This is a genomic window from Paraciimarium castrense LEGE 11436, assembly GCF_056633055.1.
Genome location: NZ_JBSJOW010000003.1, coordinates 163,739 through 218,039, shown reverse-complemented (window position 1 = coordinate 218,039; position 54,301 = coordinate 163,739). Strand labels below are relative to the sequence as shown.

The window sequence follows — 54,301 nt, the reverse complement described above, 5'->3', positions numbered from 1 at the left end:
GGGGCCCTGGCCACCGCGACTACCTGGAACTGCCGGGATCCCAGACGCCGGCCCCCGGCCTTGAGCCCAGCGTCCCCAGCCGCCCGATCCGTCCCCTGGCCCTGCGGCCCTCCACGGGCTGGCTGCTGGGCATGAGCGCCATCGGTGGGGGCGCAGCCGCCATGCTGGCCCTGCGTCGCCGCCGCTGACTGAATGGCCGAGCCCACCCCCGGGGCCACGGGCAGCCCCGCCCTCGATCAGATCGTGGCGCGCCTGGCCGGCACCACCGACCCCAGGCGCCGCTACGAGTACGTGCTCTGGCTGGCCAAGAAGCTCGAGCCCCTGCCCGAGGCCTTCCGCACCGACGCCTTCAAGGTGAAGGGTTGCGTGTCCCAGGTGTACGTGGTGGGCACGCTCCAGGAGGGCCGCCTGCACTGGCAGGGCGACTCTGACGCGGCCATCACCAAGGGGCTGCTGGCGCTGCTGATCCAGGCCATGGAGGGGCTCACCCCCGAGCAGGCCGCCGCCATCGATCCCGGCTTCATCGCCGCCACCGGGCTGCAGACCAGCCTGACGCCGTCGCGGGCCAACGGCTTTCTGAACATCCTCAAGCTGATGCAGGCCCAGGCCGGAGCCCTGGGGGCCTGATTTCTAGGATCGCGGTTTCGCAGTGCACGGCATGACCATCGGCATCGGCTTGCTCGGTCTGGGCACGGTGGGAGCCGGTGTGGCCAGCATCCTCAGCACCCCTGAGGGCCGCCACCCCCTGGTGGCCGATCTGCAGCTCCGCCGCATCGCCGTGCGCGATCTGGAGCGGCCCCGGCCCCTCAGCCTGGCGCCAGGGCTGCTCACCACCACCCCGGAGGCCGTGGTCGACGACCCAGCCGTGGACATCGTGGTGGAGGTGATGGGCGGCCTGGAGCCGGCCCGCAGCCTGATCCTGCGGGCGATCGCCGCCGGCAAAGCAGTGGTCACCGCCAACAAGGCCGTGATCGCCCGGCATGGGGATGAGATCGCCGCCGCGGCCGCCGAGAAGGGGGTGTATGTGCTGATCGAGGCGGCCGTGGGCGGCGGCATCCCGATCATCGAACCGCTGAAACAATCCCTGGGCGGCAACCGCATCCAGCGGGTGAGCGGGATCATCAACGGCACCACCAACTACATCCTCAGCCGGATGGCGGCCGAGGGGGCCGCCTACGGCGAGGTGCTCGCCGATGCCCAGCGGCTCGGCTACGCCGAGGCCGATCCCGCCGCCGACGTGGAGGGTGGTGATGCCGCCGACAAGATCGCCATCCTCACGCGCCTGGCCTACGGGGGCACGGTGCCCCGCCAGGCCATTCCCACCGAGGGCATCGACCAGCTCGACGCCCGGGACGTGGACTACGCCGCCCGGCTCGGCTTCGTGGTGAAGCTGCTGGCCGTGGCCCAACGGGTGGGGAGTGAGCCGCCGGAGCCAGCCGACACCACCCCGGCGGGCCTGCAGCTCGATGTGCGCGTGCACCCCACCCTGGTACCCCAGGGCCATCCCCTGGCGGGCGTGAACGGAGTCAACAACGCCATCCTGGTGGAGGGCGACCCCGTGGGCCAGGTGATGTTCTACGGGCCCGGGGCCGGAGCTGGACCCACTTCCTCGGCCGTGGTGGCCGACATTCTCAATATCGCCGGCATCCGCCAGGCCACCGGCGGCGGATCGGGAACCCAGGGCGGCGGGCTGGATCCCCTGCTGGCGGCGGGCAACTGGCGCCAGTGCTCCCTCGTGGATGGCGCCCTCACCACCCACCGCAACTACGTGCGGCTGCGCACCAGCGACCAGGCGGGGGTGATCGGCCAGATCGGCAGCTGCTTCGGTCAGGCTGGCGTGTCGATCCAGTCGATCGTCCAGTACGCCGGCGAGGGTTCCGGTGCTGCGGGCGAGGCAAGCAGTGCCGAAATCGTGGTGATCACCCATGAAGTGCTGGAGGCCCGCTTCCGCCAGGCTCTCGATGCCATCGAGGCCCTGCCGGAGGTCCGCCAGGTGGCCGCCTGCCTGCGCACCCTCTAGCCCCCTGGCGGGGCAGGCGGCTGATCACGTCAATCAGACACGCCAATGGCCCGCCCCTGGCGTCCGGTGGGGTCAAGGCGCCAGAGTGCCCGCATCCGAAGGGACCCTGAACGGCACATCCCGCCCCAGCGGGCAGACCCCTCCTTGATCCGCGTCTCCGCACCCCAGCAGGCGTTGGTATCACCACGAACATTTCAGCCTGGACCCGTTTCGCAGCATGGGCCCAGTTCCATCTCTCCGACCCTGCGTTCCCAGTTCCAGAACCTGACGTCACCTCCCCTATGACGGCCATCTCCTGCCTCAAGCCCACCACCATTCCCCATCAGGGGGACTGCGTTCAGCTTGATTCCGATGAGCAGCTCTACCAAGTGATCGGCGTGGACGATCATCACGACCGCTGTTGGCTGCGGCGCTGGCCCCTGGCCCGCCACGGTTCGGAAGTGTTTGAAATTTCCCTGCAACAGGTGCACCCTGCCAGGCCCCACCGCTCTTGAATGAGCGCCGACCGCCGACGACCCGTGTGACCCCAATCCTCTGCAGCGGGGCCAGCGCTCCGCCGCTGCGCTGACGGTGTCGGCCCGACGCATCGGACCCTTGCCGCAACGGCTCATCAGCGGGCTGCTGATCACCTCGCTGGCCGTGGCCCTCGCGGGCTGTCTCCCGCGTCAGGGCAACGGTTCAGGGGTGGGCGCCGACCCCGAGGTGGTGCCCGGGCGCCTCGTGGTGGCCAGCAGGAACCGCGTTGACACCGTCGACCCAGCCGGAGCCTTCACCTTCGGCGCCATGCAGCTGCTGAGCGCCCTCGGTGATCCGCTCTATGCCGTCAGCGCCACGGGCGAGCTGGAGCCCAGGCTGGCCCTGGCGCGGCCGCAGCTGAGCGCCGATGGCCGCACTGCCACCATTGCCCTGCGCCGCGGTGTGCGCTTCCACGACGGCACCCCGTTCGATGCCGCGGCCATGGTGTTCAGCCTCGAGCGCTTCCTGGCCATCGGCAAGCTCAGCTACCTGCTCGGCGACCGGGTGAGCGGTGTGCGCGCCCTGGACTCCCACACCCTGGAGTTGCAGCTGCGCGAGCCCTTCGCCCCCCTGGCGGAGCTGCTCAGCGCCGTGGCCCTCACCCCGCTCTCCCCCACGGCCTACCGCCAGCACGGCGACAGCCTGCTCAACGACCGCTTCGTGGGCACCGGCCCCTACCGGCTCACCTTTTTCAGCAAGCAGCAGCAGCGGCTGGAGCCCTTCGAGGGCTACTGGGGTGAGCAGCCGGCCAACGACGGCCTTGACCTGGTTTCCCTCAGCAACTCCACCGCCCTGTTCGGTGCCCTGATCAGCGGCGAGGTGGACGTGCTGCTCTCCACCAGCCTGGAGATCGACCAGCAGGCCGCCCTGCGCAGCCGCGCCCGCCGCGGCGAGCTGCAGGAGAGCAGCGGCCCGGCGCTGGAGATCAGCTACCTCACCCTGCTCAGCGACCAGCCCCCCTTCGACGACCCCAGGCTGAGAGAGGCCCTGGCCCTCAGCCTGGATCGCACCACCATCAGTGAGCGGGTCACCCTGGGCCTGCGCGCTCCCCTGCGGGAGCTGGTGCCGCCCAGCCTGCCGGGCTCCGATCCCACCGCCTGGGTGAGCTACGACCCTGAGCGCGCCCGGGCGCTCTACCGCCAGGCGGGCTACTGCCAGGGCAAGCAGCTGCCCCTGCCGCTCACCTTCCGCTCCAACATCCCCAGCGACCGTCTCTTCGCCCTCACCTGGCAGGCCCAGCTGCAGCAGGATCTGGGCGACTGTGTGCGGCTGGAGGTGAGCGGCATGGAATCCACCACGGCCTACCGCCAACTCGGCGAGGGGGCCTTCACCCTGATCCTGCTCGACTGGATGGGCGACTTCCCCGACGCCGACAACTACCTGATCCCCCTGCTGGCCTGCAGCCAGGAGGAGGGGGAGCGCTGCCTCGAGGGCGCCAGCGCCGCCAGCGGCAGCTTCTGGGCGCAGCCAGGGCTGCAGCCCCTGCTGCGCCGCAGTGAGAGCAGCCAGGGCGAGGAGCGCCATGCCGTGCTGCAGCGGATTCAGCGGATCACGGCCGCCGCCAACCCCTATGTGCCCCTCTGGCTGGTGTCGCCCAAGGCCTGGGCCCAGCCCGGGGTGAGCCAGCCCCGCTTCGACGGCTCCGGGCGCCTGCTGCTCCAGGCCCTGGCGCCGGCGGGGGCTGGGCCCGTGGGGGCAGCCCGATGAGCCGCCGCCGCGCCCTGGTCCAGTACGTGGGGGCCCGGCTGGCCCTGGCCCCGGTGATGCTGTGGCTGATCGCCACCCTCGTGTTCCTGCTGCTGCGGCTGGCCCCCGGCGATCCGATCGACGCCCTGCTCGGCACCCGCGCCCCGGAGGCCGCCCGGGCCGCCCTGCGCAGCCGCCTCGGCCTCGACCAGCCCCTGCTGCACCAGTACGGCCACTTTCTGGGCGGTCTGCTGCGCGGCGATCTCGGCGATTCCCTCACCAACCAGGAGCCCGTGAGCGGCGTGATCGGTCAGACCCTGCCGGCCAGCCTGGAGCTGGGCAGCGTGGCCCTGCTGCTGGCCGCCGTGGTGGGGTTGGCGGTGGGCTTCTCCGGGATCGCCCGCCCCGAGGGCAAACTCGACCTGAGCGGCAGGCTCTACGGCATCGGCACCTATGCCCTGCCCCCCTTCTGGGCCGCCATGGTGCTGCAGCTGGTGTTTGCCGTGTGGCTGGGCTGGCTGCCGGTGGGTGGCCGCTTCCCCCCCACCCTGCTGCCCCCGGAGGGCAGCGGTTTCTATCTGTTCGACAGCCTGCGCAGCGGCCTGGCCAGCGGCCAGTGGCAGGCCCTGCAGGGCACCCTGCGGCACCTCACCCTGCCGGCCGGCACCCTGGCACTGCTGCTGAGCGGCATCTTCGCCAACGCCCTGCGCCTCAACCTGCGCCGCAGCCTCGGCAGCGACTATGTGGAGGCAGCCCGCAGCCGGGGCCTGGGAGAGGCGCGGGTGATCCTGCGCCATGCCCTGCCCAATGCCCTGTTGCCGGTGCTCACGATTACGGGCATCACCGTGGCCTCCCTGATCGGCGGTGCCCTGCTGATCGAGGTCACCTATTCGTGGCCCGGGATCGCCTACCGGCTGCAGGAGGCGATCAGCCAGCGCGACTACCCCCTGGTGCAGGGCATCGTGGTGGTGGTGGCGGCCCTGGTGGTGCTGATCACGGTCACGGTGGACGTGCTCGTCGCCCTGCTGGATCCCCGCATCCGCTTCTGAGCCCCTCAGCTCAGGGGCTGTTGATGGAGCGGCGCCAGCGTTCGGCCTGACCGGGATCGAGCACATAGCCCGTGATGCCGTTGTGTTCGCGCTGCTGGGGGGAAAGCAGGGAGGGATGTTGCGTGCTCTCCAGGAACTCGATCGTCAGGGCCAGCAGAAGCTCCTGCACCCGCTCGGGCTTCTCCCCCACCAACTGGTCGCCGAGACGGAACAGGGGCTCGTCCTGTCCTGCCAGCCGGACCGGTGAGAAATGGCTCCCCCCATCCACCACCACCAGGCGACTGCGGGGATCACCGGACCCGCTGAACAGGCCCAGCTGTTCGGTCACCGGCGGGGTGACCAGATCGAGGCTGCCACCCACCACCAGCACCGGCACGGCCAGGTCGGCCAGGCCGCGACTGGGCCACAGCAGACTGCCGAAGCCGTTGAAGGTGATCACCCCCCGCAGGGGGATGGCGTCCGGCAGTGACGACCCGCTCACTGGAAAGGAACTGCTGGCGCCATCGCCGGTGATGTCCGGGAGCTGGCACTGCAGGAGGCGCGAGAGATTCGTCACCGGCAGAGAGGAGAGGGCCTGCTGACAGCGCTGCCTCAGCCCCTGCTCAGGCACCAGGCCCGCGGCCATCAGGGCCGCCAGGCCCCCGAGGGAGTGGCCGATCAGCACCATGCCGTCCTCCCCTGAGGGCTGCGGACCCAGCGACGGCAGGCTGCCCTCGCGGCGTGCCGTCAGCACGGCCTGTAGATCCGCCAGCCGGTCGGGCAGGGACTCCGCGCCGGGTGGTGGGCCCTCCCCCCGCAGAGAGGCCTGCACCGCCTGCTCGTCACTGCCGGGATGTTCGATCACCAGCACCGGCCAGCCGCGCTCCGCCAGGGCCGCCGCCAGCCAGCTGAGCTGCTCGGTGTTGCCGCCCAGCCCGGGCATCAGCAGCAGCCAGGGGCCCCGCTTGGCCCGCCGGGCCGGCCAGAGCTCCAGGGGCAGGGGCTCGGAGCGGTGGGCCACTGTCAGCCGGATCTGCTGGGGGGCCCCGAGCTGCTGGCGGCCGATCAGCAGGCTGCGGGAGCTGCGCCTGGGCAACGGCAGCTGCCGTAGCCGCTGGATCGCCCGCTCCTGGCCCTGGAGCTGGCGCCGCCAGTCAGCGGCCAGGTCCAGCAGGCCATCGATGCGCAGATTCAGGCTCTCTGGAGGCAGGGCCTGCAGCAGGTCGAGGGTGGTGATCGTGCTCTGGCGCTCCAGCAACTGCTGCAGGGTCTCCAGCAGCAGCACGCCGGTGTTCTCGCCGGCGGCGGTGGTGATCAGACCCCCCACCTCGCGCAGCATCGGCTCCCCGGTCCAGCTGCTCAGCAGCTGGAGGCCGAAGCCGCGGTCCTGCAGCACGGGGGCCCGCAACAACCTGATCAGCCCCTGTCTCGACTCCGCATCGAGCAGGTTGAGCCAGAGGCCGAGGCTGCCGCTCTGACGGTCCGGCTGCAGGGTCCAGGCCGCCAGTTCATCGAGATCGATCGGCAGCTTCAGCCCATCCAGTTCCACCACCACCTCCCCTGAGGCAATCACGGGCTGGGGGGCGAGGGCAGACACCAGGGCGGGGGAGAGCACCAGCAGACTGGCCAGCAACCCCGGCAGGCAACGAGCAGGTGATCGCAGAGGCCGAGCGGGCAACGGAGGGGACGCCGCGGCGTCGGGGCTGGTGGTTCCAGTTTCCCGCGCCGCTGCGCGAAGTGGCCTGGGTGCGGCTGGTGGGATCGATCGGGGCCGGTGGCGTGCTCTATCTCACGCCGATGGTGTTTCATCAGCAGGCCTTCAGCGCCGCCAGCGTCACCCAGGGGGTCGCCCTGGCAGCCCTGGCCGGCACGGGAGGGCGTTTTCTGAGCGGTTGGCTGCTGGATCGCGGCCTCAACTGCTCAGTCCCCGTGCTGCTGGCGGCCCTCACCGCCCTGCTGGCCGATGGGCGCCTGCTGGGAGCCCTCGACCTGCCGGCCTACCTGCAGGGTCAGCTGTTGATGGGCGTGTCCATGGGGCTCTACTGGCCGGCGATTGAACTGGCGGTGCCCCTGAGCTGCCAGCAGGGGGCCCACACCATCCCGTCGGCCCGCGGCTATGCCCTGGTGCGCAGCGCCGACGCCGCCGGCATCGCCACCGGGGCGCTGCTGGGGGCCGGCCTGGCCGCAGCCGGCCAGTTGCGCTGGATCTACGGGGTGGACATGGTCTGCCTCGTCGCCATGGCGGTGCTGCTGGTGCTGCGGCCGCTGCCCAACCCGAAGCGGCGCCCCGCTGGCAGCGGCCTGGAGCTCGGCAGCGGCTGGTGGCGGCCGCTGCTGCCGGTGCTGGCCGTGGCCCTGCTGGCCACCGCCCTGCCGGCCCTGATGCAGAGCGCCCTGCCGCTGGACCTGGTGCGGGGCGGCCTGGCGCGTCAGGCGCTGCCAGAGAGCCTGGGGGCGCTGCTGATCGGCCTGAAGCTGGGCCTGCTGCTGCTGATCCAGTGGCCGGTGGGGCAGGCCCTGGCCCGGCGCCCGGTGCGGGTGGGGCTGGGGCTGAGCCTGGCCGCCTTCGCCCTGGGCACAGCCCTGCTGGGGGCCTCAGCCCTGAGCGGGGCTGGCCTGGTGCTGGTGGTGGTGGCCCAGATCCCCCTGGCCTTCGGCGAGGCGGCCTTTCTGCCGGTGGCCAGCGAGGCCGTGGTGGAGATCACCCCGCCCCAGCACAGGGGTCTGGCCATGGCCCTGTTCTCCCAGTGCTTCGCCCTCAGTGCCCTCACGGCTCCGCTGCTGGCGGGCCTGGCCCTGGACCGCCAGGGGCACGGTGTGGGGGTGTGGTTCACAGCAGCGGCCCTATGCCTGGCGGGACAGCTGCTGGTGCAGCGGATCAGGCCGCGGGCTCTGGAGGCTGCCTGAGGGCCCAGGCCTCATGGGGCAGCGGTTCCGTGCCGTACTCCCAGTCGTCGTAGTCGGGATCGTTGCGGATCTTGCGGTGCAGCTCCTTCTGGGCGTCGAAGTTATGGGGATGGTCGGCGGGGAGATCCGGAGTAGGGCCGGCAGGTTGGGCCTTCTCGGGGGCCGCCCCGCCCGGACGTGATGTCTGGCTCATGGTGTCCTCCGTTGGGGTCTTGATTCTGACCGATGCAAGGCCCTAGGCCCCCCGCCAGGGAGGCTGCCTGGCGGTGTGCATCAGCTCAGACATTGAACAGGAACTCCATCACGTCCCCCTCGACCACCACGTAGTCCTTGCCCTCACTGCGCAGCCAGCCCCGGGTGCGGGCCTCCGCCAGGGAGCCGGCCTCCAGCAGCTGGCCGCAGCCGATGGTCTGGGCGCGGATGAAACCCCGTTCGAAATCGGTGTGAATCACTCCGGCCGCCTGGGGAGCGGTCATGCCGGCAGTGATCGTCCAGGCGCGGGTCTCCTTCTCGCCGCTGGTGAAGTAGGTGCGCAGGCCCAGCAGGGAGTAGGTGGCGCGGATCAGGCTCTGCAGGCCCCCCTCGCTCACCCCGAGGCCCTCGAGGAATTCGGCGCGATCCTCCAGGGGCAGCTCGATCAGCTCGGCTTCCACCTGGGCGGAGATGCGCACGGTTTCGGCACGCTCCCGGGCGGCCAGGGCCACCACGGCCTCCGCATAGGCATTGCCGCCGGCGAGATCGTTCTCGCTCACATTGGTGGCGTAGATGATCGGCTTGGCACTGAGCAGACCGAGCGGTTTGACCAGGGCCAGCTCCTCGGGGCTCATGTCGAGGTTGCGGGCGGCCCCACCGGCCTCCAGCTCCGTCTGGATGCGCTCCAGCACGGCATCTTCCTGCTGGGCCTCCTTGCTGGTGCGCACCTGTTTCTTGAGGCGGTCCCGGCGCTTCTCCACCTGGCTGAGGTCGGCCAGGCCCAGCTCCAGATTGATCACCTCCGCATCCCGCTCAGGCCCCACCGAGCCCGACACGTGAATCACGTCGTCGTCCTCGAAGCAGCGCACCACGTGCACGATGGCGTCCACCTCGCGGATGTTGGCCAGGAACTTGTTCCCCAGCCCCTCCCCCTGGCTGGCCCCCGCCACCAGGCCGGCGATGTCCACGAACTCCACCCGCGTGGGCACGATCTCCTTGCTGCGGCTCAGCTGGGCCAGCTGATCGAGGCGGGGATCCGGCACCGACACCACGCCGCTGTTGGGCTCGATCGTGCAGAACGGATAATTGGCCGCCTCCGCCTGGGCGTTGGCCACCAGGGCGTTGAACAGGGTGGACTTGCCCACGTTGGGCAGCCCGACGATTCCGGCTTTGAGCATGGGGGAAATCTACGGGCCGCAGCCCGGCCCCCTCGGCCGCGAGACTGGGGGCAGATGCTGGCCAGGCCGATTCCGATCCTCACCCCCCGCCGGCCCAGGACTCCGGCCGACTCCAATCCCTCCACCGACGCTCCGGAACCCGCTCAGAACGGCGATTCAGGCTCCCCTGCCCCGGCATCCAGGTGGTGGCAACGGCGGCGCCTCTGGGCTGTGGCCGGCGTGGCCATCGTGCTCGTGCTGGCGGCAGGGGTGGTGTGGCAGCGCCAGCGCAACGCGGCGTCGGCCAACCTTGAGCCCTACACCGTGCTGGCCCAGTCCGGGGACCTGCCCGGCGTGGTGAGTGCCTCCGGGGAGCTGGAGGCCGTCAAGCGGGTGAACGTGAGCCCCAAACGGCAGGGCGTGCTCCAGGAGCTGTTCGTGGAGGAGGGCGACCAGGTGCAGGCCGGCCAGGCCCTGGCCCGCATGGACAGCGGCGATCTCGCCGACCGCCTCAATGAGCTCAGGGCCCAGCTGCAGTCGGCCCAGGCCCAGATGGTGCGCAGCCGCAGCGAGCTCGAGCGCAACGAAGAGCTGTTCAAGGAAAACGCCATCAGCCTCAGCGACTTCAACACCGTGCGCAGCACCTTCCTGGTGGATGAGGCTGCCGTGGAAGCTGCCCGTCAGCGCCTGGCGGCCCGCAAGGTGGAGCAGGCCGACCTGATCGTGCGGGCTCCCTTCGCCGGGGTGATCACCCAGCGCTTCGCCGATCCAGGCTCCTTCGTGACCCCCACCACCGCCGCCTCGGCCACGGCCGGCGCCACCAGCTCCTCGATCGTGGAGCTGGCCCAGGGGCTCGAGGTGGTGGCCAAGGTGCCCGAGAGCGACATCGGCCGCATCCGGCTCGCCCAGGAGGCCAGCGTGCGGGTGGATGCCTTCCCGGACCGCCGCTTCGAGGTGGTGGTGAAGCGGATCACCCCCCGGGCGGTGAAGCTGAACAACGTGACCTCCTTCGACGTGGTGCTGCGCTTCCTCGAGCCCCAGCCCGATCTGCGCATCGGCATGACCGCGGACGTGGACTTCAGAACAGGCAGGGTGCAGGCCGAGACCCTGGTACCCACCGTGGCGATCGTGACCGAGGACGGCCGCCCCGGCGTGCTGCTGGTGGACAAGGACCGCCAGCCCCTGTTCCAGCCGGTGGAGCTGGGCATCAGCGGCGGCAAGGACACCCAGATCCTCTCCGGCCTGGAAGCCGGCACCAGGGTGTTCATCGACCTGCCGCCCTGGTCGAACAAGAGGCGCTGAGGGCGCGGCCCGCGCCGGCTCAGGCGGCCTGGTCGGTCAGGAACTGCCGCGCCGCCGCCACGATCCGGCCGCTGGCCAGGCCGTCGCCAAAGGGGTTATGGGCCCGGGCCATCACCTCATAGGCCGCCGCATCACTGAGCAGGGCTGAGGCCTCGGCCAGGATGTCGCTGCTGGCGGTGCCGATCAGCTTGGCGGTGCCGGCCTGGATCGCCTCGGGCCGTTCGGTGGTGCGCCGCAGCACCAGCACCGGCTTGCCCAGGGCGGGCGCCTCCTCCTGCAGCCCGCCGGAATCGCTGAGCACCAGGGTGCAGCCCCGCATCGCCGCCACCAGCTCGTCGTAGTCAAGCGGTTCGGTGAGGAAGGCCCGCGGATGACTGCCGAGCAGCTCCTGCAGGGGCTCCCGCACCGTGGGGTTGCGGTGCAGCGGCAGCAGCAGGGCCGTGTCGGGGAAGCGCTCCAGCACCGCCAGGAAGCCTTCGCCGATCTCGCGCAGGCGTTCACCCCAGTTTTCGCGCCGGTGCACCGTGGCCAGAATCACCCGCTGCCGCTGCCAGTCGAGGCCTTCGAGCCCATAGGCCGGGGCCCGTTCGGCCATCTGCAGCAGGGCATCGATCACGGTGTTGCCGGTGGTGAGGATGCGGCCCACCACCCCCGAGGCCCGGCAGTTGGCGGCTGATTGCTCTGTGGGGGCGAAGTGGAGCTGGGCCAGCTGGGAAATCAGTCGCCGGTTGGCCTCCTCCGGGAAGGGATCAAAGATGTTGTCGGTGCGCAGGCCGGCCTCCACGTGCCCCACGGGGATCTGGGCGTAAAAGGCGGCCAGGGCCGAGGCGAAGGCGGTGGTGGTGTCGCCCTGCACCAGCACCAGATCGGGAGGATGTTCGGCGAACTCCCGCTTGAGGCCCTCGAGGGCGGCACAGGTGATGTGGGTGAGGGTCTGCTGCGGTGCCATCAGGGCCAGGTCGTGGTCGGCCGTGAGGGCGAACAGCTCCATCACCTGGCTCACCATTTCGCGGTGCTGGCCGGTGAGCACCACCCGGGTGCGGAAGTCGTGGGCCTGCTGGAACGCCAGGATCACAGGGGCCAGCTTGATCGCCTCAGGCCTGGTGCCCAGCACGATGCTCACGAGGGGCTTGGTCAAGGCGGGCCTGCGGACGGCGGGATCCTAGGAACCGGCTCGAAAGCTGACAGACGGCCCAAGCGCTGCGAGGCTTGGGGCGAGTCGGCCGGCCCGGCTCGATGGTCTGCTCGTCCTCGCTCTGGGGTGTCCCCCCCGCCTGCCTGCCATGTCGTGGTCTCCGTCGTCTTCGCCGGCCATCTCCCCAGGGGGTGAGACCCTCAGCTCGGGCCACCTGAACCCGCCGCCGGCCCCGCCGACCGCGGGAGCAGCCGGCTTGGCCGGCCCCGCCAGCGCGCCCTCCTGGCTGGCCAAAGACCTGGGGCCCATGCCCTCGAATCTGGAGGACCTGGTGCGACTGGCCCACGCCCGCAACTGCTCCGATGTGCATCTCGGCGTGGGTGAGCAGCCCCGCTACCGCTGCCAGGGCGACATCCTCTCAACGGGCTGGCCGCCAACGGATGAGGCCCTGTTCGCGGCCTGGCTGGCCGAACTGCTTCGCCCCGATGAGATCGAGGCCTTTCGAGCCGGCAAGGACTACGACGGCTCCCACTGCTTCGACTTCACCCGCCTGCGCATCAACCTGCTGACGGCCGAACGGGGCCCGGCCATGGTGCTGCGCCTGATCCCGCGCCTGATCCCCACCCTCCAAGAGCTCGCCATGCCGGCAGTGCTGCAGGAGCTCTGCGCCCGACCCAAGGGGATGGTGCTGGTGACGGGGCCGACAGGCTCCGGCAAATCCACCACCCTCGCAGCGATGGTGGACTGGATCAACAGCACCATGCCGCGTCACATCCTGACGATCGAGGATCCGGTGGAATTCGTGCATGAAAGCCGGTGCAGCCTGATCCGCCAGCGTGAAGTAGGGCAGCACACCAAGGACTTTCAACGCGCCTTGAGGGCCTCGATGCGCGAAGACCCAGACGTGATCATGATTGGCGAGATCCGCGACCGCGAGACCCTCACCACAGCGATCGAGGCCTCCCAGACGGGCCAGTTGGTGTTCGGCACGCTGCACACCAACTCTGCTGTCAAAACAGTGGAACGGGTTCTCGGGCTCTATCCCCCCACCGAGCAGGAGAGCGTCAGACGGGCCCTGTCTGAATCGCTGCTCGCTGTTGTATCCCAGGGCCTGATCAAAACCAAGGGCGGTCAACGCACCGCCTTCCTGGACATCCTGCTGAATACCGATGCCTGCAGGGATTACATCCAGCGCGGCGAACTCGATGCGATCGAGGAGATCATGGCGCGCAGCCGCTTCGACGGCATGCAGACCATCAACCAGTCGCTGCTGGATCTGGTGAATGCCGGCACGGTGGAGCCAACCGATGCCCTGGCCCAGAGCCTCAGGCCCAACGAACTGGCCCAGGCCTTCAGGGGCAGAACCTGATGCGGGCTCAGCCCATGGCCAGCCGTGCCAGCAGGAGCACCGTGAGGCCCACTGACAGGCCAAGCATCGCCAGACGACCGTTCCAGATTTCGGCCTGAGGGGTGAAGCCGCGCCGCCAGGCGTTCAGCTCGGTGGGGCTCACCGGCTCATGGCCGGGCTCGGTTTCAGCGATGGCCCCTGGCCCAACCGCAGCCTCTGGCCCAGCTGCAAGCTCGGCTGCGGCCCCACCCCCTGGTTCGCTGGCCATTTCAGCGTCTGCGGGGGCCATGGGTAACCGCCAATTCTCTCTTCAGGATAGGCCCGCTGGGCTGTCGGCCTTTCGATCCACACACGACAGAGCCTGCCGCCGTCAGCAACAGGCCTCAGAAACAGGCCACAGGTTCATAGAGCCTGTCCGCCTGCTCTAGCGGCCAGCGGGCGGCCACGCCGAGGTTGGCGCAGCTGGTCTGGCCCAGATCCAGGCGCTGACAGGCCGCCACCCCGATCATGGCGGCGTTGTCGGTGCAGAAGGGGAGGGGTGCCACCCGCCACTGCAGGCCATCGCGGCTGGCCCGCTCCTGCAGCAGGGCCCGCAGCCGCCGGTTGGCGGCCACGCCGCCCACCAGCACGAGGGTGCCGAGGCCCAGGTCGCGGGCACAGCGGCAGCTGCGCTCCACCAGCACCTCCGCCACCACCTGCTCAAAGCTGGCGGCCAGGTCGGCCAGCGGCAGCGGCTCTCCGCTCTGCTGCAGCGACCGCACCAGCCGCAACATCGCCGTCTTGAGCCCGCTGAAGCTGAAGTCGTAGGGGTGGTAGCCGCCCTCCGGCCTCGACACCCTGCCCTTGGGCAGGGCGAAGCGATGGGGATCGCCCGGGCCCGAGACGGCCTGTATGGCCGGTCCACCCGGATAGCCCAGCTCCAGCAGGCGGGCCACCTTGTCGAAGGCCTCGCCGGCCGCGTCGTCGTGGCTGCGCCCCAGCCGCCGGTAGAGGCCGGGGCCGCTCACCTGGATCAGCTCCGTGTGCCCGCCGCTGACCAGCAGCACCAGGTAGGGCCCTGGCGGCAGCGGATCGCCGAGCTGCACCGAGCAGAGATGACCCTCCAGGTGATGGATGCCCAGGAAGGGCCGGCCATGGAGCCGGGCCAGGGTGCGGCCGGTGAGCGAGGCCACCAGCAGGGCCCCCAGCAGTCCAGGGGTGGCAGTGGCGGCGATGGCATCCATGGCGGCGGGGCCGAGGCCGGCCTGGCGGCAGACGCGATCGATCAGGGCCGGCAGCGCCTCGACATGGCGTCGGGAGGCAATTTCGGGCACCACGCCACCCCAGCGGGCATGCTCCTCCACCTGGGAGGCCACGGCGCTGGCCAGCACCGTGCGATCGCGCACAATCGCAGCCGCTGACTCGTCACAACTTGTTTCGAGGGCCAGAACCGTTGGCATGGCACCCGGGGAGCTCCCCTACTGTCCGCGAGTGACATCCTGCCCTGCGGCCCCACGCCGATGCAGGGCTCCGCAGGGCACTCTTCCCGGCTTCTACCCAGGCTTTCCATGCGACGTCTTCTCCCCCGCCTGTGTGCGGTTCTGCTTTCGGCCTTTCTGCTCATCGGCTTTGCGCCCGTGGCTTCGGCCTCGGACTCGGTGGCCGGCCTGACCCCCTGTGCCGAGAGCTCCCGCTTCCAGCAGCGGGCCTCAGCCGCCCAGACCGACCAGGCCAAGTCACGGTTCAACGCCTACAGCCAGGCTCTCTGCGGTGATGATGGCCTGCCCCGCCTGATCGTGGACGGCCGCTTCAGCCATGCCGGTGATTTCCTGATCCCAGGCCTGCTCTTCCTCTACATCGCAGGCACGATCGGCTGGGCAGGCCGCTCCTACCTGATCGCGATCCGGGGCAGCAAGGACGCCACGATGCGTGAAATCCAGATCGACATCCCTCTGGCGTTCAAATCCACTCTCGCGGCTGCCGTCTGGCCCCTGGCGGCCTTCGGCGAGTTCGCCGGCGGAAAGATGATTGAAGCCGATTCCAAAGTGACCGTTTCCCCCCGCTGATTCCTGGAACCATGAAGAAATTCCTCTCCACCGCCCCCGTCGTTGCCGCGATCTGGTTCACCTTCACGGCCGGCCTCACCATTGAGATCTTTCGCGCCTTCCCCGACCTGATCCTTCATCCCCTCTGAAGCGACCCGTCAGCCGTCAGCCCCTCCTGGACTGACCCTCAGATCCATCAACGGCCCCCGGGGGCCGTTTTTCATGACAGCGGCACTCGTTGGGTGACGGGCCTGTGCCTTGGTGCTCCTGGGGTGTACCGACCATCGCCGCATCAACCCATCGCCGCATCAACCGGTGGCCAGGCCAAGGGCCGCTTCCAGTTCGCCCACGGCCGCTTCCAGCTCGCCGTTGACCAGCACCCCATCGAACTCCTGCTCAGCGGCCAGTTCCACCGTGGCCCGCTGCAGCCGGCGGACGATTGCCTCCTCGCTGTCGGTGCCCCTCCCACGGATGCGGCGCTCCAGCTCCTCCAGAGAAGGGGGCTTGATGAACAGCTGGTAGCCAGCCCGGAAGGTCTGGCGCACCTGGCGGGCCCCCTCCAGTTCGATCTCCAGCAGCACGGATCGCCCTGCCGCCAGGTGCTCCTCCACCGGACGCCGCGGCGTGCCATAGAGGTTGCCGGCAAATTCGGCCCACTCCAGAAATCCCCCCTCCTGCACCAGCTGCTCGAAGCGCTCGCGGCTGAGGAAGAAGTAGCTGCGGCCCTCTACCTCCCCCGGCCTGGGGGGCCTGGTGGTGGCCGACACCGACAGCCAGAGGTGGGGATGACGCCGCAACAGCTCGGCCACCAGCGTGCCCTTGCCCACCCCGCTCGGACCGGTGATCACGGTGAGTCGGGCCATGGAAGTCGCGGAGGCAGGGCTGCAGAGTAGAAGCCACACGCGGAAGGGCTGGAGCGCAGCCATGGCAAGCCTCCAGGCCCAGGACGTGACCAGCCTCAAGGCGGTGCTGGCCGAATGGCGGCGCCTGCTGCTGCCCAGCCGCCTGGAAAAGGCCCAGCAGGCGGGCCCTGGCACGATTCAGCTGGGCCTGCGCCACCTGCAGGGGATGCAGTGGCTGGAGCTGAGCTGGCAGGCCGAGGCGGCCCGGGCCCATGCCATCGCGCCGCCACCGCGCCAGGGGGAGGGGAGCACCCTGGCCCAGCAGCTGCAGCACGGTCTCGGTGGACTGGCCCTGGTCAGCCTCCAGCAGGCTGGCTGGGAGCGGGTGCTGGAACTGGGCTTTGCCCGCCGCCCCGGCGAGGCTCCGCAGCGCTGGCTGGTGGCTGAGCTGATGGGCCGGCACAGCAACCTGCTGCTGCTGGAGCCCGATGGCGATGGACGGCAGGTGGTGGCTCTGGGGCGCCAGGTGAAGGCGTCCCAGTCGCGGCTGCGGCCGATCGGCACCGGCGACCCCTACCAGCCGCCCCCACCCCTGGATGGCGCTCCGCCGAGCCGCGCCGAGAGCTTCGAGCGCTGGCGTCAGCGGGTGGCCCTGCTCCCCCTGCCCCTGGAGCGGGCCCTGCGCAGCGCCTACCAGGGCATCAGCCCGGCCCTGGCCCGCCAGCTGGCCCCACCCGAGTGGCTGCAGCAGACTGTCGCCGAGCTGCAGCCCCATCAGTGGGAGCTGGTCTGGCAGCGCTGGCAAGCCTGGCTGGGGGCGGTGCAGGCCGAGCGCTTCTTCTGGCACGGCGACGCCGAGGGCTACCGCTGCTGGAGCCCCGAGCCGCCTTCGCAGCACCCGCCGGCACCAGAGCCCCCGGCAGCGGTTCAACCGCCGACCGCCGCCCCGGCGATGCCGATCAACCATGGCCTGGCTGAGTTCTACGGCCGCGCCCTGGCCCAGCAGCGCCTGGCCCAGCAGCGCCGGCAGCTGCAGCAGCAGTTCGAGCGGCTGCTGCAGCGAGAACAGCAGCAGGCCGGCAGCCAGCAGGCCCTGCTCGATGCCGTGCCGGAGAGCGAGGCCCTGCAGCTGCAGGCCGATGCCCTGCTGAGCCAGTTCCAGCCCAGCCGCAGCTGCATCGACAACGCCCAGAAGCTCTACCGCCAGGCCCGCAGGCGACGCCGCTCCGTGGCGGCCATCCAGGAACGGCTGGCCTGGCACGGGCAGCGTCTGGCCTGGCTGGAGGCCAGCCTCACCTACCTCGACCAGGCGGAGGATCTTGAGGCGCTCCTGGGCCTGGGCCGGGATCTGGAGGAGCATCTCCACCCCGGCGGCAGGCCAGCCCGGCAGTCCCGGCGGGGCGGCGGCCAGGGTCGGGAGGGCCAGCCCCAGCCCCTCGAGCTGATCAGCCCGGGGGGGCTCACGCTCCAGGTGGGCCGCAACCACCGCCAGAACGAGTGGATCGCCTTTCGCCAGGCCCGGCGCGGCGACCTCTGGTTCCATGCCCAGGAGCTACCGGGCAGCCACGTGGTGCTGCGCAGTTCGGCGGCAGCGGCGGGGGAGGACGATCTGCAGGCCGCGGCCGATCTGGCAGCCCACTTCAGCCGCGGGCGGGGCAACCGCCGCGTGCCTGTGCTGATGGTGCCCACGGCAGAGCTGCAGCGGATTCCGGGCGCCGCCCCCGGCACGGTGCGGCATCGCGGCGGCAGCCTGCTCTGGGGGGAACCGGAGCGGGCTCTTAGCCTGCTGGCAGCACGGCAACCATGACGGACACCTCCCCCCAGGATCCCGGCCGTGCCGGGCCACCGCCCCCGATCCGGATCGAGGTCGGTCGGTGTGAGCGGGAACCCCGTCCCGCCACCCCCAGCGGCGCGCTGGCTGGCGAGGAGTTCCCAGGCGAAGTGGAGATGAGCCTTGTGGATCATCTCGAGGAGCTGCGGCGCCGCATCCTGAGGGCCCTGCTGGCCCTGCTGGCGGGGGCGGCCCTGTGTCTGGTGTTCGTCAAACCCCTCGTGCGGCTGCTGGAGATGCCGGCCGATGGCATCCGCTTCCTGCAGCTGGCGCCGGGCGAGTTTCTGTTCGTGTCCCTGAAGGTGGCGGGCTACGCCGGGCTCACCCTGGCCCTCCCCTACGTGCTCTACGAGGGCCTGGCCTTCGTGCTGCCGGGCTTGAACCGCCGGGAACGGCGCCTGGTGGCGCCGGCGGTGGCGGGCTCGGCGGTGCTGTTCGCCGCAGGACTGGCCTTCGCCTGGTGGGCCCTGGTGCCGGCCGCCCTGCGATTTCTGGTGAGCTATGGCGCCGATGTGGTGGAGCCCAGCTGGTCGATCGAGCGCTATCTCGACTTCGTGCTGCTGCTGATGGTGGCCACGGCCCTGGCCTTCCAGCTGCCGGTGCTGCAGCTGCTGCTGGGTGCCCTGGGGCTGGTGCGCTCCCGCGCCATGCTCTCGGGGTGGCGCTGGGTGGTGCTGCTGGCGGCCCTGGCTGGAGCGGTGCTCACCCCCTCCACCGATCCGGTGACGATGCTGCTGCTCACCGGCGCGATCAGCGCCCTCTACCTCGTGGGGGTGGGCCTGGTGGCCTTCACTGAGCGGCTGCGCGCCTGGCCGGCCGGGGCCCAGCCCCTGGGCTCGGAGGAGGCCTGAGCCACATCGCCGGCCCGCGCCGCTCAGAGAAAGAACTCGCTGGCCCGCTCCGGCGGCAGCTCCAGGGCCAGGCCCAGAGCCCTGCCCAGTCTGGGCTTGTCGGAGGTGGTCTCCAGCCAGGCCCGCACCTGGGCCGCCACGCCCAGCCCATTCAGCAGGCCCGTGAGCTCCTCCAGCTTGGCCCCGTAGGCCTCGGCGGAGAGCGGGAACGACTGCTGTTCCAGATAGGCCCACATCACCTGCAGGTAGAGGCGGCCGCGGCGCTGCACCAGCTGCAGGTCGTAGCTGGCCTGCCAGCGCCGGCGCAGCAGGCCCAGCAGCTCCTCGGCACTGAGGGGAGAAGAGGGATCCACAACCACAGACGCTCAGGCCCCTATGCCAGTACCAGGGAATCCAGGGCGAGACCGAAATCCGCAACGGGTTGTTGCAGAGCCCCCGCCAGGCCCCGTTGGCAGCCTGGCTCAGGTGGAGTCAGGTCTTAGGGTGGCCGCCACGTTGCTGTGGCTTCCAGGCCGCCCTGTATGACCCAGATGCCAGCGAGTGCTTCGAGCGGTGATGTGCCCGGAATGGGCCGTCGGCAGTTCATGAACCTGCTGACCTTCGGCTCCCTCACGGGCGTGGCCCTCGGGGCGCTCTACCCGGTGGTCAACTACTTCATTCCGCCCAAGGCCGCCGGCAGTGGTGGGGGCACCTCCGCCAAGGACGAACTCGGCAATCCCGTCACCGGCAGCGGCTGGCTGAGCACCCACAAGGAAGGGGACCGCAGCCTGGTGCAGGGCCTCAAGGGCGATCCCACCTACCTGATCGTCGAGGGCGACGACGCCATCGGCAGCTACGGCATCAATGCCATCTGCACCCACCTGGGCTGCGTGGTGCCCTGGAACGGCGGCCAGAACAAGTTCATCTGCCCCTGCCACGGCTCCCAGTACGACGCCACCGGCAAGGTGGTGCGGGGGCCGGCTCCCCTCTCCCTGGCCCTGGCCCACGTGTCCGTCGAAGACGACAACGTGTTCCTCAGCCAGTGGACTGAAACCGACTTCCGAAACGGCGACAAGCCCTGGTGGGCCTGATCCGCTTCCCCCGTTCGCCCCTGTCGCCCCACCTCTGATGCGTCGCTCCCTCTCCCTGCTGCTCGGTTGCCTGCTGAGCGTCACCGTGCTGCTCGGTGCCGCCTCCCCCAGCTGGGCCTACCCCTTCTGGGCCCAACAGAACTACGACAGCCCCCGTGAAGCCACGGGCAAGCTGGTCTGCGCCAACTGCCACCTGGCCAAGAAGGCCACCCGCATTGAAGTGCCCCAGGCCGTCTTCCCCGACACGGTGTTCAAGGCCGTGGTGGAGATTCCCTACGACACCTCGGTGCAACAGCTGTCCGGCGATGGCAGCGGCACCGGCCTGAATGTGGGCGCCGTGGTGATGCTGCCCGATGGTTTCACCCTGGCACCCCAGGATCGCCTCAGTGAGGAGCTCAAGGAGGAAACGGCGGGGATCTACTACACCCAGTACTCCGACGACCAGCCCAACATCCTCCTTGTGGGTCCCCTGCCCGGTGACCAGCACCAGGAAATCGTGTTCCCGCTGCTCTCCCCCGATCCGGCCCAGGACAGCAGCATCCACTTCGGCAAATACCAGCTGCACGTGGGTGGCAACCGTGGCCGCGGCCAGGTGTATCCCACCGGTGAGAAGTCGAACAACACGATCTTCAACGCCACGGCCGCCGGTACCGTCTCTGCTGTCACTCCCGCCGATGGCGGCGCCACCGTGGTGGAGATCACCACGACAGACGGCTCCGTGATCAGCGAAACCATTCCAGCCGGTCCGACCGTGACCGCCGCCGTCGGTGAGACCGTCGCGGCCGGGGCTGCCCTCACCAACGACCCCAACGTGGGTGGCTTCGGCCAGATCGACACCGAAGTGGTACTTCAGGATCCTGTGCGGATCTACGGGATGCTGGCGTTCTTCGCAGCCATTGCCGTGGCCCAGATCTTCCTGGTGCTGAAGAAGCGCCAGGTGGAGCGAGTGCAGGCCGCCGAAGGCATTGTCTGAGCTGGTCGGCCCCGAGCTCTCTCTCAGGCCCTTGAACGTGCTTCTTGTGTTCACCTCCCCGGGGCCCCTGGTGTTCCAGCTGGGCCCCCTTTCCGTGCGCTGGTACGGCCTGCTGATTGCCGCAGCGGTGCTGGCGGGCCTCAGCCTGGCCACCCGGCTGGGCCGGCAGCGGGGCATCGAGCCCACCCTGATCGCCGACCTGCTGCCCCTGCTGGTGCTGGGAGCCGTGATCGGCGCCAGGATCTATTACGTGCTGCTCGAATGGCGCCAGTACGAGGACAACTGGGTTGAGGCCCTGGCGATCTGGCGGGGGGGCATCGCCATCCACGGCGCCTTGATCGGCGGCAGCCTCACCACCGTGCTCTATTGCCGCTGGCGTCGCCAGCCCTTCTGGCCCCTGCTCGACGTGCTGATGCCGGCCGTGGCCCTGGGCCAGGCGATCGGTCGCTGGGGCAACTTCTTCAACTCCGAGGCCTTCGGCCTGCCCACCGACCTGCCCTGGAAGCTGCAGATCCCCCTCGCCAACCGGCCCACGGAATTCCTGGATCAGGTGGATTTCCATCCCACCTTCCTGTACGAATCGCTCTGGAACGTGGGCGTGTGTGTGCTGCTGCTGGTGCTGTTCCGCCAGGGCCAGAAGGGCCGCATCTCCCTGCCGGCCGGCAGCCTCAGCTGCATCTACCTGATGGCCTACAGCGCCGGCAGGGTGTGGATCGAGGGCCTGCGCATCGATCCGCTCTGTCTGTTCTCCCAGCCGCCCTTCTGCGAGGGGGGGCTGCGCATGGCCCAGGTGGTGAGCCTGCTGCTGATCGTGCTGGGTGGCCTGGGCCTGTGGTGGCTCTACGGCCGCCAGCGCCGCCTGCCTGACCCCAGCGGGGTGGTGCAGTGACGCCGCGCGTCTCGATCGTGGGGGCCGGCCCCGGCGCCGTGGACCTGCTCACCCTCAGGGCTTTGCGGGCCATCGAGCAGGCCGAGGTGCTGGTGTGGACTGACTCGCTGGTGAGCCCCGAGATCGCGGCCCTGGCCCCCGAAGGCTGTGAACGCATCCGCACCAGCACCCTCACCCTGGAGGAGGTGATGGCGCTGGTGCAGGAGCGGGCCGCAGCGGGCAAGCAGGTGGTGCGTCTGCACGATGGCGATCCCTGCCTCTACGGCGCCCTGCACGAGCAGATCTGTCGCCTGGCCGATGCTGAGCTGGCCGTGGAGGTGGTGCCTGGCCTCAGCGCCTATCAGGCCACAGCCGCAGCCCTGCAGCAGGAGCTCACCATTCCAGGCCTGGTGCAGACGATCGTGCTCGGTCGCGCCGGCGGGCGCACCGGCGTGCCCGAAAAGGAATCCCTGGGCCGGCTGGCGGCCCTGGGAGCCTCGCTCTGCCTTTACCTCAGTGCCCGCCACGTTCAGGAGGTGCAGCAGGAGCTGCTGCAGCACTACCCCCCGGACACCCCTGTGGCAATCGGCTACAGGGTGAGCTGGCCGGACCAGTGGCTGCAGGTGGTGCCGCTCACGGCCATGGCCCAGGCCAGTGAGGAGCGGGGCCTGATCCGCACCACGCTCTACGTGGTGAGTCCGGCCCTGGCTGCCAGTGCCGAGGCCCGCTCCAAGCTGTACTCAGCCAGCCACCACCACCTCTTCCGCGGCGGAGCCTGAGGCTGCGGCGGGGCCTGAAGCCTCGGCCGTGCCGTGCAGCTCCCGCTCCAGCCTGGCCCGATCGAAGCCGCAGCCCAGCCGCGCCACGATCTGCTCCAGGTCGCGGGCGGCATTGCCCAGGCAGCAGCTGCCGCCGGGGGAGGGCGTCACGTTGAACACCAGCCCGGGGCGGGCGGGGATGCTGGCCTCCCCGAGCAGCAGGCGGCGCTGGCGCTTGTCGATCAGCTGGGGACGCACCCCGCCGTAGCCCTCGGCAAAGCGCAGGTCCTCGAGCTGCATGCCCGGCACGATCTTGCGGGCATCGGCCAGGAACAGGCGCCGCCGCAGCCAGGGCACCTCGAACAACAGATTCCTGAGGATGTAGCGGCGGATGTCGCCCACCCGCAGCAGCTGCCAGGCCACGGCCAGCACGGCCCAGTCCAGGCGCAGCACCTTGAGGAACTCCCAGAAGGAGGCCAGGCGGTAGCGCTCCAGCAGCGGCAGCGGCAGGGCCGTGGGGCCGAAACGGGTCTTGCCCGGAGCCCGCACATCCGGATCGCCGTGGATGGCCGCGAAGGGAAGTTTGTCGTTCTGAACGGTGTAGACCTTGCCGTTGAGCAGATCTGGGGTGAAGTAAAAGCTGCCGGCCACCGGCAGGCAGGAGTACTCCAGGCCGTAGCCCATCTGCTGAGCCATCAGCAGGCTGTGGGCCCCGGCGTTCACCACCACATGGCGGGCCCACAGCTGCCGTTCCGCCTGGTCTGCCGCCGCCGCGCAGCCCGGGGTGGGGGTGAGCAGCACCCGGAAGCCCTCCCCCTCGGGCGTGATCGCCGCCACGGTGGTGCCCAGCTGGAGCTCCAGCTGGCGGTCGCTGCCCGCCACCGCAGCGCGAGCTTCGGCCACGAAGGAGGCCGAGAGGGCCTCGTAGTCGACAGCGGTGTAGCTGCCGCGAATGCCGATCGCCGCCAGCTCTTCAGGGCGCGGCTGGCCGTTCAGCAGGGCGACACGGGGCTCCCAGGCCGCGATCGCTTCGGCATCCAGCAGCTCCATAGCCGGGAAATGGGGCGAGAAGCGCTGGAAGCGCTCCCGCAACAGGGCGCACTCCTCGCTCCCCACCCCGAGCACCATCTTGGGTGTGCGGAACACGCAGCGCTCCCGGCTGGCGGGATCGAGCAGCTCGGCGTAGCGCACGATCATCTCGGCGGTGCGCTTCACCTTCAGGGCCTTCTCCAGCGTGTAGTTGGTCTCGATGTCGCCGCAGTGGATCGTCTGGCTGTTGTTGGTGGCGCGGGAGTTGACGCTGGCCAGGGCGTCGTAGCGCTCCACCAGGGCCACCCGGGCCAGGTCGGTGTAGCGGGCGAGCTCGAACAGCAGGGCCGTGCCGCACACTCCTCCGCCCACGATCAGCACATCCACGCTTGCGTCAGCGGGGAGGGAAGCCTGCTGAGCGGCCTGGGGCGCGGACATGTGCGGGAACGGAGGGGCGCTGCTCACAGGCACATCGGAACGGCCCACCATTTTGGCTGATGCCAGCAGGCACAGGATTGGCTGATGCCTGCAGGCACAGGGTTGGCTGATGCAAGCAGGCAGAGGGTTGGCTGATGCCAGCAGTCAGAGGGTTGGCCGATGTCGGCAGAGAGAGGTTCCGGCGGTGATTTAAGCTCCCTGAACGGCACCCGATCCGCAGGGTCAGGGCCGAATCAACGGGCGATTAGCACAGCGGTAGCGCACTTCCTTCACACGGAAGGGGTCACTGGTTCGAGTCCAGTATCGCCCATGTCAGCGAGCCCCCAGCCGGGGGCTTAGGACCAAAGCAGCGCCCTGGGCTGCTGCCACCCCTGGGGTTCCCCTGGTGGCAGACGAACGTGTTTCCCTGCAGAATCTGCATCATTCTGGCTCCGGGGCTGAATCGGCGCCCGTAACCGCCGCCCCACCTGGATCCCTTGCTGCCATGAGCGCAGACCCCACGTCAGATCTGCAACGGCTGGCCTCGTGCCTGCAGCAGGCCAGGCTGCGCCGGGGGCTGAGCCTCGAAGATCTGGCCGACCGTCTGCACATGGGCCGGGAGCAACTGCAGAGCCTGGAGACTGGCGATCCGAAGGCCCTGCCCGAACCGGTGTTCGTGATCGCCCAGGCCCGGCGGGTGGCCTCAGCGCTCGGCGTCTCGATCGATCCCGAAATCCAGGCACTGCGGGCCAGCCTTCAGGGCCGACAAGCAGGGACGCCCCTGGCCGAAACCTCCAGCAGCCCAGCCCAATCACAGGCGGCGGCCCCAGCCTCAGGGCGGGCCACCCCGGCGGCTCGATGGCCCCTGCCCCTCGCCGCGGCGGGACTGCTGGCCGCGCTCTCCGCCGCAGGCTTTGTCGGCTACCAGAGGCTGGTGGCGCCTGACGGCGGCAGCGGAAGCAACGCCCAGGCCCCAGCCAACACGCCGCAACCAGCAGCCGCCCCCTCAGCCCCAGCAAGCGCCGTCAGCGGACCAGCTCAGGCCCAGGAACCGGCGGGCTCCGGCGGTGCTGCATCCGGCCAACTGCTGCTGAGGGCCCAGCAACCGAGCTGGCTGGAAGTGCGCAGCGCCGATGGAACCACCCTGTTCCGCGGCACGCTGCAGGGGGAGCAGTCCTTCCCGCTCCAGGCCGAATTACAGGTGCTGGCGGGCCGGCCAGACCTGGTGGAAGTGGAACCGCCGGGGCAACCCAGGCGCCGGCTCGGCACGATCGAGCAGGTGCGCTGGCAGCTGTTCAGGGCTCCCGCACCCTGAGTTCCAGCCCACAGGCTTCCGCCACCACCTCGCCGCAGGAACGGAGACTCCAACGCTCCAGGCTCAGGTCAATGGCCGGCTCCCGGGGGCCTGGATCGTGGGCCACCAGCTCCAAGTCGAGCACCCCTTCGGCGGCGCAATGCACGCGGATGGCGGCAATGCCGGCCGCCGGCCGGCGATCGAGGGCAGCCGCCAGCCTCAGCAACAGGGCCATGGAGAACACTCTGCTGCGCTGGTCGCGCTCCTCAATCAGCTGCCACGACTCGTGGCGCTTCTTGGGCAGGCTGCGGCGGTGGTAGCGGGCCATGGCCGCCACCATCAGGTGTTCCGCCTGGGAGAACCCCAGCAGTTCGCCGTGGCGGATCAGATACCAGGTGTGCTTGTGATAAGCGGAGATGTTGATGCTCTTGCCGCAGGTGTGCAGCTGGGCCGCAGCCCAGAGCAGCTCCCGCCCCTCGCCGCTGTCGTGATGGAGGAGGCCCTTGCTCTGGTCGTAGAGGCTTAGGGCGTGGCCCGCCACCTGATCGGCCCGCTCCCGGTCGATGCCGTAGCTCTGGGCCAGATGCAGCACGGTGCGCTCGCGGATCGTGCTCTGGAAGCTGAAGCGATCGCCCAGGATCTGGTTGCGCAGCATCCAGTCCACGATCAGCCCCTCCCGCAGGGCCCGGTCGCACACCACCAGCTCGGGTGCCCCGAGCATCTGCATGGCGGTCTGCAGGATCAGGGCCCCGGGCACGATGATTTCGGCGCGGCGCTCATTGATGGCCGAGAGCTCCCGGCGCTGCTCCGGGGTCATGGCCACCAGGCCCTCCACGAGCTCATCGATGCGCTGCTTGGGCAGCGTGTAGCCCTGCAGCTTGAGGGGCGGCTTGGCTTCTGCCGCCGCCGCCAGGGAGGCCAGGGCCATCGCCGTGCCACTGGTGCCCACCAGCCTGGGCTGCTCGCCAGGCTGCAGGGCCCGCTTCAATTCGGACACGGCCGGGTCCAGCGCCCCCTGGATGTAGGCCTTCAGGAAGCGCTGCCGCTCCAGGGGAAGGGGCTCCTGCTGGCAGAACTCCCGCTGCAGCCGCACGGCGCCGATGCGGGTGCTGGTGAGCACCCGGGCGTCGCGGCCGTCACCGAGCACCAGTTCGGTGGAGCCACCGCCGATGTCGAGGATCATGTGGGGCTGCTCGCCGAAGCCCATCCCCGAGAGCACCCCCAGGTAGATCAGACGGGCCTCCTCAGGGCCGCTCACCAGATCCACCGACAGGCCCAGCTGGTCGTAGAGGGCCTGCACGAAGTCGCGGCCATTGGGCGCTTCGCGCACGGCACTGGTGGCCGCTGTGACGATCTGCTCCACCCCGTGGCTCTCGGCCAGCTCCTTGTCGTGGCGCAGGGTGCGGAAAGCCCGCTCAATCGCGGTGGGGCTGAGATCACCGGAGTCAGGGTCGCGCTCGCCCAGGCGGGTGGTGGCCTTTTCCGCCAGCAGCACCGAGAAGCTGCGCAGCTCCTCATCCACCTCGGCGATCAGCAGATGGATCGAGTTGGTGCCGATGTCGATGGCCGCGACCCGGCGTCGATCGGGGCGCTGGGAGGGAGGGCTCTGGGCCATCGAACCGGGGCAGCCAGGGCGCAGCCAGTTTGCCACTGACCCCGGGGCCCCTGGTCGCAGACGCCTAGCGTTCCTGGCTGGACACGGTTGGATCGGCAAGGGAGGCGCATGGCAGGCTCGGCGACGGGCAAGAAAGGCGACGCGCCGGCAGGCCCCGCAGCGATGGGCGCCGACCTGGGCGCCTGGCTGCAGCTGCTGCGCTGGGACAAGCCGAGCGGCCGCCTGATCCTGCTGATCCCGGCGGGCTGGAGCCTGTGGTTGCTCCCGTCAACCCCGCCGCCGGCCTCGCTGCTGCTGGCCCTGGCGCTGGGGGGCCTGGCCGTGAGTGGGGCCGGCTGCATCGCCAACGACCTCTGGGATCGCCGCATCGATCCCCAGGTGGAACGCACCCGCCAGCGTCCGCTGGCCTGCGGCCGGATGGGCGTGGGCACGGCCCTGGCGCTGCTCACGGCCTGCCTGAGCCTGGCCCTGGGGGTGGTGCTGTGGGGCCTGCCCGCCGCCAGCCGGGGTCTCTGCCTGCTGCTGGCCCTCGCCACCCTTCCCCTGGTGCTGCTCTACCCCTCGGCCAAGCGCTGGTTCGGCTACCCCCAGCTGGTGCTGGCCCTCTGCTGGGGTTTTGCGGTGCTAATCCCCTGGGCCGCCGCCACGGGCAACCTGGCCGGGGGCTGGCCGCTCGCCCTGGTCTGGCTGGCCACGCTGCTGTGGACCTTCGGCTTCGACACCGTGTACGCCATGGCCGACCGGGATGATGACCGGGCGATCGGCGTGCGCAGCAGCGCCCTGAGCCTGGGGCGCCGGGCGCCGCAGGTGGTGACGCTCTGCTACGCCGCCGCGGCCCTCTGCCTGGGTGCGGCGGTGTGGACCCTGGCGGCAGGGTGGAATGGCCTCAATCTGCTGGGCTGGGGGCTGGCCGCAGGGGCGAGCCTCGGCATGGTGCGTGCCGGGGTTCTGCTGCAACGGCCAGGTCAGTCCCGGGGGGCCTTCGGGCGCCATTTCCGCCAGCAGGTGTGGCTGGGCGGGCTGTGGTGGCTGGCCCTGGTGCTGGGGCGACTGGCGTGACCCTCCCGCCCCGGCAACCTCCTCCCCTGCGTCCAGGAGCCCGGGTGGCCCTGGTGGCGGCCAGCTCCGCGCTGGCGGCCAGCGATCACCTGGAGCGCCTGGAAGCCGGCATCGCCGTGCTCGAGAGCTGGGGCTTGGAGGTGGAGCGCCGCGCCCTGCACGAGCGGCGCTGGGGCTATCTGGCCGGCCGCGACGCCGAGCGCCGCGATGATCTGCTGCGGGCTGAACACGTGGGGGCCGAGCTGCTGGCCTGCCTGCGCGGGGGCTGGGGGGCGGCCCGGCTGCTGGAGCAGTCCCTCACCAGCCTGTCTCCCCGCTGGCTGCTGGGCTTCAGCGATGTCACGGCCCTGCTCTGGGCCCAGCTGGCCCAGGGGCACGGTGGTGGCGTGCACGGCCCCCTGCTCACCAGCCTGGCGGCGGAGCCGTCCTGGAGCCAGGAGCGGCTGCGGGCCCTGTTGTTCGGGGAGCCGGTGGCCGACCTGCCGGGCACCCCATGGCGGGGTGGCGTGGCCGAAGGCCCCCTGCTGGTGGCGAATCTCACCGTGGCCACCCACCTGCTCGGAACTCCCCACCTGCCCGACCTGCGCGGCGCCATCCTGGTGATCGAAGACGTGGGCGAAGCTCCCTACCGGATCGATCGGATGCTCACCCACTGGCGGCTGAGTGGCGCCCTGGGTCAGTTGGCCGGCATCGGCCTGGGCCAGTTCAGCGGCTGCGACGACCACCCCCCTGGAGAGTCCGGAGCCGACCCCATCGCGATGGCGGCGCGGTTCAGCCTGGAGCAGGTGTTGCACGATCGCACCGGGGATCTGGGCATTCCGGTGCTCGCCGGGCTGCCGGTGGGCCACGAAGCCGGCAATGGGGCCCTGCCGCTGGGTGTCTGGGCCCGGCTGGACGCTGAGGCCGGCCGCCTTCAGCTGCTGCCCGCCCCTGGGGCCTGAGGTCAGCCGGAAGAACCGACCCCGGCGGAGGCCAGCAGGGCCGCCGCCACCGTGAGGTCAAACGGTGTTGTGAGCTTGATGTTGGAGGGCGGCGCCTCCAGCACGGCCACCGGCAGGCCGAGCCGCTCGAACAGGGCCGCGTCATCGGTGACGCTCCAGCCTTCGCGCCGGGCGCGGGCATGGGCCGAGCGCAACTGGTCCACCGGGAACCCCTGGGGGGTCTGAGCCGCCCAGAGTCCCGCCCGATCGGGGGTGGCCAGGATCGCCCCGGCAGCATCCACCTGCTTGATCGTGTCGGTGACGGGGGTGGCGGCAATCACCGCCAGGCCCTGCTCCACCGCCGCAGCGCAGCGCGCCAGCAACTCCGGCTCCACCAGGCAGCGGGCGCCGTCGTGGATCAGCACCCCGGAGGCCTCGGCAGGCAGGGCCTCCAGGCCCCGGCTCACCGACTCCTGGCGGCTGTCGCCCCCCAGGATCCACTGCACCGGGCGATCCGGCCTGGCGGCCTCGATGATCGCCGCCACCGCTTCGGCATCCATGGGCTGGCCGACGATGCCGATCCAGCGGATCGCCGCACAGGCCAGGGCGGCCTCCAGTGTCCAGGCCAACACAGGGCGCCCGGCCACCTGCAGCAGCAACTTGTTGCCGGCGGCGCCCATGCGGCGGCCACTGCCGGCGGCGGCGATCAACAGATGCACAGGCGTCTCCCGCGGCCAGGCGCGTCCGGAACCGCTCCATACAATCAGTCCGCCGTGACTGCCCCTCGATGCGCGCCCTGTTCCTGCTGCCCGGCGACAGCAGCCGGCAGCTCCAGGCCTTCCCTGCCGTGGCCGCCGTGGCGGACCAGCTCAAGGCGGTGGTGCAGGTTGTCTGCCCCGCTGAAGCGGTTGGTCTCTGGCGCCTGCACCCCGGCGTAAGCCGCGCCCTGCCCTTCAGCTTCGCCAACGCCACCCTCGCCGACTGGGCCAACCTGCTGGGCTCGGTGCGGGAGCCCGATTTCCAGCTCTGCATCAACCGCGCTCCCAGTCGGGCCATGGATCTGATGCTGTCCATGAGCCACATCCCCACCCGGGTGGCCAGCCAGGGCTTCTCGGCCACCGCGCTGGTGCAGGAGCCTGCAGGGGGCTGGCCTTCCCAGGCCTGGGAAACCTGGCTGCGCCCCCTGGGACTGAGCCTGAACGCCGAGGCCTTCCGCCTGCCGATCCCCCCGGCCGATCTCCAGGCCGCCGCCGCCGCCCTGCCCGCCGGCGATGGGCCCCTGCTGCTGCAGGCCCCGGCGGGGGGCGTTGGCGACTGGCCACCCGAACGTTGGCAGGAGCTGCCGGCCCTGATCGCCGCCCAGCTGCCCGGGCTGCGCAGCGCCAGAGCCGGAGAGGGTTCCTGGAGCCAGCGGGCCGCACGCCTGGCCTGCGCCGATGTGGTGCTGGCCAGCGATCCGGCCAGCGTGGAGCTGGCCCTGCTGCTGGGCCTGCCGCTGGTGGCCCTCGGGGCTGCAGCCGGCGACCTCCCCCAGCGCGAGGGAGTCAAGGCCCTGGGCAACCCAGACGAGCTGTCCCAGCTCGGCAGCGCCGCCGTGCTGAGCGCCCTGGGGCTGGCCTGAGCGGCCCCCAGCCCAGCGGGTGATGGGTCTCGCCATACGATCGGCGCCACTCACCCCTCCCCCTCGATGGCCGTCGCCGCTCCCCTCACCGGTCAGGTCGCCCTGGTCACCGGCGCCAGCCGCGGCATCGGCGCGGCGATCGCCCTGGAACTGGCCGCCAACGGCGCCACCGTGGTGGTGAACTACGCCAGCTCCGAACAGGCCGCGGCCGATGTCGTGGGTGCCATCGAGGCCGCCGGTGGCAGGTCCTGGGCCCACCGGGCCAACGTGGCCGAGGAGGCCGAGGTGGAGGCGATGGTGAAGGCGGTGCTGGAGCGCGAGGGCCGCCTCGACGTGCTGGTCAACAACGCCGGCATCACCCGCGACGGGCTGCTGATGCGCATGAAGACCGCCGACTGGCAGAGCGTCATCGACCTCAACCTCACCGGCGTGTTCCTCTGCACCAGGGCCGTGAGCCGGCCGATGCTGAAGGCCAGGAGCGGCCGCATCATCAACATCACCTCGGTGGTGGGGCTGTGCGGCAATGCCGGCCAGGCCAACTACAGCGCCGCCAAGGCCGGGGTGATCGGCCTCACCCGCAGCAACGCGGCCGAGTTCGCCGCCCGGGGCGTCACGGTGAATGCCGTGGCCCCCGGCTTCATCGAGAGCGACATGACCGCCTCCCTCGACAAGGAGCCGATCCTCAAGGCCATCCCCCTGGGCCGCATGGGCAGCGCCGCCGAAGTGGCCGGGGCGGTGCGCTTCCTGGCCGCCGATCCCAGCGCCGCCTACATGACCGGCCAGGTGCTTCAGGTGGATGGCGGCATGGTGATGCGCTGAGCGCCGCGGCACAACCCACCGCGCCATCCGCCGGGCTCAGCCGCCGATCGGTTGGCCCAGCTCCTCCCGTAGCCGGCGGATCCGCTGCAGCAGCCGCAGCCGCCGGCTGCGCGCCGTGAGCGTGAGGTAGAGCCGCAGCGGCACATAGATCAGTGCCATGAGCAGCCCGAGCGCCGTGACCAGCACGAACACCATGGCGTTGGCGCCGCTGGCGGTGCTCAGGGGCATGGCTTCGGCTGAAGCCGTGTCAAGGGCGCTCTGAAGCAACTCGTCCAAGACCTCTGTGCGGCTCCAGGCCCCCTCACCAGACCTTATCGGTCCGTCAGGACAGCCCGACAGTCTTTTCGGCTTTCCCTACCGGACCAGGCCCCAGGCCGCGTGGGAACCTGAAGCATTGGTACTCCTGTGAGCCGATGACCAAGCTGGTCAGCTTTTCCGACGCCTCCCGCGCCGCCCTGGAGCGGGGTGTCAACGCCCTCGCCGATGCCGTGCGGGTGACCATCGGTCCGAAGGGACGCAATGTGGTGCTCGAGAAGAAGTTCGGCGCCCCCGACATCGTCAACGACGGCGTGACGATCGCCAAGGAAATCGAACTGGAGGATCCCTTCGAAAATCTCGGCGCCAAGCTGATGCAGCAGGTGGCGAGCAAGACCAAGGACGAGGCCGGTGACGGCACCACCACCGCCACCGTGCTGGCCCAGGCCCTGGTGCGGGAGGGCATGCGCAACGTGGCCGCCGGCGCCAGCCCCGTGAACCTGCGCCGCGGCATGGAGCGGGCTGCCGCCCTGGTGGTGGAGGGCATCGCCGCCCGGGCCGTGCCCGTGGAGGGCGACGCGATCCGCCAGGTGGCCAGCGTCAGCGCCGGCAACGACGACGAGATCGGCGCCATGATCGCCCAGGCGATGGACAAGGTGAGCGTCGATGGCGTGATCACGGTGGAGGAGTCCAACTCCCTGGCCACCGAGCTCGAGATCACCGAAGGCATGGCCTTCGACCGCGGCTACAGCTCCCCCTATTTCGTGACCGATCCGGAGCGCCGGGAGTGCGTGTTTGAGGGTGCTCTGATCCTGATCACCGATCGCAAGATCAGCAGCATCGCCGATCTGGTGCCGGTGCTGGAAGCCGTGTCCAAGAGCGGCCGCCCGCTGCTGATCCTGGCCGAGGAGGTGGAGGGTGAAGCCCTGGCCACCCTGGTGGTGAACAAGAACCGCGGCGTGCTCCAGGTGGCCGCCGTGCGCGCCCCTTCCTTCGGGGATCGCCGCAAGGCCTACCTGCAGGACATCGCCACCCTCACCGGCGCCACGGTGGTGAGCGAAGACCAGGCCATGACCCTGGAGAAGGCCACCCTGGCCGACCTGGGCCAGGCGCGCCGCATCACCATCACCAAGGACAGCACCACGATCGTGGCCAGCGAGGAGCATCAGGCCGCCGTGGCCGACCGCATCGCCTCGATCCGTCGCCAGCTGGCCGCCACCGACTCCGACTACGACCGCGAGAAGCTGCAGGAGCGGATCGCCAAGCTGGCCGGCGGTGTGGCCGTGATCAAGGTGGGGGCCCCCACCGAAACCGAGCTGCGCAACCGCAAGCTGCGCATCGAAGACGCCCTCAACGCCACCCGGGCCGCCGTCGAGGAGGGCATCGTGGCCGGTGGCGGCACCACCCTGCTGGAACTGGCTGAAACCCTCTCTGAGCTGGCTGGCCGCTGCCAGGGCGATGAGCGCACGGGAGTGGAGATCGTCAAGCGGGCCCTGGCTGAGCCGGTGCGCCAGATCGCCGTGAACGCGGGCATCGACGGCTCCGTGGTGAGCGCCGAAATCCTGCGCGGCGGCAAGGGCTACAACGCCTTCAGCGGTGAATACGAAGACCTGCTGGCCGCCGGCATTCTCGATGCCGCCAAGGTCACCCGGCTGGCGCTCCAGGACGCTGTGTCGATCGCGGCCCTGTTGATCACCACCGAAGCCGTGATCGCCGACAAGCCCGAACCGCCCGCGGCCGCAGGCCCCGGCGACGACATGGGCGGCATGGGAGGTATGGGCGGCATGGGTGGTATGGGAGGCATGGGCGGCATGGGGATGCCCGGCATGATGTGAGCCGGGCTGCGCTCCCCGCCCCCCCTCAGGGCTGGGCGAGCGCCCGCAGGTAGGCCGCCACCTGCAGATCGATCCCCGTGATCGCCGTGCCCACCACCACCGCATCGGCCCCGTGCGCCAGCGCCGCGCGGGCCTGGGCTGCCGAGTGAATCCCTCCCTCACAGATGAGGGCCACCTCGTTGGGGAGAGAGGCCCGCAAGGGCGCCAGCAGGTCCATGGCAGGAGGGGGGCAGCTGGCGGTGTCCTCGGTGTAGCCGAACAGGGTGGTCCCCACCCAGCCGCAACCCAGCTCGGCGGCCCGCAGGCCGTGGGCCACGGAATCCACATCGGCCATCAGGGGCGCCCCCAGCTCCTGGGCGGCCCGCTGGATCAGCTCCGCCAGATCTTGGCCGCAGGGCCGCAGTCGGCTCGTGGCATCGATGGCCACCACATCGGCCCCAGCCGCCCACACGGCCTGGATGTCCGTCCAGGTGGGGGTGATATACACCGCACTGCCGGGGTAGGTGCGCTTCCAGAGCCCCACGATCAGGGCCTCCGGGCAGCGCCGACGCACCGCACCGATGTGTTCGGGACTCTCCAGCCGCACCCCGCTGGCGCCCTGGTTGAGGCTGGCCTCCGCCATGGCCGCGATCACCTCGGGGTGACGCATGGGTGATCCCTCCGGGGCCTGCACCGACACGATCAGCCCCCGGGGCCACGGCGCGGTGGCCATGCTCAGCTCGCCTCCGGCAGCTGATCGTCATGGAGCCACGAGCGCAGGCGTGCCAGCGAGGCCGGCACTGGAGCCAGCTGCGCAGGTCTGGTGGTCTGGCCGCCGGAGGTGGCCACCGCCTGAAGGCGGCGCAGCACAGGCTCAGGGTCCGGCTGCTGAGCCGGCAGCGGGGGCGTGAGAGAGGGGGTCAGTGAGGGCACCCGGGTGATCTGCTCGGGCTGGGGCAGGGCGATGGAACCGGCCTCAAAGGGGTTGTCAAAGCTGCTCTCAGCCAGGGAGAGGGCAGCTGGGCTGCTGGCTGGATGTGATACCGAGGCACCGCCCCCTCCAAACACCATCAGGTCGGCTTGCAGGAGCTCGGGAGCAGCTCCTGTTGCCTCGGCCAACTGGGGCTCGGGTGCCTGTGACTCAGCCACCTGTGACTCAGCCACCTGTGACTCAGCGGCCGGCTTCCACACCTCGGCAAGCTGGCCCAGTTCGAGCTGTTCAAGGCTCAGATCCTCCAGCCAGGAGGCGATCAGAGCCGCCCCAGGCTCCACCGCCGTGCCCGAGGAGTCCAGGTTTGCGCCGGCGTTCTGGGCAGCAATGGTGTTGCCGATTCCCTCCAGACCGGATGCAATCGGTGCCCAGGGATCCGCGGCAGGGACCGAGACCACAACCTCCGCAGCAGGGGCCCCGGAATCCGGCATTGCTGCTGGCCCGACCGGGGTGTCCACTCCCACCAGGGAAGCAAGCCAGCTGCAGGCCTCGGCACCCTGGGTGGGCTCCAGCCTGCGCAGCAGCAGGCTCTCGAGGGCGGCCACGCCGCGGCGGTGCACGAACTGCTCAGCCAGGCGGCGGGCCAGTCCTCCATCGCGCTCCGCCACGGCGGCCAGGAGCCTCGCCTCCGGGTCGGGACGGTCCGGGGCGGGGAAGCGGGGAGAACGGGGCACGGGGACCGGGAATCAGGTGAGCTTGCGATCCAGCAGGGGCCGGATCAGGGCGAACAGTCCGGCGGCCAGGAGGGCCAGCACGGCCAGGCAGGTGCCGGCGGTGAGGTCTCCGTAGGGGGCTTCCAGCACCACGGCCGTGAGGGAGAAGTGGCCGGCGTAGGCCGCGCGGATCGGTTCAATCGCGAAGGTAAGGGGATTCAGGGCCGCAAGCCAGCCCAACCAGGCCGGCATGAAGGAAATCGGTGCCAGGGCGGTGCTGGCGAACAGCAACGGCAGGTTGGCCACGAAGATCACCGCGATCAGTTCGATGTGACCCGGCAGGGCAAAGGCCAGCCCAAGGCTCAGGGCGGTGACGGCGAACACCAGCAGGAGCAGCGTGACCAGCACCAGCAGCAGACCTGAGCCGCCTGGCCAGCCATAGCCGAGCAGGGCAGCAGCCGCCATGATCGCCAGGCTCTGCACCAGGCTCAGGGCGGTGATGAACAGCACCGAGGCCAGCACGATCGAGCTGCGGGCCCGCAGCGGCGCCACCAGCAGCCTGTTGAGGAAGCCGAACTCCCGATCGAACATCACCGGCAGACCGGCGTTGAGGGCGCCACTGAAGGCGGTGAACACGATCACGCCCGCCCCAAGAAAGCGGCCGTAGCTCATGCCGCCAGGCAGCAGACCGGCGGGGGCCTTGGCAAACAGGGCCCCGAACAGAATCAGCCAGATCAGAGGCTGCAACACCCCGGCGATCAGGGTGGAGGGACGGCGCTGCAGCTGCAGGAACAGGCGCTTGGTGAGCGCCAGGGTTTCCTGGCTGATCTCGGCCAGGGCGGAGGCCTCCGGGGCGAGGGGCAAGGGTGATGGCGGGGCAACCGTGCTCGACAGGGAGGAGGCGCCGGAAGAAGCGGCAGAAGAAGTGGTGGTCATAACGAATCAGCGCATGCTCTGTTTGCGTTCGGCCTTGGGATCCCGGCTGCCGGCCACGGCCAGCTCCGCATCCATCAATGTGCGGCCCGTGGCCTGGAGGTACACATCATCGAGGCTGGGCCGGCTCTGGGCCAGGGCGAACACCGGCAGCTGGGCCTCGGCCAGCTGGTGCCTGAGCTGCTCCACCACCCCCTGGTGCTCCACCACGAGGTTGAGGGAATAGCCCTGGGCCCGGTTCACCACCACCTGGCGCACCCCCGGGCAGCCCTTCAGGAGCTCCTGCACCTGGCTGGCCTCCGCGGCATCGCTGAACTCCCGCACCCGCAGGGTGACGCGATCGCCTCCGAGGGCATCCTTGAGCTCCGATGGGGTGCCCTCGGCGATCAGCCGACCGGCCTCGAGGATTGCCAGACGGTCCGCCAGGGCGTCCACCTCCTCCAGATAGTGACTGCTGAGCAGGATCGTGGTGCCACCATCGCGCAGCTGGCGCAGCACCGTCCAAATTGCCGCCCGGCTCTCGATGTCGAGGCCCACGGTGGGCTCATCCAGCACCAGCACCCGGGGGGCGTGCAGCAGACCGGAGGCCAGATCCAGCCGGCGGCGCATGCCACCGGAATAGGTGCCGCAGCGCCGCTCGATCCAGTCGCCCATGCCCAGCAACTCCACCAGCTCGGCGATGCGGCTGTTCCGCAAGGCCGGCTGCAGGTGGTAGAGGTCGCCCTGGAGCTGCAGCAGCTCGCGGCCGCTGAGGATCTTGTCGATCGCCACCTCCTGGGCCACATAGCCGAGCAGCCGCCGCACCTGGCGGGGGTCCTGCAGGGCATCCACGCCGGCCACCCGGACGCTGCCCCCGTCAGGGGCCAGCAGGGTGCAGAGGATCCGCAGCGCGGTGGTTTTGCCGGCGCCGTTGGGGCCCAGCAGGCCATAGAGCGTGCCAGAGGGCACGGTCAAACTGAGGCCATCCAGGGCAGCCACCCTGGAGGTGCCGCTGCCGTAGGCCTTGCTCAACCGATCGATTTCGATCACCAGCCCCTCTCTCCTTTGGCCATCAGAGCGGTTGTGCGTCGGTCAGCCGCCCAATGTAGGCAGCATCCCCAGCCCGATGGAGAAAGGCTCCGCCTGGGGGAGACGAGCCATCAGCAACAGCAGGCTCACACCGAACAGGTAGAAGATCGACCAACGGAACAGGGCCTTGGCGGCGGCAGGGTCGTTGGGGCTGCCGCTGAGGTTGCGCACCAGTTGCAGCAGCCTGCCGTTGAAGGGCAGCACCAGCAGCCCGTAGAGCAGGCCGCCGGTGGGCAGCATCCAGGCCCCCAGCAGGCTCAGCGCCACGGTCAGCCAGGCATAGCTGCTGATCGCCCGGGCTGTCACCTGCACCCCCTTCACCACCGGCAGCATCGGAATGCCCACGGAGCGGTAATCGTCCTTGAGCAACAGCGCCAGGGCCCAGAAGTGGGCCGGGGTCCACACCATCACCAGCGAGAACAGCCACCAGCTGGAGGCTCCGAGTTCGCCGCTGGCCGCCGCAGCGCCCACCAGGGGTGGGATGGCGCCCGCCACCCCGCCGATCACGATGTTCTGGGGCGTGCGGGGCTTGAGCAGGGCGGTGTACAGCAGCACATAGCTGCACAGCCCCAGCAGGGCCAGGCTGGCGGCCAGGGGGTTCACCCCCACCACCAGCACCGCCACCGACACCAGGGTGAGCACCACCGCAAGAGCGAAGGCCTGGCGCTGGGCCAGCCGCCCCGAGGGCAGGGCACGACGGCTGGTCCGCTGCATGCGGCCATCGAGCTCCTGCTCCCAGAGGCAGTTGAGCACTCCGGCGGCCGCTGAGGCCAGGGCACCGCCCAGCAGCGTGCACAGCACGACGGGCGCCGTGACGCTGGCGCCGCTCACGGCCATGCCGGCCAGCGTGGTAGCCAGCAAGAGGGGGATCAGCCGGGGTTTGGCCACCTCCAGCCAGGCCGGCAGGCGCACTGAGGGCCGGGCCGAAGGGCGCACCATGGGGGGCTGGGCCATGGTCACGGCAGAGAGGCTCACCATGGATCAGCTCCGGAGAGGGGGAAGGGTGGTCTGGGGGGCAGTCAGTTGCTGGGGCTGGGGGGCCCCACGACCGGCCAGGGCGGGCAGCTGGCCCAGCAGGGAGGCGAGGACAGCCACCAGCAGGGCGGCGCCAAGCTGGTGGGCGATCGTCACGGCGGGCACGGCGAGGGCCAGGCGCAGGGTGGCGATGCCCAGGGCCACTTGGACCACCACCAGCAAGGCGGCTCCAAGGCAGAGCAGACGGGTCGATCGCGGCAGGGTGGGAAGCAGCCCGCCGAGGGCGGCCGCTGCCAGCACGGCAATCCCTGCGGCTGGGGCGGCCTGGCGATGCAGCAGCAGCCAACGGCAGTCGTCCCCACCGGCGAGGCAGCGATCGGCTGCCCAGTGACTGGCCATCCAGGCCCCGAGCAGGCTCTGGGCCAGCACCAGTGCAAGGGCACCGAGGACAGCCAGGGCCCACAGAGCCAGCCAGCGCCTCTGCAGGACTGGAGCACTGGATAGCTGATGCAGCTTCAGGGCCTGGTGCAGCCCGCTGAGCAGGGCCAGCAGGCTGAGGGCTGCGGCCAGGTGAGCCGTCACCATCGATGAGGCCAGCAGCCGGGTCACCGTCAGCGCTCCGAGACCGCCCTGCACGGCCACCAGGGCCAGGGCCAGGGTGGCCGCCCAGGGAAGCCAGCCGGGCAGGCGGCGGCGGCCCAGCCAGCTGGCGGCGGCGAGCACCAGCAGGGCAACCCCCACCACAAAGGCATCAAGGCGGTGAAACCACTCCAGGAACACCTGCAGATTCATCTGCCGACCGGGCAGCAGCACCCCGTAACAGAGGGGCCAGTCTGGACAAGCCAGACCGGCCTGCATGACTCGGGTCGCCCCGCCGATGACCACCAGGGCCACCAGGGCCACCACCAGGTGACCGCTCAGCCGGGTGAGCTGCCCCAGCCGGGGCGATGGCCCCGTCTTGGGGTCAGCCTGGGACGTGCCGCCATCGACGGCCACGGCCTTGGCCGGGGCCCCAGAGTCGGGCATCTGGGATGGCCTCAGGCCTGTCTGCATCGGAGCAAGTGCCCCAGGGTGGCTGCACGGTAGCGATGGTGCGGGGAGCCAGGGATGAGGATTCGCTCACATCGTCGATTCACAACATGGCCAGCCAGCTGCAACACCAACACCCAGTTGAGATGGGCTGATCACAACCGTGCAGTGGCGATGGCTCGCATCGGCACGGCCCTGCCCATAGGCTGAGCCTCAGTACTTCCAATGCCGTGCAGATCCGCACAGCCCTCACCACCGCCCTGGCCACCACCGGCCTTGTGGGAACTGGGCTCCTGGTGGGCAATCGGGTGAACATGCTGCCGCTTGAGGCAAGCAGCAATGCCGCCACCTACGACTCCCTTTTTAAGGTTTTATTCAGCATTGGCACGATGCTGTTTCTCGGCATGACCATCGTGCTGGTGTACAGCCTCGTGCGCTTTCGCCGCAGCGCCGGCGACGTCAGCGACGGCGTGGCGATTGAGGGCAACCTGCCCCTTGAAATCGTCTGGACCGCGATACCGGCGGTGGTGATTCTTTTCGTTGGTATCTACAGCTACGACATCTACGAGCGCATGGGCGGCATGGCCCCCCTCATGGACCATGCCGCCATGGATCACAGCGCCATGCAGCACGACGCCATGGAGCGGGCCGCCCTGGTGAGTGACGGCTCTGGCCCCGCCCCGGAGCGGATCTGGGGAGGGATTGGTGCCACCACGAGCCCCGATTCGACCGGGCTGGTTCCGCCAACCCTGCCGGTGGAGGTGACGGCGATGCAGTTTGCGTTCATCTTCCATTACCCCCAGGGCAACATCACCAGCGGTGAGCTGCATGTGCCCCTGGGCCAGCCCGTGGAGCTGCGCATGGAGGCCCGCGATGTGATCCACGCCTTCTGGGTGCCCCAGTTCCGCCTCAAGCAGGATGTGATTCCTGGCCAGACCACCCAGCTCTCCTTCACCCCCACCCGCGCCGGCACCTACCCGATCGTCTGTGCCGAGCTCTGTGGGGCCTACCACGGTGGCATGCGCTCCAACGTCGTGGTGCATGAACGGGACAGCTTCGACGCCTGGCTGCAGAAGAACACTCCGACCACCAGCACCTGATCCGGTGATTTGACCGTGACTCTCACCCTCCCCCCTCAGCGTTCCAACCGATGACGATCGCCAGTCCAGGCACCCTGCCCCAGGAGGGCCTACAGCCCACCGGGTGGGCCCGCTACCTCAGCTTCAGCCTCGATCACAAGGTGATCGGGCTTCAGTATCTGGTGTGCGGCTTTGCCTTCTATCTGGTGGGCGGGGCGCTGGCTGGTGTGATCCGCACCGAGCTGGTCAGTCCGATGTCCGACTTTGTGAGCCGTGACACCTACAACGAGGTGCTGACGCTGCACGGCACCGTGATGATCTTTCTGTGGATCGTGCCCGTGGTCAATGGCGGATTCGGCAACTACCTGATCCCCTTCTACGTCGGCGCCCGGGACATGGCCTTTCCCAGGCTCAACGCCGTGGCCTTCTGGATGATTCCGCCGGCTGGGATCCTGCTGATCAGCAGCTATTTCCTGGCCGGCGCTGCCGCCCAGTCCGGCTGGACGGCCTACCCACCCCTCAGCCTCACCACCCCGGCCGCCGGCCAGGTGGTGTGGATCCTGAGTGTGCTGCTGCTGGGCGGCAGCTCCATCTTCGGAGCCATCAATTTCATCGCCACTGTGCTGAAGCTGCGCCGTCCTGGCCTGAAGATGATGCAGTTGCCGATGTACTGCTGGGCGATGCTGGGCACGAGCCTGCTGGTGGTGCTCTCAACTCCTGTGCTGGCGGGGGTGCTTATTTTGCTGAGTTTTGATATCATCGCCCATACCGGCTTCTTCAATCCAGCTCTGGGTGGAAATGTGGTTGTGTACCAACACCTGTTCTGGTTCTATTCTCATCCGGCGGTCTACATCATGGTACTGCCGGCTTTCGGCCTGGTCAGCGAAATCCTGCCCGTGCATGCTCGCAAGCCCCTCTTCGGTTACACCACGATGGTGTATTCCATCATGGGCATTGTGGTGCTGGGCCTGATCGTTTGGGCTCACCACATGTTCACCAGTGGCACACCCCCCTGGATGCGACTGTTTTTCACCATTGCCACCTCATTCATTGCGGTGCCAACGGGTATCAAGTTCTTCAACTGGATTGCCACGCTGTGGGGAGGCAAGATCGCCCTCAACTCGGCGATGCTGTTTTCATGCGGCTTCATTCTGAACTTTGTGTTCGGCGGCATCACAGGCATCAGCCTGGCCCAGGTGCCTTTCGACATCCATGTTCATGACACCTACTTTGTGGTGGGTCATTTTCACTACATCGTCTACGGAGGCACGGTGTTCGTGATCTTCGCCTCGCTCTACCACTGGTATCCCAAATTCACGGGCCGTCTGCTCAACGAAGATCTGGGTCGCCTCCACTTCGTGCTCACCCTGATCGGCTTCCAGCTCTGCTTCCTGCCCCAGCACTGGCTGGGCCTCAATGGCATGCCCAGGCGCGTGGCGGAGTACGACCCGGCCTTCACCACCCTCAACCAGGTGAGCAGCGTGGGGGCCCTGATCATGGCGATCAGCATCCTGCCGCTGCTGATCAACGTGGTGATCACGGCCAGGAGCGGTGAACCGGCGGGCGACAATCCCTGGAACGCCCTGACACCGGAATGGCTCACCTCCTCGCCTCCTCCTGTGGAGAACTGGAAGGGGGAGGCTCCCCTTGTCACCGAGCCCTACGGCTACGGCACCCGTCCTGAGGCCCAGTCATGACCACCACCAACTCCTCCGACAGCACGCTGCTGAGCAGCCCTGCAGCGGCGGCCACCTCCGTTGAGGCCAGCGCCGAGACCGACCTGCATGCCGATGTGCGCATGTTCGGCCTCACCACCTTCCTGGTGGCCGACGGCATGACCTTTGCGGGCTTCTTCGCCGCCTACCTCACCTTCAAAGCGGTCAATCCGCTGCCCGAGGGCAGCATCTACGAGCTGGAGCTGCTGCTGCCCACCATCAACACCGTGCTGCTGGTGCTGAGCAGCTTCACCTTCCACCGCGCCGGCCGCGAGATCCGCGCCGATCGCCTGGCCGCCTGCCGCACCTGGCTGCTGGTGTCGGCCGGCCTCGGGGCCACCTTTCTGGCCGGCCAGATGGTGGAGTACTTCACCCTGCCCTTCGGACTCACTGACAACCTCTTTGCCAGCACCTTCTATGCCCTCACGGGCTTCCACGGCCTGCACGTGACCCTGGGGGTGATCTGCATCCTGATCGTGGCCCTGCAGACCCGCAGCGGTGGTCGGATCAGCGCCGAGAAGCACTTCGGCCTGGAAGCCGCAGAGCTTTACTGGCACTTCGTGGACGGCATCTGGATAGTGCTCTACGGGATCCTTTACGTGCTCTGAGCCCCATTCCGACCCAGGATTGTTGCCGATCAGCCTGCGGACTGGGCACAATCCCAGTATTGACCTGTTGCCAGGATCTCCAGCCATGAGTCCCAGCAGTGGCGGTGGTCCGGGCGGGATGCTCGAAGGCAAGGCCCTGCTCGACAGGGCCAGGGCCCTCAGCGACCAGCCTGAAGACCTGATTGCCCGTGCCTGTGGGTACGTGGGCCCCAGTGGCCGCGTGCTCAAGAAGAGTTTCCACAAGGCCCTGGTGGCCGCCAAGGCCTATCCCGTGCCCGAGGGCAGCACCGGTCGTAGCCCCGCCGTGCCTGGCCCGGGCAAGGGGCGGCAGGCCGAGTTCCGCACCCGCGTGCACGGCAACGGCAATCTGCTGATCGGCAACGCCTACACCCGCCGGCTGGGGCTGCAGCCCGGGCAGGAATTCAGGATCGAACTGCACCGGGACAGCCGCTCCATCCGGCTGCTGCCCCTCGATGGCTCCGAGCTGCCTGAGGCTGAGGCCAGCGAAGAAGCCACCTGAGCAGGCTCCGCCTGAGACCGATCCGCCTGGGATCGATCCAGCGTTTCAGGACCTCAGCGGACGGGGGGTTCGGGCTGGCCGGTTGTGGTCTCATCGGGGCCGTGGAAGCTGGCGCTGAAACTGAGCAGGTCGAGGCCGCTGAACACGAAGCTGATGCCCACCAGCAGACCCAGCACCTGCAACAGCACGGGGCCTGGCAGCAGCAGGATCGTCACGCCCAGGGCCAGGGTGACCAGCCCGTTGAGCAGGCCCCAACCCCAGCCCCGGATGCGCCGGTGGGCCAGGGACACCCCCAGGGCCACCAACCCCTCCACCACGAACACCACCCCGATGGCCAGGGCCAGGGTGGCGATCGGGGCAGCGGCCTGGGCCGGACCTGAACCGAGCTGCAGCAGCATCGACAGCCCCGCAGCCAGCAGCAGGGTGGACACCACCAGGCGCCAGAAAGCCACCCAGCGGCCCAGCAAACGGGCCCGCATCAGGTTGTTGATCCAGCCCAGCAGTCCTCCCACCAGAAAGATCAGCGCCACCAGCACCGTCACCCAGAGGGAGGCGGCCAGGGGAAAGATCATCGCCAGCAGGCCGAGCACCAGCATCAGCACCCCCTCGCCGAGGGTGAAGGCTCTCAGGGCCGCCGCATCCCGGGCAGGGCTGAGCTGGGCCATGGTGACGCCTCTCACACAGGCTGGACCCTAGGCCTGCCAGCCGTGCTCGGCCAGCCAGGCGCGATCGAGGTCCGGCTGGGCGCCGCCGCCGAGCAGACGCTCGGTGTACTTGGCCAGCAGGTCGGCCTCCAGGTTCACCGCATCGCCCTGGCGCAGGCCCTGCAGGGTGGTGCCCTTCCAGGTGTGAGGAATCACGGCGATCCAGAAGCTGACGCCGTCGGAGCTGCAGCCCGCCACGGTGAGGCTGATGCCGTTCACGCACACACTGGCCTTGTCGCACACGTAGCGGCCGTAGGCGGGATCCTGCCAGGCCAGATCCAGGCGCCACGACTCCCCCTCGGCCCCCACCGCCAGCACGGTGCCCAGCCCATCCACGTGGCCGCTCACCAGGTGGCCGCCGAGGCGATCGGCCAGCCGCAGCGCCGGCTCCAGATTCACGGCGGCCCGCCGTTCGGCCCGGGCCGCCAGGGTGCTGCGCCGCAGCGTCTCGTCACTGACATCGGCGCGAAAGCCATCGCTGAAGCGCTCCGCCACCGTGAGGCACACCCCATCCACCGCCACGCTCTCGCCCAGGGCCAGATCATGGGCCGACCAGCCGCCCTCGCCGGCGGCCCAGCGCAGCCGCACGCCGCCCTGAGCCCGTTCGATCGTGCCCGTGGCCTGGACCAGTCCGGTGAACATCGGCGTGGGCTCCAGTCCTCCTGGCCATAATCAGGCACGGGTTCATCGCTGCCTAGCGGCACAGCCGGCCATGGTCGAAATGCGCGTCGCCGGCATCGCCCTGGATGCGGCCAGCCGCAGCCCGATCGTGCTGCTGCGGGACCCGGCGGGCCGGCGCCAGGTGCCGATCTGGATCGACCAGGCCCAGGCCCAGAACATCCTGGTGGGGCTCGGCCATGACCGCCCCCCCCGGCCCCTCAGCCACGACCTGATGGTGGCCCTGCTGGAAGCCGGCGGGCTCAGCCTGGAGCGGGTGATCATCCACGCCATCGAGGAGAGCACCTTCCGCGCCGTGCTCAAACTGCGCAGCCAAGACAGCCCTGGCCCCGAAGGCCTGAGCGAAGTCGATGCCCGGCCCAGCGATGCCATCGCCCTGGCGGTGCGCACCGGCACGCCGATCTGGATGCTGGAGGAGGTGGTGGCGGATGCCTCGATTCCGGTGGACGCCGAGGCCGACGCCGCCGACCAGGCCCATTTCCGCCGCTTCCTCGACTCGGTGAGCCCCGCCGAGCTGGTGCGGCAGCTGGGCCGGGCCCAGCCCGAGAACGACCCCAGTCCCAGCGACCCCGGCGAACCGGACACCCCGGATCAGCCGCGTGAACCCAGCTAGACGGCCGTTCGGGCGGGGGCCGGCGGTGTCGGCCTTCAGCCTGGGCACAATGCGCGCCCTGGGCAGCCCCGGCCAGATGGAGGCGGTGCTGGGCGCGGCCCTGGCTGCCGGCATCAACCATCTGGAAACCGCCCCTGCCTACGGGCCGGCGGAGCGCTTTCTGGGGGAGGCCATCGCCGCCCTGGCGCGGCGGGGCCTGGCGCCCCAGGGGGGCTGGCTGATCACCAGCAAGCTGCTGCCGGGCGGCGATCTGGCCAGCAGCCAGCAGCAGCTGCAGGGCATCCTCAAGCGCCTGGGGGTGCCGCGGCTGCACGGCCTCGCCGTGCACGGGCTGAACACGCCCGAGCACCTGGCCTGGGCCTGCCAGGGGCCGGGCGCCGAACTGCTCGCCTGGGCCCTGGAACAAGGGCTGGTGGGCCAGGTGGGCTTCAGCAGCCACGGCAGCCAGGCCGTGATCGAGCAGGCCCTGGCCAGCGGTCGCTTCAGCTTCTGCGCCCTGCACGTGCACCTGTTCGACCAGAGCCGCCTGCCCCTGGCGCGGGCCGCCCTGGCGGCAGGCCTGGGGGTGCTGGCCATCTCCCCCGCCGACAAGGGCGGCCAGCTCTATGCCCCCTCGACCGAGCTGCTGGCCGACTGCGCGCCGTTCCAGCCCCTGGAGCTGGCCTACCGCTTTCTGCTGGAGCAGGGGATCTCCACCCTCAGCCTGGGGGCGGCCCAGCCCGGGGATCTGATCTGGGCCGAGCGCTGGCAGGCGGGTGAACTGGGGGGCGGCGGCCCGCTCGGCCAGGCCAGCCCCGAGGGTCTCAGCCATGAGGTCAGGGCGGCTCTGGCCCGGCTGAGCGAGGGGGCGGCGGAGCGGCTAGGCGCCGAGCGCTGCGGCCAGTGCCGGGCCTGCCTGCCCTGCCCCAGTGCCGTGCCGATTCCCGAGCTGCTGCGGCTGCGCAACGTGGCCGTGGGCCATGGCATGGAGAGCTTTGCCCGGGAGCGCTACAACCTGATCGGCCGGGCGGGCCACTGGTGGGAGAGCCTCAATGCCGAGGCCTGCCGGGAGTGCGGCGCCTGCCTGCCCCGCTGCCCCCATGGGCTGGCGATCCCCGAGCTGCTGGCCGACACCCACCGCCGCCTGGCGGCCGCGCCGCGGCGGCGGCTCTGGGGTTGAGCGGGCCGCCGGGTGTTCAGGGGCTGGGCTTCAGGTTCCGGGCAGCGGCGCCGCGGCGTCCCAGCGGCTCTGCAGGGCCAGGCGCTCGGCAGTGTCGAGGGGGGGCAGGCTCCAGCAGCGCTCGAGCAGACCCGCTGGCGGCAGCAGCAGATTGGCGGTGGCCGCCGGGAAGCGGCTCACCAGCGGCTCCAGCTGCTCTCGCGGCAGGGGCGGCACCCAGCCGGCCGCCAGCAGGGAGGCCAGCAGCGGCCCCTCCAGCAGCTCCGCCAGCCAGGCCAGGGGCACGGGCTGCTCCACGCCGGTGGGCCTCAGCAGCAGCTGCCAGCTGAGCGGCGCCCCGCTGGCGGGCCACAGCACGGCCAGGCGCAGGTCGCGGCGCAGCAGCGGCACCAACCGGCGCAGCGGCAGCACGGCGGCCTCGGCCTCGCCGCTGAGCACCAGGTTGAGGCCATCGCGTTCGTCGTAGGCCAGGGCCTGGCGCCGCAGCTGTTTCAGCTGCTCCGGCTCGGAGCCCACCAGGGCCATGCACACCCTGGGGCTGGAGGGCAGCACCAGCCGCCCGCGCAGGCTCGGATCCAGCAGCAGCGACCAGCCCTGCTCAGCCCGTTCCTGCAGGTCGGGACGGGAGCGCAGCAGGATCACCCAGGGCGTGAACGACCACGGGTAGGCCAGCGCCGGCTGCCCCTCGGGCGCGAACAACCTGCTGGCCGACGCCGCCAGGGGGGTGAGGCGGGCCAGCAGCTCCGGGGCCCCGAAGGGCTGCCAGCTGGAGGATGCCACCGAGCCGGCCCAGCCATCACTGAGGGCCAGCAGGGCGGCGACGGGGTCGCGCCGGCCCTGCTCCAGCACGGCCTGGGGCGCCTCGAGCTGGCGAGCCCGCCAACCGTCGGGCAGGCCCTTGAGCCAGGCAGCCGGCAACTCCTGGGCCGTGAGCGCCAGCACCGCTGCCTGGGGTGCAGCCCGGCAGCCGCCGAGCAGCCAGGGGGCTCCCACCGCCGCCGCCCCCACTCCCAGGCGCAGCAGCTCTCGGCGGGAGAGGAACTCCGGTGAACAGGCCATGGACCGACCGTAGGAGCCGGCCCAACCCGGCCCATGGGGCCGGTCAGCCCCCGAGCAGCTGGCGGCAGGCCAGGTCACAGGCCTGGGCGAGGGCCTCAGGGCTGTGGCCCAGCTGCTCCCAGAGCACGGCCAGACCACCGGCGCCCACGCCCTCCTTCACGTAGCCCCGTTCGTAGTCGCGCAGGGCAGCGCTGCGGCAGGCCGAGAAGCGCAGCCCCGCGGGCGCCAGCTGCGGCACCACCTGCCAGCGATGCCCCAGGCGTTGCAGCAACAGGGCCAGATCGCTGCCGGGCTCATCGGCCACCCAGGCGGTGGTGGCCACCGTGATGCGGGCCGCCAGACCCAGCCGCTCCCGGGGGGCGGCCAGGGCCAGCACCAGGGCCAGCACCGCCGCCATCTGGCTGCCGCCGGCCAGAAGCACGGTGCCGCCGCGGCGGGCGAAAGCCAGGGCGAGGCCCGCCGCCAGCGGCTGCATCGGATCCCCCACGGCGGCCAGCACGGCCAGCGGATCAGTCCCACTGCCAACGGCTCCTCCAACCGCTCCTCCAGCCACCCCGGCGTCCCCCAGGGCTGCCCGGGCCAGGCCCTGCCCCACCAGGCGGGCCTTGAGGGCATGGTCGCTGTGGAGCAGGCTGCCGCTCACCAGCCCATCGGCAGCCACCCCCAGCCCCCGCAGCACCCCGAGGGCCGTGGTGGTGCCGCCGGGCACACACTCCGCCAGCAGCAGAGGGCAGTCCGGCGCACTGCGCTCCCCCCAGCGGCGTCCCCGCTCCAGCAGCGCCCGCACCCGTTGCAGCGGCAGCGCCCGGCCGCTGCTGACGCAGCGCGCTGGCCCCGCTCCCTCCAGGGCCGGCAGGCGCAGGTGGGGCACGGCGGGAGCCACGGCGCAGCCCAGGTCCACCACCTGCAGGCGCTCCAGCAGCCCCAGACGCTCCAGCACCACGTGACTGATCAGGGCAGGGCTCACCCCCGCCGGCAGGGGCGGCAGGGCATGGGGGCGAGGCCCGAGCGGTCCGTGCACCACCAGCTCGGCATCGGCGGCGGCCGTGGCACGCCGGGAGGCGGGAGTGGCCCCGGCGGCGGAGATCCCCTCCACCGCCGCCGTGGCCGTGGCCGCCAGCAACAGCACCGGGCGGCTGCGACCCCAGGCGACAGCCTCCGCCGGCGGGGCCGGCATGGTCAGAGGGGATCGAGGGCCACCAGGGCCCTGAGGGCTGCGGGCGGTTCGCTGATGGGCGCCTGCAAGCGCGGAAAGATCCAGTAGGCCACGGCGTGCAGGGTGAGCACCACGATGGCGTTCTGAACCAGCACCAGCACCACCGCCGCCACCTGCACCTGGGCCAGGTCGATGGCGGACACCAGGTCCACCAGCCCAGCCAGGCGCTCCAGCAGGCCGGCCGCCGCCGTGGTGATCACCACCCAGAGATTTTCCCCCACCAGCACAGAGAGCACCGCCACCCGCACCAGGAAGCCGGCGGCGCCGATCAGGCTGCCCACCGACCAGCTGAGCCACCAGTTCAGCTTGCGCCGCCAGCACCAGCCCAGCCAGAGGGCCAGCAGGCCATAGGGGAAGAGCAGCAGCGGGCCGCGGATCGGCCCCATCAGGGCCACCGCCAGCAGGCAGGCCACCGCCTGCCCCTCCACGGCGCAGCGCCAGCCGTGGCGCAGCTGCAGCAGGGCCAGGGGCAGGGGCAGGGCCAGCCGGAACAGGGGACTGCCCACCGGCAGGTAGTAGAGCGCCAGCCAGAGCAGCCCGGTGGCTGCGGCCAGGTAGGCGGTGTCCATCAGCTGGCGGGCCTGGCGGCGGCTGAGGCTGCGGTTGACGGGCCGGGGAGCCATCAGCGGGTCGCCGGAGCCGCAGGCGGCGGGGAGGGCGCAGGGCCTGGGGCTGGGACGGGAGCGGGAGTGGTTGTGGGGGCAGGGGCGGCGGCACTGCCGGAGGAGGGCACCCGCTCGATCATCTCCACTTCAAAGGGCACTCCGGCTGCCCGCAGGGCCTCGGTGAGGGCCTCGGCGGGCGCAGCCGGATCGGCACCGGCCAGCTTCAGGGTGATCCTGTAGGGAGCGGGGGAGAGCACGGGCGCCCGGGGGGCAGGTCCCCCCCGCTGATCTTTCGACTGATCGGCTGAAGGGGCCGTGGCATCTGCGCTCGGGGCTGCGCCAGGGGATCCCGGGGTGGCCGGTGGTGCGGTTGCGTCCGTGGCCGCAGGGGCACCATCGCCGGGCGCGGCGGGGCTGGGGGCCGAGAAACTGCGCGAGAGCTGCTCCCCCAGGGGCGTCCCACTGCACCCGCCCAGCAGCATGCCGATGAAGCCGGCGCACAAAACCCGCCCCCAGCGGCGGCCATCGGGGCAGGGCCGGAGCATCAACTCTCCGCCGCTTTGATCACGCGCACGGCGCTGGCCCGCAGCCTGCCGGTCTTGGTGGTGGTCGGAGGCTTCTTGGCGGCAGGCTGCTGGCTCCTGGCCGCCTTGGCAGCGGTGGTCTTGGCTGACGCGGAGCTCCTGCCTGTGGCTGTCTTGCCCGAGGGGGCCTTGCCCTTGGCGGCCTTGCCTGTGGCGGCCTTGGCGGCCAGCAGCTCGATCGCCTGCTCCAGGGTGATGGTGTCGGCCGTGGTGCCCTCCGGCAGGGAGGCGTTCACCTTCCCCTGCTTCACGTAGAGGCCGTAGGGACCATCAAAGAGCTGCACCGCTTCCTCGCTGCCCTCGGGCTGCCCGAGCTGCTTGAGGGCGGTGCGGCCGCCGCGGCCGCGCTTGGGCATCGCCAGCAGTTCAACGGCGCGGCTAAGGGGCACCGTGAGCACGTCGTCTTCTGCCTTGAGCGAGCGGTAGTCCTTCTCGCCCTTGCCCTTGTGGTGCACCACGTAGGGCCCGAAGCGGCCCAGGCCTGCCTCCACCCGTCCACCCTCGGGGTGGTCGCCAAGGGCCCGGGGCAGGCGCAGCAGGCCCAGGGCATCGGCGAGACTGAGCTCCTCAGGCTTCTGGCCCTTCGGCAGCGAGGCGCGCTTGGGCTTGGGAACGGCCTCACTCACCTGGCCGCGCTGCACGTAGGGGCCGTACTGGCCGAACAGCAGGTACACCTGCTCACCCGTCTCGGGGTCCTCGCCCAGGGACTCGGGACCTTCCGCCTTCTGGCGCAGCAGCAGCTCGGCCTTGTCGGCGTCGAGATCGGCCGGGGTGATCTCCAGGGGCAGGGTGGCCTTGAGCAGCTCCTCGGTGCCGTCATCGGCCACCCGCTTGGTTTCCAGGTAGGCCCCGAAGCGGCCGATCCGCACCACGCAGGGCAGCCCCTCCAGTGACACGGTGCGGGAGACGCCGGGGTCGATGTCACCCTCGCGCTGCTGCACCTGGGTTTCGAGACCCTTTTCGCCTCTGTAGAAGGACTCGAGGTAGGGCAGCCAGGCCACCTGGCCATGGGAGATCTCGTCGAGGCTCTGCTCCATCCGGGCGGTGAAGCTCGTATCCACCAGGTCGGGGAAGTGCTCCTCCAGCAGGGCCGTCACCGCGAAGGCCGTGAAGCTGGGGGTGAGGGAGTTGTTCAGCAGCGTGGCGTAACCCCGGTCCACGATCGTGCCGATGATCGAGGCGTAGGTGGAGGGCCGGCCGATGCCCTCCTTCTCCAGCATCTTCACCAGGGCGGCCTCGCTGTAGCGCGCTGGAGGCTGGGTCTGGTGGCCGAGGGCCTCCACCCCCTGGCAGGCCGGAGCATCGCCCACCGCCAGGGCCGGCAACAGCACTTCCTGGCCCTCCAGGGCCGCATCGGGGTCGTCGCTGCCCTCCACGTAGGCGCGGAAGAAGCCCGGGAAATCGATCCGCTTGCCGCTGGCGCGGAAGCGCGCCGTGCCGAGGCTGCCGCCCTCCACCTCCAGATCCACGGCCAGCATCGTGAGCCGCGCCTCAGCCATCTGGCTGGCCACGGTGCGCTTCCAGATCAGTTCGTAGAGGGCCAGATCCCTGCCTTCGAGTCGGGTGTCGCCTGGATCGCGGAAACTCTCCCCCGCCGGCCGGATCGCCTCGTGGGCCTCCTGGGCGTTGCGGGCCTTGGTGGAGAACTGCCGCACAGCGGGACTCAGGTAGGTGTCGCCGTACTTGGCCGCCACGCAGCTGCGGGCCGCCTGAATCGCCTGGTCGCTGAGGTGCACCGAGTCGGTGCGCATGTAGGTGATGAAGCCCCGCTCGTAGAGCCCCTGGGCGGCGCGCATCGTCTCGCGGGCCGAGAGCCGCAGCTTGCGGTTCGCCTCCTGCTGCAGGGTGCTGGTGGTGAAGGGCGCCACTGGCTTGCGCACACTGGGTTTGGCCTCCACCTGCGCCACTGACCAGGCCCCGCTCTGCACGGCGGCCTGGAGGCTGCGGGCCTCGTCCTCGGCCAGCAGCCGCACTCGGCTGCCGGCCTTGAGAGCACCGGTGGTCTCATCGAAATCAGAGCCGCCGGCGATGCGCTCCCCCTTGAGGTGGCTGAGTTTGGCCTCGAAGCGACCGCCGGACTGCTCCAGCTGGGCCTTGAGGTCCCAGTAGCTGCCGCTGTGGAAGGCCCGGCGGGCCCGCTCGCGCTGCACCAGCAGGCGTACCGCCACCGACTGAACCCGGCCGGCCGACAGGCCCCAGGCCACCTTCTTCCAGAGCAGCGGCGAGAGGGTGTAACCCACCAGCCGATCGAGGATCCGGCGCGTCTCCTGGGCGTGCACGAGCTCCATGTCGAGTTCGCGGGTGTCGTCGAGGGCGCGGCCGATGGCGGCCTTGGTGATCTCGTGGAACACCATTCGCTTGACGGGAACCTTGGGCTGTAGCAGCTGCAACAGGTGCCAGCTGATGCTTTCACCCTCCCGGTCCTCGTCCGTGGCCAGCAGCAACTGGTCGGCGCCCTTGAGGGCATCCTTGAGCTCCTTCACCACTTTCTTCTTGTCCTTCGGCACCACGTAGAGCGGCTCGAAGTTGCTGGCGGTGTTCACGCCCAGGTTCGCCCACTTCTCTCCCTTGTGAGCCGCAGGGATCTCACTGGCGTTGTTCGGCAGGTCGCGCACATGCCCCATGGAGGCCTCCACGCGGAAGTCCTTCGGCAGGAATCCACGGATGGTGCGGGCCTTGGTGGGGCTCTCAACGATGACCAGGGTATGACCCACAGACAGGCGAACGACCTCTCCCCTCTTTATCGCATCGGCGGCCGCCACCGCATCAAGCCGCTGAGCGAACCGGTTCAACGCCGCTACAGTTCCGGCACCAAATCTGGCCGTATCACCCCCGTGATCTCCCTGCTCGGTGTTCTCCCAGCCGTGGTTCCGACCACAGTCGAAGCGGCGGTGCCTGCCACAGCTGCAGCGGTGCTGACCGCCACCGCCGCAGCCGTGGCTCAGCCCGTTGCCCAGACCATCGGAGGGGGCCTCGGCAGTGCCGGGCTGAACCTCCAGCTCAATGCCGGCGCCATCGCCCCCGAGGTGGCCGTGCTGCTGGCCCTGATCGCCTGCCTGCTGGTGGATCTGGCCGGCGAGAAGGCCGCCAGCCGCTGGGTGCCGCCCCTCTGTTACGCCGGCCTCGGCAGCGCCCTGGTGCTGCTTGCCCTGCAGTGGAACACCCCGCTGCTGGAGCCGTCCTTCCTGGGCTCCTTCCTCGCCGACAATCTGGCCATCGCCTTCCGGGGTGTGGTGGCGGCCTCCACCTTCATCTCGCTGTTGTTGAGCTGGCGCTATGTGGAGCGCAGCGGCACTCCTGTGGGCGAGTACGCGGCCATCCTGCTGGCCGCCACTCTGGGCGCGATGTTCCTCTGTGGGGCCACCGACCTGGTGAGCATCTTCATCTCGCTGGAAACGCTCTCGGTGTCGAGCTATCTGCTGGCGGGTTACATGAAGCGGGACGCCCGCAGTTCGGAAGCGGCGCTCAAATATCTGTTAGTGGGCTCCGCTGCGGCGGCGGTGTTCCTCTATGGGGCCTCCCTGCTCTACGGCCTCACCGGTGGCGCCACCGGGCTCGACGCGGTGGCCCTGGCCCTGCAGACCAGCGCCTCGCCGGTCACCGCCCTGGCCCTGGTGTTCGTGCTGGCCACCGTGGCCTTCAAGATCGCCGCCGTGCCCTTCCACCAATGGACGCCAGATGTCTACGAGGGTTCTCCCACCCCTGTGGTGGCCTTCCTCTCGGTGGGTTCCAAGGCGGCAGGATTCGCGCTGGCCGTCCGCATCCTGGTGGGCTGCTTCGAGAGCTTTGATGCCCAGTGGAAGCTGCTCTTCACCGTGCTGGCCATCCTCAGCATGGTGCTGGGCAATGTGGTGGCCCTGGCCCAGACTTCCATGAAGCGAATGCTGGCCTACAGCTCGATCGGTCAGGCCGGCTTCGTGATGATCGGGCTGGTCTGCGGCACCGAGGATGGCTTCGCCGCCATGGTGCTGTACATGGCCGCCTACCTGTTCATGAACCTGGGGGCATTCGCCTGCATCATCCTGTTCTCCCTGCGCACCGGCAGTGACCGTATTTCTGACTACGCAGGGCTGTATCAGAAGGACCCCCTGATCACACTTGGGCTCAGCCTTTGCCTGCTCTCTCTGGGCGGCATTCCGCCGATGCTGGGATTCTTCGGCAAGATCTATCTCTTCTTCGCGGGTTGGGCTGATCAGCAATATCTGCTGGTGGTGGTGGGCCTGGTCACCTCTGTTGTTTCGATCTACTACTACATCTCCGTGATCAAGATGATGGTCGTGAAAGAACCCCAGGAAGCCTCTGATGTGGTGAAGGCCTACCCGGAAATCTCCTGGTCCATTGCCGGCATGCCTGAGCTGCGCACAGCGCTGGTGGGCTGTGTGATCGTCACGGCGGTGGGGGGCGTGCTCTCCAGCCCGCTGTTCACCTGGGCCAGCGAGGCCGTGGTTGGCACGCCGATCCTGCAGCAGGCCATCGCCAGCGCCACGGCTCCGCCGATCGGTTGATTTGGCCCCACCCACAGGCTTGATCCAGCCCCGCAGATGCAGCGTCTCCCCTCCAGCCCATGTCTTCAAACCAGCCCGTAGCCCAATTGGAGGCTGTGGAGAAGATCTACGGCTCCGGGGATATGGAGGTGCGGGCCCTTGATGGTCTGAGCCTCACCGTCAACCGGGGCGACTATCTGGCCGTGATGGGGGCGTCGGGTTCGGGCAAGAGCACGGCGATGAACATCCTGGGCTGTCTGGATCGGCCCAGTGCCGG

56 protein-coding genes, 1 tRNA gene and 1 pseudogene (2 of these 58 cut by a window edge) are annotated in these 54,301 nt (G+C 70.1%); 32 read left to right on the top strand and 26 right to left on the bottom strand.

Translation table 11 applies throughout. The features are described from left to right. The 6 genes from ACWJIO_RS06845 to ACWJIO_RS06820 all read left to right on the top strand — a co-directional run. A protein-coding gene (locus ACWJIO_RS06845) for a hypothetical protein (RefSeq protein ID WP_480312299.1) crosses the window boundary here: on the top strand, nt 1–188 show its end. It extends 346 nt beyond the left edge of the window; 188 of the gene's 534 nt are visible here — the last part of the coding sequence; its start codon lies off the left edge, out of view; the stop codon is at nt 186–188. A gap of 4 nt (nt 189–192) precedes the next feature. Next, on the top strand, nt 193–627 hold the full coding sequence (locus ACWJIO_RS06840; RefSeq protein WP_480312298.1) for a SufE family protein: 435 nt from the start codon (nt 193–195) through the stop codon (nt 625–627). Between the two features lie 31 nt (nt 628–658). After that, on the top strand, nt 659–2,020 hold the full coding sequence (locus ACWJIO_RS06835) for a homoserine dehydrogenase (protein ID WP_480312297.1): 1,362 nt from the start codon (nt 659–661) through the stop codon (nt 2,018–2,020). Between the two features lie 281 nt (nt 2,021–2,301). Continuing rightward, nucleotides 2,302–2,514 carry a hypothetical protein gene (locus tag ACWJIO_RS06830; RefSeq protein ID WP_480312296.1) on the top strand — a complete coding sequence of 71 codons (213 nt, stop codon included), beginning with the start codon at nt 2,302–2,304 and terminating at the stop codon, nt 2,512–2,514. A 100-nt stretch (nt 2,515–2,614) separates the two neighbouring features. Next, nucleotides 2,615–4,243, top strand: coding sequence for an ABC transporter substrate-binding protein (locus tag ACWJIO_RS06825; RefSeq protein WP_480312294.1), 1,629 nt, complete (start codon nt 2,615–2,617; stop codon nt 4,241–4,243). Then, entirely contained in the window at nt 4,240–5,271 is a 1,032-nt protein-coding gene (locus tag ACWJIO_RS06820) for an ABC transporter permease (RefSeq protein WP_480312292.1), read from the top strand. Before ACWJIO_RS06825 ends, ACWJIO_RS06820 begins: the two co-directional genes overlap by 4 nt. A 10-nt stretch (nt 5,272–5,281) precedes the next feature. Here the strand turns inward: ACWJIO_RS06820 and ACWJIO_RS06815 are convergent, their stop codons facing one another. Continuing rightward, nucleotides 5,282–6,883, bottom strand: coding sequence for an alpha/beta fold hydrolase (locus ACWJIO_RS06815; RefSeq protein WP_480312289.1), 1,602 nt, complete (start codon nt 6,881–6,883; stop codon nt 5,282–5,284). 20 nt (nt 6,884–6,903) lie between these two features. On the opposite strand from ACWJIO_RS06815, the gene ACWJIO_RS06810 reads away from it, so the two are divergent. Beyond that, on the top strand, nt 6,904–8,157 hold the full coding sequence (locus tag ACWJIO_RS06810; RefSeq protein ID WP_480312287.1) for an MFS transporter: 1,254 nt from the start codon (nt 6,904–6,906) through the stop codon (nt 8,155–8,157). Here the strand turns inward: ACWJIO_RS06810 and ACWJIO_RS06805 are convergent. Then, on the bottom strand, nt 8,129–8,350 hold the full coding sequence (locus tag ACWJIO_RS06805; protein WP_480312286.1) for a hypothetical protein: 222 nt from the start codon (nt 8,348–8,350) through the stop codon (nt 8,129–8,131). The genes ACWJIO_RS06810 and ACWJIO_RS06805 overlap by 29 nt on opposite strands. An 85-nt stretch (nt 8,351–8,435) precedes the next feature. Continuing rightward, complete coding sequence (gene ychF / locus ACWJIO_RS06800; RefSeq protein ID WP_480312285.1) at nt 8,436–9,527, bottom strand: redox-regulated ATPase YchF; 1,092 nt, start codon at nt 9,525–9,527, stop codon at nt 8,436–8,438. A 54-nt stretch (nt 9,528–9,581) separates the two neighbouring features. Between ychF and ACWJIO_RS06795 the strand changes: the two genes are divergently transcribed. Next, complete coding sequence (locus ACWJIO_RS06795; RefSeq protein WP_480312283.1) at nt 9,582–10,808, top strand: efflux RND transporter periplasmic adaptor subunit; 1,227 nt, start codon at nt 9,582–9,584, stop codon at nt 10,806–10,808. A 19-nt stretch (nt 10,809–10,827) separates the two neighbouring features. Here the strand turns inward: ACWJIO_RS06795 and wecB are convergent, their stop codons facing one another. After that, nucleotides 10,828–11,946 (bottom strand): non-hydrolyzing UDP-N-acetylglucosamine 2-epimerase, encoded by a 1,119-nt coding sequence (gene wecB / locus ACWJIO_RS06790; RefSeq protein WP_480312281.1) that lies wholly within the window; start codon nt 11,944–11,946, stop codon nt 10,828–10,830. Between the two features lie 304 nt (nt 11,947–12,250). Here wecB and ACWJIO_RS06785 point away from each other — a divergent pair, with 304 nt between their 5' ends. Beyond that, nucleotides 12,251–13,312, top strand: a complete 1,062-nt coding sequence (locus tag ACWJIO_RS06785; protein WP_480312279.1) for a type IV pilus twitching motility protein PilT — start codon at nt 12,251–12,253, stop codon at nt 13,310–13,312. Between the two features lie 7 nt (nt 13,313–13,319). Here ACWJIO_RS06785 and ACWJIO_RS06780 read toward each other — a convergent pair whose 3' ends face one another. Both ACWJIO_RS06780 and tsaD read right to left on the bottom strand, forming a co-directional pair. After that, on the bottom strand, nt 13,320–13,484 hold the full coding sequence (locus ACWJIO_RS06780; protein WP_480312425.1) for a high light inducible protein: 165 nt from the start codon (nt 13,482–13,484) through the stop codon (nt 13,320–13,322). Between the two features lie 190 nt (nt 13,485–13,674). Next, complete coding sequence (gene tsaD, locus ACWJIO_RS06775) at nt 13,675–14,730, bottom strand: tRNA (adenosine(37)-N6)-threonylcarbamoyltransferase complex transferase subunit TsaD (protein WP_480312278.1); 1,056 nt, start codon at nt 14,728–14,730, stop codon at nt 13,675–13,677. A gap of 108 nt (nt 14,731–14,838) precedes the next feature. On the opposite strand from tsaD, the gene ACWJIO_RS06770 reads away from it, so the two are divergent. Together ACWJIO_RS06770 and ACWJIO_RS06765 are read left to right on the top strand one after the other, a co-directional pair. Next, the gene (locus ACWJIO_RS06770) at nt 14,839–15,336 is read left to right on the top strand and encodes a Photosystem I reaction center subunit III (protein WP_480312277.1); all 498 of its coding nucleotides are present in this window, start codon (nt 14,839–14,841) and stop codon (nt 15,334–15,336) included. Nucleotides 15,337–15,347: 11 nt separating this feature from the next. Beyond that, entirely contained in the window at nt 15,348–15,464 is a 117-nt protein-coding gene (locus ACWJIO_RS06765; protein WP_480312276.1) for a Photosystem I reaction center subunit IX, read from the top strand. 159 nt (nt 15,465–15,623) lie between these two features. On the opposite strand, the gene gmk is transcribed toward ACWJIO_RS06765, so the two are convergent. Then, complete coding sequence (gene gmk / locus ACWJIO_RS06760) at nt 15,624–16,178, bottom strand: guanylate kinase (protein WP_480312275.1); 555 nt, start codon at nt 16,176–16,178, stop codon at nt 15,624–15,626. Nucleotides 16,179–16,239: 61 nt separating this feature from the next. Here gmk and ACWJIO_RS06755 point away from each other — a divergent pair, with 61 nt between their 5' ends. Beyond that, nucleotides 16,240–17,964: an NFACT RNA binding domain-containing protein gene (locus ACWJIO_RS06755; RefSeq protein WP_480312273.1), complete on the top strand. Its 1,725-nt coding sequence runs from the start codon at nt 16,240–16,242 to the stop codon at nt 17,962–17,964. After that, nucleotides 17,961–18,839 (top strand): twin-arginine translocase subunit TatC, encoded by an 879-nt coding sequence (gene tatC, locus ACWJIO_RS06750; protein ID WP_480312272.1) that lies wholly within the window; start codon nt 17,961–17,963, stop codon nt 18,837–18,839. The genes ACWJIO_RS06755 and tatC overlap by 4 nt, the downstream gene beginning before the upstream one ends. Before the next feature lie 23 nt (nt 18,840–18,862). On the opposite strand, the gene ACWJIO_RS06745 is transcribed toward tatC, so the two are convergent. Further along, nucleotides 18,863–19,192, bottom strand: coding sequence for a DUF3067 family protein (locus tag ACWJIO_RS06745; RefSeq protein ID WP_480312270.1), 330 nt, complete (start codon nt 19,190–19,192; stop codon nt 18,863–18,865). A 168-nt stretch (nt 19,193–19,360) separates the two neighbouring features. Here ACWJIO_RS06745 and petC point away from each other — a divergent pair, with 168 nt between their 5' ends. Genes petC through cobM form a run of 4 tightly spaced genes read left to right on the top strand, consistent with a single transcriptional unit; the run spans nt 19,361 to nt 22,529 of the window. Continuing rightward, the gene (gene petC, locus ACWJIO_RS06740) at nt 19,361–19,909 is read left to right on the top strand and encodes a cytochrome b6-f complex iron-sulfur subunit (RefSeq protein WP_480312269.1); all 549 of its coding nucleotides are present in this window, start codon (nt 19,361–19,363) and stop codon (nt 19,907–19,909) included. A gap of 37 nt (nt 19,910–19,946) precedes the next feature. Continuing rightward, complete coding sequence (petA, locus tag ACWJIO_RS06735) at nt 19,947–20,882, top strand: cytochrome f (RefSeq protein ID WP_480312268.1); 936 nt, start codon at nt 19,947–19,949, stop codon at nt 20,880–20,882. 31 nt (nt 20,883–20,913) lie between these two features. After that, the gene (lgt, locus tag ACWJIO_RS06730; protein WP_480312266.1) at nt 20,914–21,771 is read left to right on the top strand and encodes a prolipoprotein diacylglyceryl transferase; all 858 of its coding nucleotides are present in this window, start codon (nt 20,914–20,916) and stop codon (nt 21,769–21,771) included. Continuing rightward, nucleotides 21,768–22,529 carry a precorrin-4 C(11)-methyltransferase gene (cobM, locus tag ACWJIO_RS06725; protein ID WP_480312265.1) on the top strand — a complete coding sequence of 254 codons (762 nt, stop codon included), beginning with the start codon at nt 21,768–21,770 and terminating at the stop codon, nt 22,527–22,529. Before lgt ends, cobM begins: the two co-directional genes overlap by 4 nt. Here cobM and ACWJIO_RS06720 read toward each other — a convergent pair. Then, nucleotides 22,491–23,975: an FAD-dependent oxidoreductase gene (locus ACWJIO_RS06720; RefSeq protein ID WP_480312263.1), complete on the bottom strand. Its 1,485-nt coding sequence runs from the start codon at nt 23,973–23,975 to the stop codon at nt 22,491–22,493. The genes cobM and ACWJIO_RS06720 overlap by 39 nt on opposite strands. A 238-nt stretch (nt 23,976–24,213) precedes the next feature. Here ACWJIO_RS06720 and ACWJIO_RS06715 point away from each other — a divergent pair. Then, nucleotides 24,214–24,285, top strand: a tRNA-Val gene (locus tag ACWJIO_RS06715). Between the two features lie 174 nt (nt 24,286–24,459). Next, a complete protein-coding gene (locus tag ACWJIO_RS06710; protein ID WP_480312261.1) occupies nt 24,460–25,269 on the top strand; it encodes a helix-turn-helix domain-containing protein in 810 nt (269 codons plus the stop codon). Here the strand turns inward: ACWJIO_RS06710 and ACWJIO_RS06705 are convergent. Beyond that, nucleotides 25,250–26,863 carry a Ppx/GppA phosphatase family protein gene (locus ACWJIO_RS06705; protein WP_480312260.1) on the bottom strand — a complete coding sequence of 538 codons (1,614 nt, stop codon included), beginning with the start codon at nt 26,861–26,863 and terminating at the stop codon, nt 25,250–25,252. The genes ACWJIO_RS06710 and ACWJIO_RS06705 overlap by 20 nt on opposite strands. 162 nt (nt 26,864–27,025) lie before the next feature. On the opposite strand from ACWJIO_RS06705, the gene ACWJIO_RS06700 reads away from it, so the two are divergent. Then, entirely contained in the window at nt 27,026–27,922 is an 897-nt protein-coding gene (locus ACWJIO_RS06700; RefSeq protein ID WP_480312423.1) for a 4-hydroxybenzoate polyprenyltransferase, read from the top strand. Next, nucleotides 27,919–28,863 (top strand): S66 peptidase family protein, encoded by a 945-nt coding sequence (locus tag ACWJIO_RS06695; protein WP_480312259.1) that lies wholly within the window; start codon nt 27,919–27,921, stop codon nt 28,861–28,863. Before ACWJIO_RS06700 ends, ACWJIO_RS06695 begins: the two co-directional genes overlap by 4 nt. 2 nt (nt 28,864–28,865) lie before the next feature. Here ACWJIO_RS06695 and ispD read toward each other — a convergent pair whose 3' ends face one another. Continuing rightward, nucleotides 28,866–29,561, bottom strand: coding sequence for a 2-C-methyl-D-erythritol 4-phosphate cytidylyltransferase (ispD, locus tag ACWJIO_RS06690; RefSeq protein ID WP_480312257.1), 696 nt, complete (start codon nt 29,559–29,561; stop codon nt 28,866–28,868). Between the two features lie 68 nt (nt 29,562–29,629). Here ispD and ACWJIO_RS06685 point away from each other — a divergent pair, with 68 nt between their 5' ends. Together ACWJIO_RS06685 and fabG are read left to right on the top strand one after the other, a co-directional pair. Beyond that, nucleotides 29,630–30,463 carry a glycosyltransferase family 9 protein gene (locus tag ACWJIO_RS06685; protein ID WP_480312256.1) on the top strand — a complete coding sequence of 278 codons (834 nt, stop codon included), beginning with the start codon at nt 29,630–29,632 and terminating at the stop codon, nt 30,461–30,463. 66 nt (nt 30,464–30,529) lie between these two features. Further along, complete coding sequence (fabG, locus tag ACWJIO_RS06680; RefSeq protein ID WP_480312254.1) at nt 30,530–31,282, top strand: 3-oxoacyl-[acyl-carrier-protein] reductase; 753 nt, start codon at nt 30,530–30,532, stop codon at nt 31,280–31,282. A gap of 36 nt (nt 31,283–31,318) precedes the next feature. On the opposite strand, the gene ACWJIO_RS06675 is transcribed toward fabG, so the two are convergent. After that, nucleotides 31,319–31,558: a hypothetical protein gene (locus ACWJIO_RS06675; protein ID WP_193815293.1), complete on the bottom strand. Its 240-nt coding sequence runs from the start codon at nt 31,556–31,558 to the stop codon at nt 31,319–31,321. Nucleotides 31,559–31,695: 137 nt separating this feature from the next. On the opposite strand from ACWJIO_RS06675, the gene groL reads away from it, so the two are divergent. After that, complete coding sequence (groL, locus tag ACWJIO_RS06670) at nt 31,696–33,372, top strand: chaperonin GroEL (RefSeq protein WP_480312252.1); 1,677 nt, start codon at nt 31,696–31,698, stop codon at nt 33,370–33,372. Nucleotides 33,373–33,397: 25 nt separating this feature from the next. Here groL and ACWJIO_RS06665 read toward each other — a convergent pair whose 3' ends face one another. The 7 genes and pseudogenes from ACWJIO_RS06665 to ACWJIO_RS06635 all read right to left on the bottom strand — a co-directional run bounded on the left by ACWJIO_RS06665 (nt 33,398) and on the right by ACWJIO_RS06635 (nt 38,997). Further along, the gene (locus ACWJIO_RS06665; protein WP_480312250.1) at nt 33,398–34,084 is read right to left on the bottom strand and encodes an N-acetylmannosamine-6-phosphate 2-epimerase; all 687 of its coding nucleotides are present in this window, start codon (nt 34,082–34,084) and stop codon (nt 33,398–33,400) included. A 2-nt stretch (nt 34,085–34,086) separates the two neighbouring features. After that, nucleotides 34,087–35,016, bottom strand: a complete 930-nt coding sequence (locus ACWJIO_RS06660; protein ID WP_480312248.1) for a hypothetical protein — start codon at nt 35,014–35,016, stop codon at nt 34,087–34,089. Between the two features lie 12 nt (nt 35,017–35,028). Continuing rightward, entirely contained in the window at nt 35,029–35,931 is a 903-nt protein-coding gene (locus ACWJIO_RS06655; protein ID WP_480312246.1) for an ABC transporter permease, read from the bottom strand. A gap of 6 nt (nt 35,932–35,937) precedes the next feature. Continuing rightward, nucleotides 35,938–36,363 carry a DUF4162 domain-containing protein gene (locus ACWJIO_RS06650; protein ID WP_480312422.1) on the bottom strand — a complete coding sequence of 142 codons (426 nt, stop codon included), beginning with the start codon at nt 36,361–36,363 and terminating at the stop codon, nt 35,938–35,940. 12 nt (nt 36,364–36,375) lie between these two features. Next, a pseudogene (locus ACWJIO_RS06645) lies at nt 36,376–36,885 on the bottom strand (ABC transporter ATP-binding protein); the annotation flags it as partial. 114 nt (nt 36,886–36,999) lie between these two features. After that, nucleotides 37,000–37,974, bottom strand: a complete 975-nt coding sequence (locus ACWJIO_RS06640; RefSeq protein WP_480312244.1) for a heme o synthase — start codon at nt 37,972–37,974, stop codon at nt 37,000–37,002. A gap of 3 nt (nt 37,975–37,977) precedes the next feature. Continuing rightward, the gene (locus ACWJIO_RS06635) at nt 37,978–38,997 is read right to left on the bottom strand and encodes a COX15/CtaA family protein (protein WP_480312243.1); all 1,020 of its coding nucleotides are present in this window, start codon (nt 38,995–38,997) and stop codon (nt 37,978–37,980) included. Between the two features lie 233 nt (nt 38,998–39,230). On the opposite strand from ACWJIO_RS06635, the gene ACWJIO_RS06630 reads away from it, so the two are divergent. The 4 genes from ACWJIO_RS06630 to ACWJIO_RS06615 all read left to right on the top strand — a co-directional run bounded on the left by ACWJIO_RS06630 (nt 39,231) and on the right by ACWJIO_RS06615 (nt 42,922). Beyond that, nucleotides 39,231–40,100, top strand: coding sequence for a cytochrome c oxidase subunit II (locus ACWJIO_RS06630; protein WP_480312242.1), 870 nt, complete (start codon nt 39,231–39,233; stop codon nt 40,098–40,100). Nucleotides 40,101–40,150: 50 nt separating this feature from the next. Then, nucleotides 40,151–41,776, top strand: a complete 1,626-nt coding sequence (gene ctaD / locus ACWJIO_RS06625; protein ID WP_480312241.1) for a cytochrome c oxidase subunit I — start codon at nt 40,151–40,153, stop codon at nt 41,774–41,776. Continuing rightward, entirely contained in the window at nt 41,773–42,402 is a 630-nt protein-coding gene (locus ACWJIO_RS06620) for a cytochrome c oxidase subunit 3 (RefSeq protein WP_480312240.1), read from the top strand. Before ctaD ends, ACWJIO_RS06620 begins: the two co-directional genes overlap by 4 nt. Nucleotides 42,403–42,520: 118 nt before the next feature. Next, entirely contained in the window at nt 42,521–42,922 is a 402-nt protein-coding gene (locus ACWJIO_RS06615; RefSeq protein WP_480312421.1) for an AbrB family transcriptional regulator, read from the top strand. Nucleotides 42,923–42,975: 53 nt separating this feature from the next. Here ACWJIO_RS06615 and ACWJIO_RS06610 read toward each other — a convergent pair whose 3' ends face one another. Together ACWJIO_RS06610 and ACWJIO_RS06605 are read right to left on the bottom strand one after the other, a co-directional pair. Beyond that, complete coding sequence (locus ACWJIO_RS06610; RefSeq protein ID WP_480312238.1) at nt 42,976–43,587, bottom strand: DUF308 domain-containing protein; 612 nt, start codon at nt 43,585–43,587, stop codon at nt 42,976–42,978. 27 nt (nt 43,588–43,614) lie between these two features. Next, nucleotides 43,615–44,268: a riboflavin synthase gene (locus ACWJIO_RS06605; protein ID WP_480312237.1), complete on the bottom strand. Its 654-nt coding sequence runs from the start codon at nt 44,266–44,268 to the stop codon at nt 43,615–43,617. Nucleotides 44,269–44,338: 70 nt separating this feature from the next. On the opposite strand from ACWJIO_RS06605, the gene ACWJIO_RS06600 reads away from it, so the two are divergent. Then, complete coding sequence (locus tag ACWJIO_RS06600; protein ID WP_480312235.1) at nt 44,339–44,917, top strand: bifunctional nuclease family protein; 579 nt, start codon at nt 44,339–44,341, stop codon at nt 44,915–44,917. Then, nucleotides 44,904–46,076, top strand: coding sequence for an aldo/keto reductase (locus tag ACWJIO_RS06595; protein WP_480312233.1), 1,173 nt, complete (start codon nt 44,904–44,906; stop codon nt 46,074–46,076). Before ACWJIO_RS06600 ends, ACWJIO_RS06595 begins: the two co-directional genes overlap by 14 nt. Nucleotides 46,077–46,106: 30 nt before the next feature. On the opposite strand, the gene ACWJIO_RS06590 is transcribed toward ACWJIO_RS06595, so the two are convergent. The 5 genes from ACWJIO_RS06590 to topA are packed head-to-tail and all read right to left on the bottom strand — an operon-like array spanning nt 46,107 to nt 52,254. Then, the gene (locus tag ACWJIO_RS06590) at nt 46,107–47,135 is read right to left on the bottom strand and encodes a twin-arginine translocation pathway signal (RefSeq protein ID WP_480312231.1); all 1,029 of its coding nucleotides are present in this window, start codon (nt 47,133–47,135) and stop codon (nt 46,107–46,109) included. Between the two features lie 43 nt (nt 47,136–47,178). Then, nucleotides 47,179–48,312 (bottom strand): nicotinate mononucleotide-dependent phosphoribosyltransferase CobT, encoded by a 1,134-nt coding sequence (cobT, locus tag ACWJIO_RS06585; RefSeq protein ID WP_480312229.1) that lies wholly within the window; start codon nt 48,310–48,312, stop codon nt 47,179–47,181. 2 nt (nt 48,313–48,314) lie between these two features. Beyond that, nucleotides 48,315–48,974, bottom strand: a complete 660-nt coding sequence (locus tag ACWJIO_RS06580) for a DUF2232 domain-containing protein (protein WP_480312227.1) — start codon at nt 48,972–48,974, stop codon at nt 48,315–48,317. Next, nucleotides 48,974–49,501: a hypothetical protein gene (locus tag ACWJIO_RS06575; RefSeq protein ID WP_480312225.1), complete on the bottom strand. Its 528-nt coding sequence runs from the start codon at nt 49,499–49,501 to the stop codon at nt 48,974–48,976. The genes ACWJIO_RS06580 and ACWJIO_RS06575 overlap by 1 nt, the downstream gene beginning before the upstream one ends. After that, nucleotides 49,501–52,254: a type I DNA topoisomerase gene (topA, locus tag ACWJIO_RS06570; protein ID WP_480312223.1), complete on the bottom strand. Its 2,754-nt coding sequence runs from the start codon at nt 52,252–52,254 to the stop codon at nt 49,501–49,503. Before topA ends, ACWJIO_RS06575 begins: the two co-directional genes overlap by 1 nt. On the opposite strand from topA, the gene ACWJIO_RS06565 reads away from it, so the two are divergent. Beyond that, complete coding sequence (locus tag ACWJIO_RS06565) at nt 52,246–54,045, top strand: NAD(P)H-quinone oxidoreductase subunit N (RefSeq protein ID WP_480312221.1); 1,800 nt, start codon at nt 52,246–52,248, stop codon at nt 54,043–54,045. The genes topA and ACWJIO_RS06565 overlap by 9 nt on opposite strands. Before the next feature lie 59 nt (nt 54,046–54,104). Next, nucleotides 54,105–54,301: the beginning of an ABC transporter ATP-binding protein gene (locus ACWJIO_RS06560; protein ID WP_480312220.1), read on the top strand. 517 nt of this gene lie beyond the right edge of the window; the window shows 197 of its 714 coding nt (coding positions 1–197); it begins with the start codon at nt 54,105–54,107; the stop codon falls past the right edge of the window.

Excerpts from the sequence above, each read along its gene's own strand:
- ACWJIO_RS06840 (WP_480312298.1), top strand. The coding sequence starts at position 193 with ATGGCCGAGCCCACCCCCGGGGCCACGGGCAGCCCCGCCCTCGATCAG.
- ACWJIO_RS06835 (WP_480312297.1), top strand. The coding sequence starts at position 659 with ATGACCATCGGCATCGGCTTGCTCGGTCTGGGCACGGTGGGAGCCGGT.
- ACWJIO_RS06830 (WP_480312296.1), top strand. The coding sequence starts at position 2,302 with ATGACGGCCATCTCCTGCCTCAAGCCCACCACCATTCCCCATCAGGGG.
- ACWJIO_RS06820 (WP_480312292.1), top strand. The coding sequence starts at position 4,240 with ATGAGCCGCCGCCGCGCCCTGGTCCAGTACGTGGGGGCCCGGCTGGCC.
- ACWJIO_RS06805 (WP_480312286.1), bottom strand. The coding sequence starts at position 8,350 with ATGAGCCAGACATCACGTCCGGGCGGGGCGGCCCCCGAGAAGGCCCAA.
- ychF (WP_480312285.1), bottom strand. The coding sequence starts at position 9,527 with ATGCTCAAAGCCGGAATCGTCGGGCTGCCCAACGTGGGCAAGTCCACC.
- ACWJIO_RS06795 (WP_480312283.1), top strand. The coding sequence starts at position 9,582 with ATGCTGGCCAGGCCGATTCCGATCCTCACCCCCCGCCGGCCCAGGACT.
- ACWJIO_RS06785 (WP_480312279.1), top strand. The coding sequence starts at position 12,251 with ATGCCCTCGAATCTGGAGGACCTGGTGCGACTGGCCCACGCCCGCAAC.
- tsaD (WP_480312278.1), bottom strand. The coding sequence starts at position 14,730 with ATGCCAACGGTTCTGGCCCTCGAAACAAGTTGTGACGAGTCAGCGGCT.
- ACWJIO_RS06770 (WP_480312277.1), top strand. The coding sequence starts at position 14,839 with ATGCGACGTCTTCTCCCCCGCCTGTGTGCGGTTCTGCTTTCGGCCTTT.
- ACWJIO_RS06765 (WP_480312276.1), top strand. The coding sequence starts at position 15,348 with ATGAAGAAATTCCTCTCCACCGCCCCCGTCGTTGCCGCGATCTGGTTC.
- gmk (WP_480312275.1), bottom strand. The coding sequence starts at position 16,178 with ATGGCCCGACTCACCGTGATCACCGGTCCGAGCGGGGTGGGCAAGGGC.
- ACWJIO_RS06755 (WP_480312273.1), top strand. The coding sequence starts at position 16,240 with ATGGCAAGCCTCCAGGCCCAGGACGTGACCAGCCTCAAGGCGGTGCTG.
- tatC (WP_480312272.1), top strand. The coding sequence starts at position 17,961 with ATGACGGACACCTCCCCCCAGGATCCCGGCCGTGCCGGGCCACCGCCC.
- petC (WP_480312269.1), top strand. The coding sequence starts at position 19,361 with ATGACCCAGATGCCAGCGAGTGCTTCGAGCGGTGATGTGCCCGGAATG.
- petA (WP_480312268.1), top strand. The coding sequence starts at position 19,947 with ATGCGTCGCTCCCTCTCCCTGCTGCTCGGTTGCCTGCTGAGCGTCACC.
- ACWJIO_RS06720 (WP_480312263.1), bottom strand. The coding sequence starts at position 23,975 with ATGTCCGCGCCCCAGGCCGCTCAGCAGGCTTCCCTCCCCGCTGACGCA.
- ACWJIO_RS06710 (WP_480312261.1), top strand. The coding sequence starts at position 24,460 with ATGAGCGCAGACCCCACGTCAGATCTGCAACGGCTGGCCTCGTGCCTG.
- ACWJIO_RS06705 (WP_480312260.1), bottom strand. The coding sequence starts at position 26,863 with ATGGCCCAGAGCCCTCCCTCCCAGCGCCCCGATCGACGCCGGGTCGCG.
- ACWJIO_RS06700 (WP_480312423.1), top strand. The coding sequence starts at position 27,026 with ATGGGCGCCGACCTGGGCGCCTGGCTGCAGCTGCTGCGCTGGGACAAG.
- ACWJIO_RS06685 (WP_480312256.1), top strand. The coding sequence starts at position 29,630 with ATGCGCGCCCTGTTCCTGCTGCCCGGCGACAGCAGCCGGCAGCTCCAG.
- fabG (WP_480312254.1), top strand. The coding sequence starts at position 30,530 with ATGGCCGTCGCCGCTCCCCTCACCGGTCAGGTCGCCCTGGTCACCGGC.
- groL (WP_480312252.1), top strand. The coding sequence starts at position 31,696 with ATGACCAAGCTGGTCAGCTTTTCCGACGCCTCCCGCGCCGCCCTGGAG.
- ACWJIO_RS06665 (WP_480312250.1), bottom strand. The coding sequence starts at position 34,084 with ATGGCCACCGCGCCGTGGCCCCGGGGGCTGATCGTGTCGGTGCAGGCC.
- ACWJIO_RS06655 (WP_480312246.1), bottom strand. The coding sequence starts at position 35,931 with ATGACCACCACTTCTTCTGCCGCTTCTTCCGGCGCCTCCTCCCTGTCG.
- ACWJIO_RS06640 (WP_480312244.1), bottom strand. The coding sequence starts at position 37,974 with ATGGTGAGCCTCTCTGCCGTGACCATGGCCCAGCCCCCCATGGTGCGC.
- ACWJIO_RS06635 (WP_480312243.1), bottom strand. The coding sequence starts at position 38,997 with ATGCCCGACTCTGGGGCCCCGGCCAAGGCCGTGGCCGTCGATGGCGGC.
- ctaD (WP_480312241.1), top strand. The coding sequence starts at position 40,151 with ATGACGATCGCCAGTCCAGGCACCCTGCCCCAGGAGGGCCTACAGCCC.
- ACWJIO_RS06620 (WP_480312240.1), top strand. The coding sequence starts at position 41,773 with ATGACCACCACCAACTCCTCCGACAGCACGCTGCTGAGCAGCCCTGCA.
- ACWJIO_RS06615 (WP_480312421.1), top strand. The coding sequence starts at position 42,521 with ATGCTCGAAGGCAAGGCCCTGCTCGACAGGGCCAGGGCCCTCAGCGAC.
- ACWJIO_RS06610 (WP_480312238.1), bottom strand. The coding sequence starts at position 43,587 with ATGGCCCAGCTCAGCCCTGCCCGGGATGCGGCGGCCCTGAGAGCCTTC.
- ACWJIO_RS06605 (WP_480312237.1), bottom strand. The coding sequence starts at position 44,268 with ATGTTCACCGGACTGGTCCAGGCCACGGGCACGATCGAACGGGCTCAG.
- ACWJIO_RS06600 (WP_480312235.1), top strand. The coding sequence starts at position 44,339 with ATGGTCGAAATGCGCGTCGCCGGCATCGCCCTGGATGCGGCCAGCCGC.
- ACWJIO_RS06590 (WP_480312231.1), bottom strand. The coding sequence starts at position 47,135 with ATGGCCTGTTCACCGGAGTTCCTCTCCCGCCGAGAGCTGCTGCGCCTG.
- cobT (WP_480312229.1), bottom strand. The coding sequence starts at position 48,312 with ATGCCGGCCCCGCCGGCGGAGGCTGTCGCCTGGGGTCGCAGCCGCCCG.
- ACWJIO_RS06580 (WP_480312227.1), bottom strand. The coding sequence starts at position 48,974 with ATGGCTCCCCGGCCCGTCAACCGCAGCCTCAGCCGCCGCCAGGCCCGC.
- ACWJIO_RS06575 (WP_480312225.1), bottom strand. The coding sequence starts at position 49,501 with ATGCTCCGGCCCTGCCCCGATGGCCGCCGCTGGGGGCGGGTTTTGTGC.
- ACWJIO_RS06565 (WP_480312221.1), top strand. The coding sequence starts at position 52,246 with ATGACCCACAGACAGGCGAACGACCTCTCCCCTCTTTATCGCATCGGC.